This window comes from Sphingomonas sp. Leaf5 (genome assembly GCF_001421155.1).
GTDB lineage: Bacteria > Pseudomonadota > Alphaproteobacteria > Sphingomonadales > Sphingomonadaceae > Sphingomonas.
Window position 1 is genome coordinate 57,672 of the sequence record NZ_LMJZ01000005.1, and the last position, 57,671, is coordinate 115,342.

The 57,671-nt window shown below is 63.3% G+C and carries 49 protein-coding genes and 1 other annotated feature (1 of these 50 only partly in view); of the genes, 15 read left to right on the forward strand and 34 right to left on the reverse strand.

All coding sequences use genetic code 11. The features are described from left to right. The 6 genes from poxB to ASE50_RS05785 form a co-directional block, all read right to left on the reverse strand. Positions 1 to 819: the 5' end (the start) of a ubiquinone-dependent pyruvate dehydrogenase gene (poxB, locus tag ASE50_RS05760; protein WP_056396947.1), read on the reverse strand. Its footprint begins 900 nt before the window's first position; the window shows 819 of its 1,719 coding nt (coding positions 1-819); the start codon lies at positions 817 to 819; the stop codon falls past the left edge of the window. Positions 820 to 956: 137 nt separating this feature from the next. Next, the gene (locus ASE50_RS05765) at positions 957 to 1,166 is read right to left on the reverse strand and encodes a hypothetical protein (RefSeq protein ID WP_056396951.1); all 210 of its coding nucleotides are present in this window, start codon (positions 1,164 to 1,166) and stop codon (positions 957 to 959) included. Between the two features lie 284 nt (positions 1,167 to 1,450). Then, entirely contained in the window at positions 1,451 to 1,660 is a 210-nt protein-coding gene (locus ASE50_RS05770; RefSeq protein ID WP_056396954.1) for a helix-turn-helix transcriptional regulator, read from the reverse strand. Beyond that, positions 1,647 to 1,850, reverse strand: a complete 204-nt coding sequence (locus ASE50_RS05775) for a hypothetical protein (RefSeq protein ID WP_156347324.1) — start codon at positions 1,848 to 1,850, stop codon at positions 1,647 to 1,649. Before ASE50_RS05775 ends, ASE50_RS05770 begins: the two co-directional genes overlap by 14 nt. Positions 1,851 to 2,296: 446 nt before the next feature. Beyond that, the gene (locus ASE50_RS05780; protein ID WP_056396963.1) at positions 2,297 to 3,163 is read right to left on the reverse strand and encodes a hypothetical protein; all 867 of its coding nucleotides are present in this window, start codon (positions 3,161 to 3,163) and stop codon (positions 2,297 to 2,299) included. Positions 3,164 to 3,501: 338 nt separating this feature from the next. Further along, positions 3,502 to 4,248, reverse strand: a complete 747-nt coding sequence (locus tag ASE50_RS05785) for a hypothetical protein (RefSeq protein ID WP_056396967.1) — start codon at positions 4,246 to 4,248, stop codon at positions 3,502 to 3,504. 236 nt (positions 4,249 to 4,484) lie between these two features. Continuing rightward, positions 4,485 to 4,540, forward strand: a sequence feature (sul1 is cis-regulatory element that is thought to sense ions involved in sulfur or methionine metabolism; They are found in Alphaproteobacteria). Positions 4,541 to 4,601: 61 nt separating this feature from the next. Between ASE50_RS05785 and ASE50_RS05790 the strand changes: the two genes are divergently transcribed. After that, the gene (locus ASE50_RS05790; protein ID WP_056396971.1) at positions 4,602 to 6,089 is read left to right on the forward strand and encodes a SulP family inorganic anion transporter; all 1,488 of its coding nucleotides are present in this window, start codon (positions 4,602 to 4,604) and stop codon (positions 6,087 to 6,089) included. Between the two features lie 43 nt (positions 6,090 to 6,132). On the opposite strand, the gene mqo is transcribed toward ASE50_RS05790, so the two are convergent. The 9 genes from mqo to ASE50_RS05835 form a co-directional block, all read right to left on the reverse strand. Further along, a complete protein-coding gene (gene mqo, locus ASE50_RS05795) occupies positions 6,133 to 7,851 on the reverse strand; it encodes a malate dehydrogenase (quinone) (RefSeq protein ID WP_056396974.1) in 1,719 nt (572 codons plus the stop codon). A gap of 265 nt (positions 7,852 to 8,116) precedes the next feature. Next, positions 8,117 to 8,938 carry a helix-turn-helix domain-containing protein gene (locus tag ASE50_RS05800; protein ID WP_056396977.1) on the reverse strand — a complete coding sequence of 274 codons (822 nt, stop codon included), beginning with the start codon at positions 8,936 to 8,938 and terminating at the stop codon, positions 8,117 to 8,119. 415 nt (positions 8,939 to 9,353) lie between these two features. Further along, entirely contained in the window at positions 9,354 to 10,286 is a 933-nt protein-coding gene (locus ASE50_RS05805; RefSeq protein ID WP_056396980.1) for a replication initiator protein A, read from the reverse strand. A gap of 137 nt (positions 10,287 to 10,423) precedes the next feature. Then, on the reverse strand, positions 10,424 to 10,795 hold the full coding sequence (locus ASE50_RS05810; protein ID WP_056396982.1) for a hypothetical protein: 372 nt from the start codon (positions 10,793 to 10,795) through the stop codon (positions 10,424 to 10,426). 32 nt (positions 10,796 to 10,827) lie between these two features. Further along, positions 10,828 to 12,012 (reverse strand): hypothetical protein, encoded by a 1,185-nt coding sequence (locus ASE50_RS05815; RefSeq protein ID WP_156347325.1) that lies wholly within the window; start codon positions 12,010 to 12,012, stop codon positions 10,828 to 10,830. Positions 12,013 to 12,062: 50 nt separating this feature from the next. After that, positions 12,063 to 14,261 (reverse strand): GumC family protein, encoded by a 2,199-nt coding sequence (locus ASE50_RS05820; protein ID WP_082438832.1) that lies wholly within the window; start codon positions 14,259 to 14,261, stop codon positions 12,063 to 12,065. A gap of 13 nt (positions 14,262 to 14,274) precedes the next feature. Beyond that, on the reverse strand, positions 14,275 to 14,985 hold the full coding sequence (locus ASE50_RS05825) for a polysaccharide biosynthesis/export family protein (RefSeq protein ID WP_056396988.1): 711 nt from the start codon (positions 14,983 to 14,985) through the stop codon (positions 14,275 to 14,277). Between the two features lie 43 nt (positions 14,986 to 15,028). After that, the gene (locus ASE50_RS05830; RefSeq protein ID WP_082438833.1) at positions 15,029 to 16,114 is read right to left on the reverse strand and encodes an O-antigen ligase family protein; all 1,086 of its coding nucleotides are present in this window, start codon (positions 16,112 to 16,114) and stop codon (positions 15,029 to 15,031) included. Positions 16,115 to 16,164: 50 nt separating this feature from the next. Continuing rightward, positions 16,165 to 16,530 (reverse strand): hypothetical protein, encoded by a 366-nt coding sequence (locus ASE50_RS05835; RefSeq protein ID WP_056396993.1) that lies wholly within the window; start codon positions 16,528 to 16,530, stop codon positions 16,165 to 16,167. Between the two features lie 65 nt (positions 16,531 to 16,595). Between ASE50_RS05835 and ASE50_RS05840 the strand changes: the two genes are divergently transcribed. Genes ASE50_RS05840 through ASE50_RS05865 form a run of 6 tightly spaced genes read left to right on the forward strand, consistent with a single transcriptional unit; the run spans position 16,596 to position 21,320 of the window. Beyond that, positions 16,596 to 17,189: a GNAT family N-acetyltransferase gene (locus ASE50_RS05840; RefSeq protein WP_056396996.1), complete on the forward strand. Its 594-nt coding sequence runs from the start codon at positions 16,596 to 16,598 to the stop codon at positions 17,187 to 17,189. Between the two features lie 19 nt (positions 17,190 to 17,208). Beyond that, on the forward strand, positions 17,209 to 17,514 hold the full coding sequence (locus ASE50_RS05845; protein ID WP_200909491.1) for a hypothetical protein: 306 nt from the start codon (positions 17,209 to 17,211) through the stop codon (positions 17,512 to 17,514). A gap of 2 nt (positions 17,515 to 17,516) precedes the next feature. Continuing rightward, on the forward strand, positions 17,517 to 18,230 hold the full coding sequence (locus tag ASE50_RS05850) for an SDR family NAD(P)-dependent oxidoreductase (protein ID WP_056000711.1): 714 nt from the start codon (positions 17,517 to 17,519) through the stop codon (positions 18,228 to 18,230). Next, a complete protein-coding gene (locus ASE50_RS05855) occupies positions 18,230 to 18,883 on the forward strand; it encodes an MBL fold metallo-hydrolase (protein ID WP_056396999.1) in 654 nt (217 codons plus the stop codon). The genes ASE50_RS05850 and ASE50_RS05855 overlap by 1 nt, the downstream gene beginning before the upstream one ends. A 9-nt stretch (positions 18,884 to 18,892) precedes the next feature. Beyond that, positions 18,893 to 19,927, forward strand: a complete 1,035-nt coding sequence (locus ASE50_RS05860; RefSeq protein WP_056397009.1) for a ketoacyl-ACP synthase III — start codon at positions 18,893 to 18,895, stop codon at positions 19,925 to 19,927. A gap of 10 nt (positions 19,928 to 19,937) precedes the next feature. Continuing rightward, complete coding sequence (locus ASE50_RS05865; RefSeq protein ID WP_056397016.1) at positions 19,938 to 21,320, forward strand: class I adenylate-forming enzyme family protein; 1,383 nt, start codon at positions 19,938 to 19,940, stop codon at positions 21,318 to 21,320. 18 nt (positions 21,321 to 21,338) lie between these two features. Here ASE50_RS05865 and ASE50_RS05870 read toward each other — a convergent pair whose 3' ends face one another. From ASE50_RS05870 to ASE50_RS18165, 10 genes are all read right to left on the reverse strand, one after another. Continuing rightward, on the reverse strand, positions 21,339 to 22,178 hold the full coding sequence (locus ASE50_RS05870; RefSeq protein WP_327196512.1) for a hypothetical protein: 840 nt from the start codon (positions 22,176 to 22,178) through the stop codon (positions 21,339 to 21,341). A 382-nt stretch (positions 22,179 to 22,560) separates the two neighbouring features. Next, the gene (locus ASE50_RS05875) at positions 22,561 to 23,688 is read right to left on the reverse strand and encodes a glycosyltransferase (RefSeq protein WP_056397021.1); all 1,128 of its coding nucleotides are present in this window, start codon (positions 23,686 to 23,688) and stop codon (positions 22,561 to 22,563) included. Then, positions 23,681 to 25,696 carry a glycosyltransferase gene (locus tag ASE50_RS05880; protein WP_056397024.1) on the reverse strand — a complete coding sequence of 672 codons (2,016 nt, stop codon included), beginning with the start codon at positions 25,694 to 25,696 and terminating at the stop codon, positions 23,681 to 23,683. The genes ASE50_RS05875 and ASE50_RS05880 overlap by 8 nt, the downstream gene beginning before the upstream one ends. Next, positions 25,693 to 26,727 carry an EpsG family protein gene (locus ASE50_RS05885; RefSeq protein WP_056397027.1) on the reverse strand — a complete coding sequence of 345 codons (1,035 nt, stop codon included), beginning with the start codon at positions 26,725 to 26,727 and terminating at the stop codon, positions 25,693 to 25,695. Before ASE50_RS05885 ends, ASE50_RS05880 begins: the two co-directional genes overlap by 4 nt. Further along, a complete protein-coding gene (locus ASE50_RS05890) occupies positions 26,724 to 27,734 on the reverse strand; it encodes a glycosyltransferase family 4 protein (RefSeq protein WP_156347532.1) in 1,011 nt (336 codons plus the stop codon). The genes ASE50_RS05885 and ASE50_RS05890 overlap by 4 nt, the downstream gene beginning before the upstream one ends. Before the next feature lie 268 nt (positions 27,735 to 28,002). Further along, on the reverse strand, positions 28,003 to 28,992 hold the full coding sequence (locus ASE50_RS05895; RefSeq protein WP_056397032.1) for an acyltransferase family protein: 990 nt from the start codon (positions 28,990 to 28,992) through the stop codon (positions 28,003 to 28,005). A 166-nt stretch (positions 28,993 to 29,158) separates the two neighbouring features. Further along, positions 29,159 to 30,430, reverse strand: a complete 1,272-nt coding sequence (locus tag ASE50_RS05900; RefSeq protein ID WP_056397035.1) for an O-antigen translocase — start codon at positions 30,428 to 30,430, stop codon at positions 29,159 to 29,161. A 15-nt stretch (positions 30,431 to 30,445) separates the two neighbouring features. Continuing rightward, positions 30,446 to 31,561 (reverse strand): DegT/DnrJ/EryC1/StrS family aminotransferase, encoded by a 1,116-nt coding sequence (locus ASE50_RS05905; RefSeq protein WP_056397037.1) that lies wholly within the window; start codon positions 31,559 to 31,561, stop codon positions 30,446 to 30,448. After that, the gene (locus ASE50_RS05910) at positions 31,554 to 32,318 is read right to left on the reverse strand and encodes a WxcM-like domain-containing protein (RefSeq protein ID WP_235512211.1); all 765 of its coding nucleotides are present in this window, start codon (positions 32,316 to 32,318) and stop codon (positions 31,554 to 31,556) included. The genes ASE50_RS05905 and ASE50_RS05910 overlap by 8 nt, the downstream gene beginning before the upstream one ends. Positions 32,319 to 32,381: 63 nt before the next feature. Further along, on the reverse strand, positions 32,382 to 33,641 hold the full coding sequence (locus tag ASE50_RS18165) for a sugar transferase (protein ID WP_162236164.1): 1,260 nt from the start codon (positions 33,639 to 33,641) through the stop codon (positions 32,382 to 32,384). Between the two features lie 377 nt (positions 33,642 to 34,018). On the opposite strand from ASE50_RS18165, the gene rfbC reads away from it, so the two are divergent. From rfbC to ASE50_RS05950, 7 genes are all read left to right on the forward strand, one after another. Further along, positions 34,019 to 34,585 carry a dTDP-4-dehydrorhamnose 3,5-epimerase gene (gene rfbC, locus ASE50_RS05920; protein WP_235512213.1) on the forward strand — a complete coding sequence of 189 codons (567 nt, stop codon included), beginning with the start codon at positions 34,019 to 34,021 and terminating at the stop codon, positions 34,583 to 34,585. Positions 34,586 to 34,599: 14 nt separating this feature from the next. Continuing rightward, on the forward strand, positions 34,600 to 35,649 hold the full coding sequence (gene rfbB / locus ASE50_RS05925) for a dTDP-glucose 4,6-dehydratase (protein ID WP_056397046.1): 1,050 nt from the start codon (positions 34,600 to 34,602) through the stop codon (positions 35,647 to 35,649). Between the two features lie 34 nt (positions 35,650 to 35,683). Next, complete coding sequence (gene rfbD / locus ASE50_RS05930) at positions 35,684 to 36,571, forward strand: dTDP-4-dehydrorhamnose reductase (protein ID WP_056397050.1); 888 nt, start codon at positions 35,684 to 35,686, stop codon at positions 36,569 to 36,571. After that, complete coding sequence (gene rfbA / locus ASE50_RS05935; protein ID WP_056397053.1) at positions 36,568 to 37,437, forward strand: glucose-1-phosphate thymidylyltransferase RfbA; 870 nt, start codon at positions 36,568 to 36,570, stop codon at positions 37,435 to 37,437. Before rfbD ends, rfbA begins: the two co-directional genes overlap by 4 nt. A gap of 95 nt (positions 37,438 to 37,532) precedes the next feature. Continuing rightward, a complete protein-coding gene (locus tag ASE50_RS05940) occupies positions 37,533 to 38,402 on the forward strand; it encodes a glycosyltransferase family 2 protein (protein WP_056397056.1) in 870 nt (289 codons plus the stop codon). 81 nt (positions 38,403 to 38,483) lie between these two features. After that, on the forward strand, positions 38,484 to 40,979 hold the full coding sequence (locus ASE50_RS05945; protein WP_156347327.1) for a glycosyltransferase: 2,496 nt from the start codon (positions 38,484 to 38,486) through the stop codon (positions 40,977 to 40,979). Next, positions 40,976 to 42,271, forward strand: a complete 1,296-nt coding sequence (locus ASE50_RS05950) for a glycosyltransferase family 4 protein (protein ID WP_162236165.1) — start codon at positions 40,976 to 40,978, stop codon at positions 42,269 to 42,271. The genes ASE50_RS05945 and ASE50_RS05950 overlap by 4 nt, the downstream gene beginning before the upstream one ends. Before the next feature lie 108 nt (positions 42,272 to 42,379). Here ASE50_RS05950 and ASE50_RS05955 read toward each other — a convergent pair whose 3' ends face one another. The 4 genes from ASE50_RS05955 to ASE50_RS05970 form a co-directional block, all read right to left on the reverse strand. Continuing rightward, complete coding sequence (locus ASE50_RS05955; RefSeq protein ID WP_156347328.1) at positions 42,380 to 43,684, reverse strand: hypothetical protein; 1,305 nt, start codon at positions 43,682 to 43,684, stop codon at positions 42,380 to 42,382. Beyond that, on the reverse strand, positions 43,681 to 44,841 hold the full coding sequence (locus tag ASE50_RS05960; protein ID WP_056397068.1) for a glycosyltransferase family 2 protein: 1,161 nt from the start codon (positions 44,839 to 44,841) through the stop codon (positions 43,681 to 43,683). The genes ASE50_RS05955 and ASE50_RS05960 overlap by 4 nt, the downstream gene beginning before the upstream one ends. A 215-nt stretch (positions 44,842 to 45,056) precedes the next feature. After that, on the reverse strand, positions 45,057 to 45,704 hold the full coding sequence (locus ASE50_RS05965) for a hypothetical protein (protein WP_056397071.1): 648 nt from the start codon (positions 45,702 to 45,704) through the stop codon (positions 45,057 to 45,059). Between the two features lies 1 nt (position 45,705). Further along, complete coding sequence (locus tag ASE50_RS05970) at positions 45,706 to 46,599, reverse strand: hypothetical protein (RefSeq protein WP_156347329.1); 894 nt, start codon at positions 46,597 to 46,599, stop codon at positions 45,706 to 45,708. A 77-nt stretch (positions 46,600 to 46,676) separates the two neighbouring features. Between ASE50_RS05970 and ASE50_RS05975 the strand changes: the two genes are divergently transcribed. Beyond that, a complete protein-coding gene (locus ASE50_RS05975) occupies positions 46,677 to 47,609 on the forward strand; it encodes a hypothetical protein (RefSeq protein ID WP_056397079.1) in 933 nt (310 codons plus the stop codon). A 26-nt stretch (positions 47,610 to 47,635) separates the two neighbouring features. Here ASE50_RS05975 and ASE50_RS05980 read toward each other — a convergent pair whose 3' ends face one another. Genes ASE50_RS05980 through ASE50_RS06000 form a run of 5 tightly spaced genes read right to left on the reverse strand, consistent with a single transcriptional unit; the run spans position 47,636 to position 57,574 of the window. Next, positions 47,636 to 51,289, reverse strand: a complete 3,654-nt coding sequence (locus ASE50_RS05980; RefSeq protein ID WP_056397082.1) for a glycoside hydrolase family 99-like domain-containing protein — start codon at positions 51,287 to 51,289, stop codon at positions 47,636 to 47,638. Further along, positions 51,286 to 52,782 carry a hypothetical protein gene (locus ASE50_RS05985; protein ID WP_056397085.1) on the reverse strand — a complete coding sequence of 499 codons (1,497 nt, stop codon included), beginning with the start codon at positions 52,780 to 52,782 and terminating at the stop codon, positions 51,286 to 51,288. The genes ASE50_RS05980 and ASE50_RS05985 overlap by 4 nt, the downstream gene beginning before the upstream one ends. A gap of 39 nt (positions 52,783 to 52,821) precedes the next feature. Beyond that, positions 52,822 to 54,363, reverse strand: coding sequence for a TolC family protein (locus ASE50_RS05990; protein ID WP_056397088.1), 1,542 nt, complete (start codon positions 54,361 to 54,363; stop codon positions 52,822 to 52,824). Positions 54,364 to 54,422: 59 nt separating this feature from the next. Beyond that, positions 54,423 to 55,781, reverse strand: coding sequence for an HlyD family type I secretion periplasmic adaptor subunit (locus ASE50_RS05995; protein WP_056397091.1), 1,359 nt, complete (start codon positions 55,779 to 55,781; stop codon positions 54,423 to 54,425). Positions 55,782 to 55,795: 14 nt separating this feature from the next. Continuing rightward, on the reverse strand, positions 55,796 to 57,574 hold the full coding sequence (locus ASE50_RS06000) for a type I secretion system permease/ATPase (protein ID WP_056397094.1): 1,779 nt from the start codon (positions 57,572 to 57,574) through the stop codon (positions 55,796 to 55,798). Positions 57,575 to 57,671: the final 97 nt, after the last annotated feature.

A 57,671-nucleotide genomic window follows, 5' to 3' on the forward strand; every position in this document is an offset into this window, starting at 1 on the left:
ATCGGTGCCGAGCATCAGCAGCGTGTCGCACTCCATCATCGCATGATAGCCCGACGAAAAGCCGATCAGCCCGGTCATGCCGACGTCATACGGGTTGTCCCATTCGATCCATTCCTTACCGCGATAGGCATGGACGATCGGGGCCTGCAGCGCCGCCGCCAGCGCCACGACTTCGTCATGCGCGTGCGCGACCCCCGCCCCGCACAGCAGCGTCACCGCCTTCGACCCGTTGAGCAGGTCGGATAGCCGCGCGATCTCGCCGGTCTGCGGCACGATGCGCGGGGGCAGGGGGGTGGCGAAGTCGGCGCGGGCATGGTCGGGCGCGGCCTTCAGCGCGACATCGCCGGGAATCACCAGCACCGCCACGCCCTGTTGCCCGATCGCGGTGCGCAACGCGCGGTGGAGCAGTTCGGGCAGCTGTTCGGGGGTCTGCACCATCTCGCAGAAATGGCTGCATTCGCGGAACAGCTCGGTCGGGTGCGTTTCCTGGAAATAGTTCAGGCCGATCTCGCTCGACGGGATATGCGCGGCGATGGCAAGCACTGGCACGCGGTTGCGCTGGCAATCGAACAGCCCGTTGATCAGGTGGAGATTGCCCGGCCCGCAGCTGCCCGCGCATACCGCCAGCTTGCCCGTCGCCGCCGCCTCGGCCCCGGCGGAAAAGGCCGCGACCTCCTCATGCCGGACATGCATCCATTCGATCCTGCCCGACCGGCGCAGGCTGTCGTTGATCGCGTTCAGGCTGTCGCCCGTCACGCCCCAGATCCGCTCGACCCCTGCGGCGATCAGCGTGTCGGTGATGAGATCGGCGATCTTCATGGCAATTCCCTCGAATGTTCGAGGGCGGAACGAGGGACGGGCGGTTTGGCTTCGTCGGCGTGGTTGCGATGATGGCAAGCCGGGTTTCACGGAGGCGGCGGACGGCGCGCGGCGGCCCGCGCCACGCCGTCGTCACGCTATTGCACGGTCGTCCCGACGATCGCGGCCTCGGCCACCCGCCCGCGCCGACGCTCCAGCATCTGTCGTTCGGACACGGGATTGCCGAGCGCCACCCGATCCCCCGATCGCGGGCCGATCCTGTCCTCGACATAGCCGATGGCGACCATGCTGCCGAGCACGACCGCGGCAAACGCGCCCGCCGCCACATATCCGGTACGCTTTTTCATGAGGCCGATCCCGATACAGAGGGAAAATACCCCCCGAAAACCGGCACTGGCCGGTTTGGCTCCCCGCTATTTCCCGGGGTCTACCGCGATCATACCGATCGCCGACCCCTTACCATATTCCCGCACAGGCGGGGGTCGGCCAAAGGATGTTTATAAACAGATGCTTGGGGTCCGTTCCGACGATGGTCGGAATAATAGCCTGACGTCGAAAATCTTCTCGATTGGGATCGGATATCGGGAAACCAGAACCTTCCCGATAGTGCGTCAAACGGCTTCGAGAAAGGCTAAACGGAAAGCGAGAATAGTTCCTCTACAGTGGTTTCGAGATGACGGGCAAGTTTCAACGACAGGGTCGTTGAGGGCACGAAAACACCGTTTTCGATCGTGTTGATCGTCTTGCGGGTCACGCCGACATGATCGGCCAGTTGCTGCTGCGTCAGGCCCGCGCGGGTTCTATGATCGCGCAGGTTCGGCGTCAGTTCACTTCCCGACATATTCGAGGTCTGCGAACGCCAATGCAGCGCCGATAATGGCAGCGGCAAGAGCGATGATGGCGATCGTTGGTGTAGCGAAACCAGCCATCGACGGCCGGAACGCCGTCACGCCAAGACCGACCAGAGCGATGACAAAACCTACCCGGGCGGCACGGTGCTGGTTAAGCTGGACCAATTCGTCGTTCAGCATAGCCCGCTCGCGCTTGGTCCACCGCAGCAGGCGGGGTGTCCCGAATGTCCAGACCAAGCACGCGATAAGGAACACCGCCATCAGGAAAACGGCCGCGACGATGTGCTCGCTTCGGGGCGGGTAACTGCAAATGCGGTGAAGCCAATTGCTGCGACGGCAATGAGCAGCACGTTGCGGCCTCTCCGATCGGCAAACGACTCAACAGTTCGACGCGACATATCATCCTCCATGTAACGCATAGGTTACCTAGTAACCTATGCGTTACATCGCAAGGGTAATTTGCTGAGCCATTCCCGAAAACGAAGGTTCAGAAAAACAGCCGGGCGGTCCGTGCCGATCAGACGTCTGGTCCGATGCGCTTTCCCATAACCTGTTCCCGAATGGGTTTCCCGAAATTCCCCGATGGACATGGAGAACAGGGACGCACCGGCGCCGCCGGTGCCGGCTCAACCCTTCCCGGTTTCCGCCGATCGATACTGCCCAGCCATCAGATCGGACAGGATGCGGCGGACATGCTGTACCTTGACCACCGACGCGGCGTTCGTATGGGGATCGTCCATATAGCGGGTGCCGAGCAGATAGCCGTCGGGCACGCGCCGCAACGCGCCGGCCAGTCGCGCCGCCGTCGCGTGACGCCAGATGGTCGGGTACGGAAATCCGTCGATCTCCGCGACCGCCTGCAGCGATGCCGGGCGACGGATATCGTCGGGCGGGATGGTATGGGCGAAACCATAACGGTGGCCGAGTTCGGGGTCGTGCGTGATCGCGGCGGCGTTCAGCACGCTGATCGCGCCGACGACATACAGCCCCATCGGGGTGACGAGCGGCGCCTCGCTCAATTCATAGACGCTGAGATAGACGTCGAGCGCCGCCGCCAGCAGCGCGTCGTCGCCCGGCACGACGCCCGCGCGCGGAAAGGTCAGGCCGCCATGGACGAACCCGTCCAGCATCTGCCGCAGCAGCGCCAGCACGTCGTCGCGCATCGCGATCATCGCCGGCAGGTCGGCAAAGCCGTCCGGCAGCCGCAGGCCGTCCCCGTCCGCCTGGCACAGCCCCTGTCCGGCAAGCGCGATGCTCGCCCGGCGGATGCTTTCGCGCGGGCGGCGAAGCGATGCCGCCAGCGACGAGATGCTGCACCGTCCCCCCGGCGTCGAGCGCACCGCATTGCGCAGGAGCAGCACCAGCAGCGCGCCGCTGTCGAAATGACGCCCGGCGGCGCGCATCGCCGCCGATCCGGCATGGAGCTGGAAATGGTTGATCAGCCGCGTCGCCTGACGAACCGGAACGGGCGCGCCGACGTCAGGCAAGAACATGGGGATGATTCATCGGCACGGCATAGGGTTCGATCGAAGCCTCCGGCACCGGCGTGACATGCCGGTGCCGTGATGGTCGGCGGAGCGATGCCGCGACGGACGGGAAAGCGGCCCGCCGCGTAGCGGTCACCCGCAGGTGATGACGGCGGTACGACATGGTCGAAAGCCGCTCCATAGCGGGATGACATCGGACCTGCCCGTTCGTGCCGAGTAGGGACCGGACGTGTCGGAGACCCGTATCGAAGCACCCGCCCCGAACCGCCCGTCGATACGCTGTTTCGACAAGCACGACAGCTCCGCAGGACAAGCGGACGGGTCTGGCGTCATCACCCTCCGAATTACGGCGTTTCGACGGTGTAGGTGTAATACACGACGCCACCGATTTCGGTAATATCGGACAGGCTGACCGACGACGCATAGGAATCCGTCATGGTGATCGTGCCGATGATCTCGCCCTTGCCCGACGTGATATCGAAGACGGCGGTCTTTCCACCGTCCTGATAGCGCAGGCCATCGACGTTGCCGTCATCGTTCGCATCGGCCAGCGCGTGGGTCGTGACGATCTTGCTGCCATAATCGAAATCGGTGACGATATCGTCGCCGATCCGCAGGCCGAGCGCGTTGTCGACGAACAGCGCGCCGCCCTTGGTCGTCAGGACATCGTCCTGTACGGTGCCTTCCACGCCGGTCCCATGCTCTTCCAGGAACAGGCGCAACGCGCCGGCCGCGGCATAGGCATGCTGGCCGCCGAATTCGCCGAGATAGCGCAGTTCGCCGATCGAATCCTCGCCATCGGTGATGCGCAGTTGGTCGTTGCCGGCCTTGCGCGCATTGACCCGGTCGATGTCGAGCAGGCCGTTCTTGCCGAAGCCGATGAACCCGTCGCCGTTTCCGTCGAAGATCTTCCTGCCGGTGATCAACGTGTCGGTCTTGCCGAAACCGATGATATTGTCATCGCCGACATCGCCGTTGGCGACGACGAACGCGGTGCGCCCGGCGGCGCCATAATGGGTGTCGATGACGTTGTTCGCTTCGATCCGGATGATCTCGTCGACGTTCAGCAACGCATAGGTCGTTTGTATCATGGCATATTCCCCCCTGAACCGGATGCCGGCGGATCGCCGCCCGGCGGTCAGGGGGCTGGCCTAACCGGCATCATATTCGGTGGCATCACGCTACTTGCCCAAAATGAGAAGCGGGCGGGGATCGTCCTGTCGTGGGACGATCCCCGGTCCGCGCCCGGTGTCGTTCGTTCTGCCGGCGATCGGGCCGCGGCCCCTTGCCTGTCCGCCCCATCGCCCGCTATGGGCGGGGCATTCGCCCTGGACCCGGTGCAATTCCGGGTGGCTATTCCGGCCGCCGATCCGCCGGACAACATCGCACATGACCTGAAATCCCGCGCCCGATCGGGTGCCATGTGGCTTGATGTGGATTTTCCATGACCTTCGATTTTACCTCCTATCGCCGCCAATGGTTCGGCGGCCCCGCGCAGATGCGCCGCGACCTGCTGGCCGGCATCGTCGTCGCGCTGGCGCTGATCCCCGAAGCGATCGGTTTTTCGATCATCGCCGGGGTCGATCCGCGCATCGGCCTCTATGCCTCGGTCGCGATCGCGATCACCATCGCCTGTATCGGCGGGCGACCGGGCATGGTCTCGGCGGCGACCGCGGCGGTCGCGGTGCTGGTGGGACCGCTGGTCCGCGACCACGGCGTCGAATATCTGTTCGCCGCCACCATCCTGATGGGCCTGATCCAGATCGCGGCCGGGCTGCTGCGGCTCGACCGGGTAATGCAGTTCGTGTCGCGATCGGTCATCACCGGCTTCGTCAACGCACTCGCCATCCTGATCTTCATGGCGCAACTGCCGCAGCTGATCGGGGTGACGTGGCACAGCTATGCGCTGATCGCGGGCGGCCTCGCCATCATCTACCTGCTGCCGCGGGTGACGCGGGCGGTGCCGTCGCCGCTGGTGGCGATTTTGGTGCTCAGCGTCATCAGCATCGCGCTGCACCTGCCGGTCAACACCGTCGGCGACATGGGCAAACTGCCCGAGGGGCTGCCGAGCTTCGCATGGCCGCAGGTGCCGCTGACGCTCGACACGCTGCGGATCATCCTGCCCTACGCGCTGACCATGGCGGCCGTGGGCCTGCTGGAATCCCTCCTGACCGCGCAGATCGTCGACGACATGACCGACAGCGACAGCGACAAGCGGCAGGAATGCGCGGGTCAGGGCGGTGCCAACATCGTCGCCGCCCTGTTCGGCGGCATGGGCGGCTGCGCGATGATCGGACAGTCGGTCATCAACGTGACCTCGGGCGGACGCGGGCGGCTGTCGACCTTTACTGCCGGGGCTTTCCTGTTGTTTTTGCTGGCGGTTCTGGGGCCGTGGGTCGGGCGCGTGCCGATGCCGGCGCTGGTCGCGGTGATGATCATGGTGTCGATCGGCACGTTCAGCTGGAACTCGCTGCGTAACCTTCGTCACCATCCACCAACCTCGTCGATCGTGATGCTGGTAACGGTCGCCGTCGTCGTCGCGACGCGCGACCTGTCGCTGGGCGTGCTGGCCGGGGTGCTGCTGTCCGGCGTGTTCTTTGCCGGGAAAGTGCAGCGGATGTTCGCGGTCGAGCGGGCCGTGGGCGATGGCGGCGTCACCTACCGCGTGACCGGGCAGATCTTCTTCGCCTCGGTCGACCGCTTCCGCCGTGCTTTTGCGCTCGAGGGGGCGGTGCCGGTGACGATCGACGTCACCGCGGCGCATTTCTGGGACATTTCCGGGGTCGACGCGCTCGACAAGATCGTCGCCCGCCTGCGCCAGAACGGTGCCGAGGTTACGGTGACCGGCTATAACCGTGCCAGCGCCGATCTGGTCGACCGCTTCGCGCTGCACGACAAGACCGGCGTCGAACTGGGCGTCGTGCCGCATTGAAGGGGCGGTGCAGGGGGAGGCGATCCCCCTGCGCCGCCCGCTTTCACAACGCCTGCTGCTCGCGGTTCAGGCTGCGCGCGGGCGGGGTCGCGACCGGGGCCGGGGCGGCGGCACCCGGACGGACAGTGGCCGGCACCTCGACGAACGGCAGCTTCAGCGTCTCGCTGGTCATGCGCCGGATCTGGTTGGTGAAGGCCGGATCGTCGTTGAGCGTGCGGCCATAGGACGGGATCATCGCCTCGATCTTCGGCGTCCAGATGCTCGCCAGACGCTGCGGGAACGCCTTTTTCAGTACCTCCAGCATGATCGCGGGCGAGGTAGAGGCACCGGGCGACGCGCCCAGCAACGCGGCGATCGTTCCCTGCTTGTCGGTCACGATCTCGGTCCCGAACTGCAGCACCGGGCCCTTTTTCAGGTCGCGCTTGATGATCTGCACCCGCTGTCCGGCGGTGATCAGCTTCCAGTCGCCCTGTTTGGCGTTCGGGAAATATTTGACCAGCTCGGCCTGCCGATCCTTGTCGGTCAGCATCGCCTGTTTGACCAGATACTGGACCAGCTCGGCATTTTCCGCGCCGACCGCCATCATCGGCCCGACATTGTCCTTGTACACGCTGTTGAACAGGTCGCGCCACGATCCGTTCTTCAGAAACTTCGTGCTTTGCAGCGCGAACAGCCCGAACAGGATCACCGACTTGCCGTCGAGTTTGCGCGCATCGAGATGCGGCACCGACATCGGCGGCGATCCGGCTTCCGCCTTGCCATAGACCTTCACGTCGTGGCGCGCGGTCAGCGTGGGGTTTTCGAAGGCGAGGAACTGGCCGCCGACCGGGAAGCCGCCATAATCCCTTGCCTCGGGAATGCCCGACATCTGCAGCAGCTTGAGCGACGCGCCGCCTGCACCGATGAACACGAAGCGCGCCCGCACGGTGCGGTCCTTGTTCGTGGTCAGGTCGCGTACCGTCACGTTCCAGATGCCGTCGGCCCCGCGGTTGAGCCCGCGAACCTCATGACGCAGTTTCAGGTCGAAATTGGGGTTTTTGGTCAGCGCGGTGGCGAGCTGGCGGGTGATGACGCCCCAGTTCACGTCGGTGCCGATCGGCATATAGGTCGCGGCGACCTTTTGCCCGGGGTCGCGGCCCTCCATCACCAGCGGTGCCCAGGCGCGGATCTTCGCCGGGTCCCGGGTATATTCCATGCCGTAGAACAATGGGTTGCGAACCAGTGCCGCCTGCCGCTTGCGCAGATAGTCGATATTGGCGTCGCCCCAGACGAAGCTCATATGCGGCGTCGGATTGATGAAGTCGCCCGGCGCTCCCAGACGCCCCGTCTTCACCTCATGCGCCCAGAATTGCCGCGCGACCTCGAACTGTTCGGCGATCACCACCGCCTTGCTCGTATTGATGCTGCCATCGGGGTTTTCGGGGGTATAGTTCAGCTCGGCAAAGCCCGAATGGCCGGTGCCGGCATTATTCCACCCGTTCGAGCTTTCCTCGGCGACATTGTCGAGCCGTTCGAACAGCGCGACCCGCCAATCGGGTTCGAGTTCCTGCAGATAGGTGGCGAGCGTCACGCTCATCACCCCGCCGCCGATCACCACCATGTCGAGCGGGCGGTCGTTGTCGGCCGCGGGGCCCGCGGGCGAGGCCATCGGCCGGAACAGGAAGGCGATCGCGGCGAGCAGCAGGACGATGAAAATACCGAGCGCGATCTTGGTCTTGCGCCAGCGGGACCGGCGTGGTGCCGGCGCGGAGGATGCTTGCATGGAATGAATCCGTTGGAAGATAAGCGCGCGGGAACGCCGTGTTCGGTTCGAACCGCGCCGGAAAATCCTCTTGTAGAACGCGTTATACGATCCCTTGATGGCGCGCAAATCCGCCGTTCCCATGCAATAGTATGTAACATTGGGCCACCCACGGTTCCGCCTGCTCTCCCCGGAGAGCATCGCGCCGGCGATAGCCGGTGCGTCCTGCACGTCTCGGTGCGGGAGGTGTGCGTATGGTTCGAGGCGTTTGCGATCAGCAGGGCCGTCAGGCTTGACGCCGGCGGCCGGCTAGGCCGACGACATTGCTCGGTGATTCTAATGACTCTAACAGCGGTTGCGGATCGGAATGAGACTCGCAGGCTTCGCGATCGATCGCTGCCCCCAGCGAGGCCAATACCCGCCCGAGCGCACCGCCGACGCTGACCTCGGCCAGTTCGCGACAGCTGAGCGTCGCGCGCATCGCCGCCAGCTCGGCGACGGCGACTTCGCGATGCGCTACCGCATCGTGCGGCAGCGGGGCGGGATGGAACCGGCGCGGCAGAAACCGCAGCAATCCGCCCGGCAGCAGCGCCCGATAGATATTCGACGTCTGGCGATAGCGTGGCCCCGCGCCGACGTTGCGACAGAAGCGCCGCTGGCGAACGAGGAACCCCGCCGCCTCCAGTGCCGCCAGCGCCCGCGCCACCGTCGCCCGGCCGAGCGCGGTCGCCTTTGCCAGATGGTCATAGGTCGGGAACACCCGCCCGCCATTCAGCCGGGCCAGCGTGCAAATCTCCTCGAACACCCGTACCGCGCCGGCGGTCAGGCGGCACAGCACCGTCTCGGCCGCGGTCAGCATCCGCCCCTCGCTGCGCGCCGCGCGCCGCCGCGCCCGCCCGGCATCGAGCGCGGCGCGCGCCATGCGCAACAGCCGGTCGGTCTCGCCCTTGGCGGGCACCGCGAAGAAATGGTCCTCGACCGTCCCCGCCTCGACGCTGCCGCGCCGGACGGGTGCGCCGGTGCGGTGCAGCGTACCGCTGCGTGGCCGTTTGCCATGTGCCGGATCGGCCATGCGCGCGATCGCCTGCGCCAGGATAAGCGCCATCATCGTCCCCCTTGTCCGGGGCCGCGACAAACAAGCAAAAAAGGGGCGTGGCGCGAAACGCGCGTCCTTGAACCGACAAGCGATCGGAGGTATTGGAGAAGGCCTGTGAGAGCCGGTTCGACGTTTGGCGACGTCGCTCCAAAACCTGGGACGCCCGGCCTTCGTGCCGGGCTTTCCTTTATGTGGTCACGGCCAATTCCCTGTCATCCCGGCCCCACTGCCGGTTTCAGCGACCTTTGCAGATCAAATCCAACATCGGAAGCGTTCCCGGTTCGTGCTTTCGAGTAGGAAAGCGACAATTACGTTCGTTTCGGCGCAAATCACCGCCGACGATTCGTGCTTTCGAATAGGAATATGACGGTACGTTCGTGCTTTCGGGTAGCAAAAGCCCGGTTCCATTCGTGCTTTCGAATAGGAATTAGACAGCCGGAGCTGCCGCCGATTCGCTCGCATCCGAATCACCCGCCTCATCGGTGCCGAGCGCGCGCGGGCGGCGAGTCAGCACCACTTGTACCGGCGCCGCCCGCCGCCCGCGCCGGGGGGCCTGGTCCTCGGGAACGTCCTGCTCGATCAGCTCGAGGTGATAGTCGGGGATGCTGTCCGATGCCGCTATCTGCTTCAAAGCATTACGGAAATTGGCAAGCGGGTTCTGATAGCCGATCTGCAGGCGGAAGGTCGCGAGGTCGGTTTCCAACCGGTCCTCGCCGCTCGAGCGCGCCACTTCATAGATGCGCCGCTCGATCGGCCCCAGCTGGAAATAGGCGGCGGCATAGTCGAGCACGTGCCGGTCGAGCAGGATCGCGCGGAACAGCCAATCGCACAGGCGCACCTTGACCGCCTTCAGCCGCCGCTCGCCGGCCCGCGTGCGCGAATAGTGCAGCTTGGCTTCCGACAGCCATGAGAAGAAGCCCTCCTCGCCTTCGCCGCCCGCCTCGATATTGGTCTTGATCTGCGTACCCTGTAGTCGTTCCAGCGCCTCAGACAGTCTTCCGTACGACCGTGCCGAGTGATTGGCCCCGGTCACCGTGAACAGATCATGCGCCGTAAAGACGAAGTCCTGCGTGACCGTCTCACCGATCTCGATCTTTGCCAGCATCAGGCTAGCGATATACAGCACAATTTCTTTGTCATAGATGGTCGCGACGCCGCTGGCCGACGGGCGTACTTCGATCGATATGGCATTTGCCTGATAAGTCAGCGGCTTCATCCACGCATTCTTGGCGAGCGCGAAGAATGGAAACGCCATCAACGACCGCTCGCCGCGAATTTCGGCGGTCAGCGGGCTGTCGAGCCGGAACAGATCACCCTGCGGACGGGCGGGCGTACGCGGGGCAGAGGGCTTGCGGGTCATGGGGCTATTCTACTCGAAAGCACGAAGATGCGATGGGAAGCGGGACCTGCCCGTACACGCACGCCGGACAGACCGGCGATCATTCGTGCTTTCGAGTAGGAAATAGCCGGACGGAGCACCATTCCGCCCACCTTGGATCACCGGCGTGGACGCCCGGCGGTACGCGCCTGATCGCCGGCAACCGCGAACGGCGAGGTCGCATTGGCCTGCGGGTCGTAATAGCGATCGATGCGGTTGCGGATACGCGACTGGACCCGGTTCTGGATCCGGCCGTTGATCCGCCCCATTGGCTCGATCCCGACCTCGGCGGCAAGTTCCTCGCGCGTCTGGCGCTGTCCGGTCTGACCGGCCGCGGAGCGCGCGGTTTCACCCTGGCGGGTCTCCGGCAACGGCTGCTGGACCGGCGCGGCAGGTTCCTGCGTATCGTTTTGATAGCGATCCTGCGCCGCGACGGGGGCGGACAGATACAGGGCCAGCAGGAACGGGACGATGCGCATCGCATCGCTCATAGCCCGATCCGCCCCCCGTCGCATAGGCTGGTTCAGCGGCCCACCGGCCGCAGCCGAATGTCGTCGATCTGTCCGCTCAGCCCCGACAGCTGCTCGGACGGCCGCGCGACCAGCAGCAGTTGCTGGACCGGACAGCCCGCCGGCACCGTGAAGCGCCCCGCAAACCGCCCGTTCGCCTGCGCCGAATTAGGCACGGTCACCCGGCCCAGCTCGCGCCCATCGGGGCAGGTCAATGTCCAATAGGGCAAGGCGTTGTCGGCTTGTTCGATGCCGAGACCGCGTCCTTCGATCGCGTAGCTGCCCGGTGGCAGCAACTGCGTCTGGCGCAGGATCGCACCACCAAGATTGGGGGGTACCGCAAAGTCGAAGATGCCGCCCTGCTCGCCACGCTGGATCGTAGCCGACACGCCGCTATCGGTGATCGGCGTCCAGTCGAACGGCGTCGGCGATTGCAGATTGGCCGTAAAATCCGGGTCGCGCGTGACGCGCCGGTCGGCACCCGGCGTCAGCGCAGCATAGAAGCGCCATGCGTCGTCGACATGTCTCTCGGCCAGCAATCGACCGACCAAGGTTGGTGCCGCCCCGATCGGCAGGGCGATGCCGCGGCGCCGGACGGCTTCGAACAGATTGGCGGTCGCTCGCGTGTCGGGACCGGTTCCGGCGACGAAGCCCAGGAACTGCTCGCTCCATGCAGGCCGCCGCGCCAGTGTCGCGATCAACGCCTGCCGGATTTCAGTATCGCTGATCGCCGATGCCAGTACCGGGAACAACAGGTCGGGTGCGATCCGCGACGTGCGTAGCGCGATATCGTAGTTGCGTAACGCACCCGGAATGTCACCGCGACCGACCGCATCCTCAATCGCCCATAGCCGGGTGCGCAGGTCGCGCCGCGACAGTTTTTCCGAATACGCGAAAATACGCCGCGCGGCCGCAGTATCGCCGCGAACCTGCGCATTGATCCCCAGCGTCGCAACCGCCGGCACGGCGGTCGGATCCTGCCGCAGCGCCAGCAGCGCCAGTTCGTCGGCGCGCTTGCGATCGGCCGGAGTCGCATCCGGACCGGATAGCTGCTCGGACAACAGGGCCGTGATCCGACCATCCCATGGTGCCAGTGCATGCGCCCGTGCCGGCGCGGTGCCGCGCATCATATAGGCCAGCGAATGGGCGACCGAGACATAGCCCAACCCGGCTACCGCGATCGCGAGCGCCCCACGCACCCCCCATTCAGTCGCCGACCGCCGGGGACGGGTTGCGCGGCGCTTCGCCATCAGCCCTTGGCCTCAGCGGCTTTGTCGCGGCCATAACCATAACCATATTCATAGCCATAGCCGTAATGCGCTTTGCGCGCCTCGAACTTGGTCAGCACCCCGCCGAAGATATGCGCGTTGGCCGATGCAAGCCGCGCCAATGCAGTCTTCACCAGCGTCGAACGGATGCCATGCGATTCCACCGCATAGACCACGCCCTCGACCCGGCTCGCGATCAGTGGTGCATCGGCAAGGCCCATGACCGGCGGGCTGTCGATCACCACATGATCGAAATGCTCGTGCAGCCGTTCGATCAGCAGCGACAAGCGGTTGCCCGTCAGCAATTCGGCGGCGTTGGGCGGGATCGGCCCGGCCGACATGGCGGTGAAGCCCAGATCGGTCATATCGAAGGTCAGCGGCGCAATATCATCTTGGCCCGCCAGGAAGTTGCTGAGGCCATGGTCGTGGCTCACCCCGCCGAGGTGATGGACGGACGGCGAACGCATGTCGCCATCGACCAAGATTACCCGCTTGCCGCTACGGGCCAACATGGTCGCGAGCGCCAGCGCGGTCGTCGACTTGCCTTCCGCCGGTCGCGTCGAGGTAACCGACAGCGACCGCGGCACGCCATGTTCGGTGGTGAAGGCAAGGTTCGTCTGGATTGCCAGATAGGCATCGACCAGATCGGACTTGCGATCGAGCAGCGCCTCCTTCGGCGTAACCCCATCGACCTTCGGGACCGACCCCAGCAACGGCAGACCAAGCCGCCGCTCGACCTCCGCCGGATCCGCTATCGCCTCGTCCATCTGTTCGAGTGCGAAGGCCAGCACCGCGCTGATGCCGAGACCCGCGATGAGAGCGATGGCAAGGTTGACGAGCAGGCGCGGACTCGACGGCTTTTGCGGCACATCGGCCTGGTCAACCACTGAGACGTTGTTGACGCCAACACCACCAGCGACGCCAATCTCCTTGAAGCGCTGCAACAGTCCTTCGTATAGGGCGCGGTTGGTATCCACCTCTTGTTGATAGATATTGTACTGGATCGATCGCCGCCGCAGGTCGAGATAGCTGCTCTTGAGCTGTTCGACACGTGCCTGCAACGCCCGCTCGCGTTCGACGGCACCGCGATAATCGGTCTCGAGCGAACCCGATACCCGGCGCTCTTCGTTAGCGATACTGCGATCGAGCTGGTCGATCTGCGACTTCAGCGCCTTAACCGCCGGATATTCCGGTTCGAACTGGATCAGCAGCTTCTGGTATTCGGCTGCGAATTCGGCACGGCGCTGACGCAGCGTGTTGATCGCCTGATTGCGCAGTGCTTCCGACGAAGCACCGGCCCGACCGCCCTCGCGGTAACGCGCCTCGGCCGCGATGCGTTCGGCCGTGGCTTGGCTCAACGCGGTATTAAGCGAGGCAAGGTCGTCAGCGACAATCGAACGTTCCGACGTAGTACCATCACCATTCTGCTGCGCGGGGAGGTTAATGATCCGCTCCTGCGACGCATAGGCAACCAACTGCCGCTGACTTTCGTCGAGCCGCTCCTTCTGCTGTGCCAACTGCCGTTGAAGCAGGTTGCGGCCGTAGGAGGTCGCCTGCACCTTGCGTTCCAAGTTAGTCTGTATGAACGCGTCCGACCACGTATTGACGATCCTTGCCGAGAATGCAGCATCCGGGCTGGTAAAGCGGATCTCAACTAGGCGCGATAGTCGGGTCGGCGCCACATCCAGATGGTCACGCAGGATTTGCCCCGCAGTTCGCTGACGAATAGGGCGCCCGGCAGCAGGATAACGTCCATTGACCAACTGAAAGGCCGGGTCGTTAGACGAAGATCCAAAGAGTTCGTAGAATTTGGGATCATCGACAAGTCGCAGCTGGCTCGCTACGCGCTCGGACAACGCACGCGACCTTAGCAAGCCATATTGCGTTTGATAGAATTCCTGATCCGCAACGCTCGTTTCGCGTTCCACACCTTGAAAATTGGTTACTTGGCTAGATTCACGTGAAATTTCGATCGTTGCAGATGCCGTGTATTTTGGCGTCATCAGCAACGTTACGATCAAGCCAAGAAGAACGAACGCAACCGTCGTTCCCAGGATAACATAGCGCCAACGGATCGCGATCCGCAGATACTGGCGCAGTATCGAACTTTCGTCCTTGGCCGGCACGGCAAGCGTCGGCGATTGAGAGCCGCTACGCGGACCGGAAACAATGGAAGTCATGTCGGCAAGGGCCTTATTGCAGTATCGCGATCAACGGAGCCGCCAGCAGCGGCGAAACCGAAACGAAGTCACGGAACAGGCGACGCTGCGGTGAATCGCCTACGACGATGACGTCGTTGGCAAAGACCGGAGGATCATCATAGGCCCCCTCACGGATCGCCGCGACGTTGTACAATCCGGCCATACGGCGGTTGTCGACCGTGCGCAGAATGACCACGTCGTCTTGCCGGGCAAATTCGGACAACCCTTTGGCGGAAGCGATGACCCGCATCAGCGTCATCTGGTTGGTGACAGGATACAGGCCGGGTTCGACGACCTGCCCGTCAATCGTCACCACTTGGCTCACCGAGCTCTTGATATTAACCGTGACTTCGGGATTGCGAACGTAGCGTGCGCGTAACGCTGCCTCAATCGTCAGCGCTAGTTCTTCGGCAGTCTTACCGCGCGCGTCTATGGTTCCAGCGAGTGGCATTGCGATCCGCCCGCTGGAGTCGACCTGCATTTCGCGGTTGAGATCGGGAACGCTGAACACGGTCACTTCGATGGTGTCCAGAGGACCGATTAACGCTGGCCGGTCCGCAGCAGTCAGATCGTTGCGGTTCGGCGGTGGTAGCGCCTGACTGTCCTGTACGACGGTCAAGCGCGCGCTGGATTCCAGCGGCGTACGCTTAGCGCATCCGGTAAGCGCGACTGCCATAAAGAAAGCGATACTGATCTTACGCATGCGCTCGGAATATTCCGCAAATAAGGGGGTTGATATCGGCCGCCTATAGATGTTGGTCCTGTCCGGGTAAAGCTGACTGCCGGACACTGCCATTGCCGTGCAGCCACAATCCCGCCAAGACGACGACGGCCATCATCATCGATGTGCGGGCAGGATAATCGACGACGCTGGCCAGAACCACGAGCAGCAGCAGAACAGAACCTAACATAGGCAAGGCAGACCCGCCGATACGGCGTGCGCGCAATGCACGCACCCCGGCAAACGCCAGCCATCCGAGAGCGCCCAGCAGCATGAGAGCGCCCGCTAAACCGCTATCTAAAATAATTTCCAGGAAATCATTATGCGCATGGTTGAAATAGGTGAACTTCAGTAGATGGAACGGTTCATGTATCCGGAAAATAGGATCAAAATCTCCGAACCCGGATCCGAACGGAAAATAGGTCTTGATCATTGAAAGTACAGTCGGCAGCCCACGACTACGCATATCCTCAGCCGCTTCGGTTGCAAGCGCCCGATTGATTGCAACTGCACGGTCAGCAGCGACGCTCATCAGGACGAAAATAGCGATCATCGCGACGAACGCAGCGATTAGTGTAGGAAGAACCCAGCGTGGGGCACGCGCTAATACGCGTTTCAGGTCGCGCCAGACCAGCATTATACCGGCAAGCAATCCTAGTAGTCCGAGGGCAAGGCCGGCACGCGAACCGGTCGCAAGGATTGTCAGGGCGAACAAGACCATCAGTCCCAACGCAACCGGACCTCGCCAACCGGGATGCGCTCGACCTCCCAGTGCCCAGACCGGAGCAAGTGCACAACCAAAGGCTAGGAACAGGGCGAAATGGTTGCGATTGGCGAAGTTTCCGCTGATCTGACCGATCGTATCGTTGATAAGCGGATTGCTCAGCACGCCGCCGGAAAACTGGAACAAGCCATAGAGCATCGAGGCAAAAATCAGGCCTAGCAGTATCGCGGGCAGATGGGCGCGCTCCTGATCACTGGCACCGCTCGCCAGTACCAGCACCACCAGCGGCACGATCAGGGAATGCAACGCATTGAACGTCGCGCCTGGCACCAGCGACCACGGACGCCATTGTTGCGGATCGCTTCCAAGAGCGTCGGCAAATGGCATGCGGCCGGGTAATGCGTGCCAAAGAGCAGGGGGAAGGGGAACCAGTTGTATCACAACCAGAAGAATGCCCCCCCCAGCAACAGCCACAACGGCTTGGCGTTAGCGAAGCTAGGCTTTGGTGCCAGCAGGATCGCCAGGATCAGCGACAGCCAAGCAACGCTACGAACAATGACCTGACCCAAGACATCGGCACGGGAACCGCCCCCTGCTAGCCATAGGACGGCCAGCAATCCGCACAGCAGCACGAACGAAAGGCTGGGCATGGCAAAGGCAGGAGAACGGCGACGTGGCTGCATGGCAGCGACGCTTAGGGGATCGGCACGATCAACGGAACCACCGATGGCGATTGCCAAGAGAAAATGAGGGATCGTCCAAACGATCAGCAACCCTAACTCCGAAATCCACAGAGCGTGCATGCAGCGGTTTACAATCCGGCAGCTTCGCTCCTAAGGGGACGCTCATAGCAGACTGGACAGGTGCGGTGCACGAACCCGATTTCAGCCGACTGGAAGGCGAGTTTGTCGACTTGCTGCCGCTCGTGCCCGATCATGCAGATGTGACGTTTGGCTGGCGCGGTGGTACGCGTGCCAGACTGCTGAACCGTGGTGCCATCTCGGTTGAACAGCAGTGCAACTGGATCGCAACTCGTCCTAGCAGCGAGCGCAATTATCTGATCGTACTCAAGGATAAAACGCCGGTCGGCATGGTGTCGTTGGTCGAAATCGATATGGTGGCACGCAAGGCCGAGCCCGCTCGCTTTCTGATCGGTGATGAGGATGCCGTTCGCGGCGTTCCGGTCGCCGCTGAAGCGTTGTTGCTGCTTTATCGTCACGCTTTCGATGTGCTCGGGCTGCACCGTTTGTACGGCACAGTTGCCGCCCCCAATCAGCCGATGATGAAATTCCACGAATACAGTGGCATGCGTCGCGAAGGTGTGCTGCGGGACCATTTGTTCCTCGACGGCGAATTCCACGACGGCATGGTATATGGCCTGCTGGAACCGGAATATCGATCGGTGACGATCCGCCGGCTTCAAGGGCTGGTCGCCATGGGACGTCGCACGTCTCAACCCTAATAATTTCAGGAGATTTGCTGTGTCCATTACCAAAGATCGCGCGCTTGAAATCGTTCTTGCCGCGCTTGCCAGTGCCAATGAGGAACTGGACGCTTCCGAACAAGTCACGGTAGCACCCGATACCCAGTTGTTCGGTGCCGATGCGCAAATCAACTCGCTGACGCTGGTGTCGCTGATCGTTGATGTCGAACAGGCGGTCGACGATGAAACCGGCCAGTCGATCAGCCTGACCGACGAAGCGACCATGAACCGCGATCCGTCGCCCTTCCGTAACGCCGACACGCTGTCCGATTATATCGTCGAGCTGTCGAACACTCGCGGCTGACGATGACACAGGCGCATGCCGGCAAGGTTGCCGTCGTCAGCGGCAGCCGTCGCGGTCTTGGGCGCTTGATCACAGAACATCTGCTGGAGCAAGGCGTCACGGTTCATGGCATAGCCCGCGGCGAAGCAAGCTTCGAAGCGGCGGGATATACGCATCATGTCGCCGACGTGGCAGATGCAGCTGCGGTGGATGCCGTCTTTCGTCACATTCGTGGCGAACGGATGGGATTGGACTATCTGATCAACAACGCCGGCGTTGCGACGTCGGGGTTCGCGATGATGTTGCCGCCGACAGCGGCAAGTGAGATGGTATCGACCAATCTGCTCGGCACGTTCCACCTTTCGCGGGCGGCCGCGAAGCTGATGACGAAGCGTCGCACCGGGCGCATCGTCAACATCGGATCGATCATGGCCGTCGTGGAACCGGCCGGAGGTTCGATCTATGCCGCGACCAAGGCAGCGATCGAAACCTTGGCACACGTCCTTGCCAAGGAACTGGGGCCGGTCGGGATCACCTGCAACACGCTGGGTCTATCGGTGATCGAAACCGACATGCTCGACACACTGTCGCGCGATCTGTTGAACACCATTGTCGCTTCCATGCCGATCGCCCGCCCGGCAACTCCCGCAGACGTGATGAACGTGCTGGACTTCTTGTTGTCCGACGCAAGCGGGTACATCACGGCACAAACGATCTATCTCGGCGGCCTGCACTGATGGTCGAACAGGTCGGTCATGGAATCTGGGTCGTGCGCGCCGGAGCCATCGTCGCGAACAGTTATATTCTCGATGCCGGCCCCGGCCGTGCCGTGCTGGTCGACGCCGGAATGGATGGTGAAGCGATTCAGGACGCCCTGACGTCTCTCGACCGGGTACCGGTTGCGATATGCTGTACCCATGGTCATTTCGATCATGTCGGCAGTGCCCGGTTCTTCGTCGAACGATACGCCATCCCGACCTATCTTCCTCGCCTTGACCTGCGTGTTGCCAAGACCGGCAATGGCCTCCTTATGCTGATGAGGCGGCGGGACCGTATCACCTTGCCCAACTTCGAGCTTGTGGATGACGGCTTCACGCTCGATGTCGGAGGAAGCCCGCTACGCTACCATCATACTCCTGGACACACTCCGGGCAGTTCGATGCTGTCCTGGTGCGGCGCATTGTTCACCGGCGACACGCTTTATTCGCGCGGAATGGGCCTTGCCCGCCGCCCCAACGAAGATCTGGACGGCATTCGCACCAGCATCCAGCGCATGTGGCCGATGATCGTCAAGCACCAGATCCACCCCGGCCATGGACCAAGCGGAGAGGGTGCAGTCATTGTGATGCAGAATACGGCGCTGCGTACATTCCTCGAAACCCCCTGCTGAGGTCCCGACATGCACGATCCCTCCGGCAAGATCGCCGCACGCATCGCCGCGATCGCAGTCCATCTGCCCGAAACGATCCTTGATAACGGAACGCTCTCGCGCGACTTCCCGATCTGGCAGGCCGACCAGATCGAAGTGAAACTCGGTATCCGCGAACGACGGATCGCCGGGGCCGACGAAACGGCGGGGGATTTGGCCGTTGCCGCGGCGGAAAAGCTGTTCGCCTCGGGCGCGATCGAACGGGATCAGATCGATTTCCTGCTCGTCTGTACCCAGACCCCGGATCATGCGATCCCCGGCGTAGCCTGCATCGTACAGGACCGCATTGGGCTTTCCAAGCGAACCGGCGCGCTGGATGTGGCATTGGGCTGTTCAGGCTATGTCTATTGCCTGTCGCTTGCCGCCGGACTGATTGCAGCGGGAGCGGCCCGCCGCATCCTGTTGATCACGACGGACACCTATTCCAAGATCATTCACCCCGGTGATCGATCGGTCCGCCCCCTCTTTGGCGACGGTGCCACCGCTTCGCTAATCGAAGGAGATTTAGAAACCCGATCGCACATCGGGCCGTTCGTCTTCGGAACCGATGGCAGCGGCGCACGGCACCTCATCCTCGAAGCGGGCGGAACCCGTCTGCCACGATCGGAAGACACGGCCCGTTCGCGTGAGGACGCCAGCGGCGTGGTGCGCAGCGCAGACACGCTGTCGATGAACGGGCCTGCAATCCTCGCCTTTACCAATCGTGAAGTACCAAGCAGTTTCGACGCGCTTCTGGCAAAGGCGGAATGGTCACGGGACGGTATCGACCGCGTGATCGCCCATCAGGCGAACAAGTTCGTGCTCGATACGCTGGCCAAGAAGCTGCGTATCCCGGCCGCGTTGCTCCCTCACCGGTTCGCCGAGACGGGAAACACGGTTTCCTCGACCATCCCCATCGCCTTGGCCGCCCTGCATGAAGAAGGCTCGCTCAAGCGGGGCGAGAAGATCGTGCTGCTTGGCTTCGGCGTGGGCCTTTCTTGGGCAGGCGCGGCCCTGACCTGGTAGGAGTACCGATATGGAAAACACTGATATCGTGCAGACAGCTCCGTCTGCGCACCCGCTCGACTGGTTCGTCGAACGATTGGCCAGCGGCGGCGATCGCATCGCCTTCATCCACCGTGATAAACGGATGCGCTACGACGAAGTCGTGGAGCGGATCGCATACCATGGCCGGCACCTCGAACAGGTCGGGATCGCCAGGGGCGAGATCGTCTGCGTCCTGGCGGATTACTCGCCCGATGTATTCTGTTTCATGCTGGCTCTGGCCAAGATCGGCGCGATACAGGTTCCATTGACGACCGAATCCGTTGTCGAACGCTCGACCGCGCTTTCGGTTTGCGGCTGCGACTGGCAGGCGACATTCGATGCCGCCGGACGCGAAGTGACGATCGAGCGGTATGCGCTTCCCGCGGACAACGCGCTTCTCGACCAGTTCCGCGAGCGGGGACATCCTGGCCTGATCTTGTTCTCATCGGGATCGACCGGCACGCCCAAGGCGATCCTGCACAATATGGTCACCGTCGCGGAAAAATTCCGCGTACCGCGTGCCGCGACCATCGCCATCGCCTTTCTGATGATCGACCATTTCGGCGGGATCAACACGATCATCGCCATCACCTCCAGTCTCGGTACCGTCGTGACGGTCGGCGACCGGTCGGTCGGAACGATCTGTCGCGCGATCGCCGATGCCAGGGTCGAGCTGTTGCCGGCAACGCCCTCGTTCCTCACCATGATGCTATCATCGGGGGTCTGGCGGGATCATGATCTGTCGTCGCTCACCCGGATCACCTACGGCACCGAAGTCATGCCGCAGTCGACGCTCGACCGGATGCGGCAGGTTTTTCCGAACGTCGAATTCCAGCAGACCTACGGCTTGTCCGAAGTCGGCGTATTACGTTCGAAATCGCGCCCCGACGGTTCGCTCTGGGTTAAACTAGGCGGCTCCGGCTTTGAGACCAAGGTTGTTGACGACGTGCTCTGGGTCCGGTCGCAATATGCGATGGTCGGCTATCTCAACGCCCCTTCGAAGTTCGATGCGGAAGGGTGGTTCAATACCCAGGACCGGGTCGAACAGGATGGCGAATGGGTCCGTATCCATGGCCGCGTCACCGACCTCATCAACGTCGGCGGACAGAAGGTCTATCCGACCGAGATCGAGGACGTTATCCTGACGATACCGAATGTCGCCGATGTCGCGGTTTTCGGCGAGGACCATGCCTTGCTTGGCAAGATGATTGTTGCACGCGTATTGACGGTGAAACCCGAAGCCATCAGCGATCTTAAGAAACGCATTCGCACCGAATGTTCACAGCGCCTTGCCAACTACAAGGTACCCAGCAAGGTAATCCTGGCGGACGGTCCGCTATATTCCGGGCGGCAGAAGAAACTGCGGGGATGATACCGACACCGGCAGCCGCTACCCGATACGAAAGGGTTCGGCTGCCGGACGTTCCTCGTCGAACTGGTACAGGGCGGAATCATCGAACAGCCGGACCCCGGCATAGCCACGGGGAAAATCGAACCGGACTGCCGGACGCGTACGCACAGCGCGATAGTCGCCACCATGGCCTAGGAACGCGCTACCGCTCAGATCAAGAAAGGCGCGCGCCGCCCCCGGGCCGTTCTGGCTACCAAAAACGATAGCTGGTGCCAGCGCGCTTTTGGCGAAGCGATTGAACACGCATCGCGTGAAGCCATAGGTCAGCAACCGGTCGGGATGATCGACGACGATATCGCTGCCGTGATTATCTTCGAAATATAGTGCGCTGGCATCGATCGCGACGCCGCCTGCCAACCCCGACTGACCGACAAACAGTCCGACCGACCGTTGACCGGGGGCTTCCACGCCGGTCGACTCGATCGTCGTTCCGCGCATCGAAACACTGGTTCCGGCAACGATCTCCACGCCGATCCGCAGCGACGCAAGGATCGAACAAGAATCGATCGCGATCACATTGGGGGTCGACTGATATTTCCCCTGTTCAAGACGGATACCCTGCCGGTCGTAATAGCTGAGGAGATTGTCGATTCTGCCGACCAGGCAGCCAATCAGGTGGACACCATATCCGTTGCGGAAGGTCCGCAGATCGTCGAGTTCAAACTGACGGACATTCTCGATCAGAAGCCCGGCCCCGTTGCCGAAGCCGTTCATGCCGCGGTCCGGCCGCTCGATCCGGATGCCGCTCAGACGAAGATGATCGAATTCGGGCATGTTGCCGACGATCCGTAGCGCCGGGCGATCAACCGATCCGTCCATCAGGAGCATGGTATTGGCCGCCCCGTCTCCCACGATCCCAAGTCCGCGGCCTTTGCCGCCGATGCGAATGGCCAGGGTCCGGGTCGTACGATACTGTCCCGAGGGCAGGCGAAGCGTGGTTCCCGCCGCGCCGACCGCCAGCCAGGCCGCAAGCGCATCGCTATCGTCCGCGCGTCCATCCCCCACGGCTCCGAATTGCTGCGGTACCGGTGCGAGATGCGCCGAAGCGCTATCGGTTCGGGCAACGGGACGCTGCCGAGTACCGATCGTCGCCGCTCCGACTGCTCCGATCGGAATCGCCGAAAACAACGCCCGCCTTGTCGTATCGGTCATTTGAATATTCCGGTCATGACCTCACGGTACGCCTGTCCGGCACAATCGTTCATTGCCGGTGGAACAATAGTCGCATGGCGTCCTTCACCATATGCCCGATCGTGAAGCGATCCTCGAATCGTTGCCGGGCGCGTTGCCGCAACAGATCGTCCTTGCGATCCAGTATCAAGGTCAACGCCTGGCCCAGCGCCGCCGCATCGCCTGCCGGAACCAGCGCACCGGTTTCTCCATGGCCGGAAACTTCCGGCACGCCCGATCCCGCAATGTCGGTTGCGACGATGGGTATCGCGTGCGCCATTGCCTCCAGTTGGACGATCGCATAGGCTTCAGATCGTTCGACCGACGACATGGCATATACCGCGGCGACCTGAAACAGCGCCTGCAACGATGCATCGTCCTGACGCCCCGCCAACAGGACGCGATCCGCTACCCCCAACCGGTCGATCAGCCCGGAAAGGTGATCCCGTTCAGGACCTGCTCCGACGATCACAATACGGGTATCGGACGGCATGTCTCGGGACGCGCGGATCAGCACGTCGAAACCCTTGTATTTGACGAGCCGTCCGACCGCGAGGACGATACGGCCCGTCTCTCCGACGAAATCGGCGATCGCGTCGGGCAGCGTCTGCTGCGGCAGATGATTCACATCGTCGATACCGATCGCCAGCACCCTGGTCTTGTCACGAACCGCGCGCAATCTTGGCGAGGCATCGGCGTAAGCCTGCGTACTGGCAAGCACCAGGTCGGAGCGGCAGAGCAGATATTTCTCGGCCACCCCGACGATGCGGCCGAGCACGCCCTTGTTGACGACATCGCTATGCCAGTAAGTCACCAGACGCCTGGTCCGCAGGAACGGGACCGCCGCAATTGCCAGAACATTGGGATAATGGACCAGCACGACATCTGCGTCGCGCGCGCGTCGGATCGTGCGCCATAGCCATGGGAAGCTGATCGGCTGCGACGAAACCGTTCGCCCGGCATGCGACCGGTCGACGATGACGTCACCGACCCGCTCCACGACGGTCTCGTCGCGGGTAAAGACGGTGATTTCGGACGATATGCCGCTGGCCGCTACCCCGTCCGCCAGATTCTTGGCAAAAGTTTCGATCCCTCCCCATTCGGGTGGATAAAATTTGCCGATCTGAACGAACCGCTTTTGATGCACAGTATCATGCATGGTGCTTGCTCGTGGATGTCGTCGCCAGCGCATGGTCAAGGACGGCAACGGCCGTCCGATCCCAGTCAAAACGGCCCGCATTGCGATAACCCGCTGCGATGATCGCTACGCGGCGCGCCTCATCCTCCAGCAACGTGACGACATGGGCCGCCAGTTCGCTCGGGCGGTCTGCCTCGAAATACAGCGCGGCGTCACCGGCGATCTCGGGCAATGCACCGCATTTCGTACTGCACACCGGGACGCCCAGCCCCTGTGCTTCCAATATGGGCAGGCAGAAGCCTTCGGCGACCGATGCGATGGTCAATGCGACCGCGCCGCGATAGGCGGCTGCCAGCGCTTCGTCATCGACCGCTTCCAGAACACGCACGGCTCCCTGCATGGCGTGCCGCTCCACGGCTGCCGCACGCAATCCATGCGGATCGGCACCGACGTGGCACAGGTCGATGGCATGGCCTTGGGCGCGGAGTTCGGCGAGCGCCGCAACTATACAATCGATGTTCTTGTTCGGCAGCACGGCACCGACGAACAGGATGTAAGGCCTGGGCGCTGCCAGGGGTTCGGCGGCGGGCAGGTCGCGCCCCGCCGAATGGACCGTCACGATCCGATCGCCGATGTCGGGCCATGCCTTGGCAACCTCTCGCGCCGTATTGTCCGATATGGCGATGACCACGTCACTGGCACGCGCCGCGCGGGGTACCGCCAGTGCGAGATACCGGCGTCGCCGCGGCTCGACCAGTTGGGGGACGGTGCGGAAATACAGATCGTGGATGATGGTGACGACCCGCCGCGCACCGCTGGTCGGTCCGGCAAAGATCGGATTGACGATCACCGCAACCTTGTCCCGACGCAGCCGGGCAGGGAGTAAGGCACGTTCGTACAGGACCCGGGCGACCCGGTTCTTCAACCTCGGCGTCGGCGACAGGAACCGGCGCGCCAGCGGCGAAAAATGGTCGGTGCCACCTGGCTGGACGATCCCCTGCAAGGTCGCCTCGACCCGCCCGTCGTCGACCACCCGTACCATCGCTTCAAACAGCGACACCGCGTATCGCGATGTCCCCCCCACGAGGATTGCACTAACAGCGGTCAGGTTGACCGCGATCCGTGGCGCCTGTCTGGGCGGGGGCAGGCGGCGGGCATCATTGATGGCCCGGACGCGAAACGCGGCCTGCGCCTTGTCGTCACGGCGCGCCGCAAGACGCAACAGGACCTTGCCCAACATCAAGGGATATTGGGTTGCACGCAGCCATTTCGGGAAATGCTTGCGTAAGAAGCGAATCTGCCCCTCATGGAACATGCGCGCGCCGAACGGCGACGTGCCGCCGCCGGTCAGAATGCTGACCTTGTGATCGAGCGTAGGTTCCCTGAGGACGGTGATCGGCTGTTTCGCGACCAGGCAGCGATACGCCCAGTCGACGTCTTCCCAATATACGAAGAATTGTTCGTCGAACAAACCGATGCGCTCGAGCGTCGCGCGCTCGATCAGCAGACAGCATCCCGGAGCGAACGTCGCCGGCCAGAAATCGCCACGGGGCGGTGGCGTCTCGAACATCCGTGCCTGGAACGCCCCCCGCCACCAGGTAAAGTCGCCGCCGGCATACCAGAACCGGTCACGCCAGGTGGCATATCGTACCGCGGGTGCCAGGACCGTGGTCCCGTCACGTGCCGGCGAATGTGCCAGTCGCCCCAGAAAATCCCGGTCGAACACGACGTCGTTGTTGATGATGACGACCGCGCCGTAACCGGCTGCCAGAGCAACCCGCATGCCCTGATTGGTGGCGGCCCCGAACCCGACATTCTCCGAATTGCGGATCAGGACATGCAGCGGCCCATCCCAAGCCTCGACCATCGCGACCGAGGCATCGCTCGACGCATTGTCGACGACAATCAGGTCCCAGGCACGATCGATCTGCCGATCCAGCGAGTTGAGAAAATCTGCGAGAACCGGTTCACTGTTATAGGTAACGGTAATCAGCGCCAGACGGTCGCCGCGTTGCAATCCGGGCGTCATGTCAGCACCTGTGTAGTCGTATAGCCATAGTATAGATACGCCGCCGCAGCGAACCACAATATGATCGGCGGGATCTGACGTATCGATATTGGTTCCCTGAAGACCAGAAAGATGATGCCGACCGCCAAAGAGTCGCGCAGTCGCAGCGCCAATTCCAGTGAATCCCGCAACAATACCAGCGACAGATAGGACATGAGCGTCATGCCGAAGAACACCCGGGTATATTCGTTCTCGAACGTCGAGGGTATCGTGACCATCCACACGATGATACCGACGGTCATCACGCTGGCGAACGACAGGATATTGGCACTATCCGCATTCAGGTCGTTGTAGACATAGGCGGTCGTCAACGGATTGAACTGGGAGAAGACGTCGACGATCAGCTGCTGGAGCGCGGGCAGGACTGTCGATCCGGCAACCAGGATCAGCGCGCCCACGATGATGACAACACGCCCCTTGATCTGTCGGGCACCCAAAGCGACCAACGGCATCACGACCATGCTGTAGTGGAACAGGATGCCAGCGACGGTGAAGACCGCGAACATCCACCACCGTCGCTGCAGCATCGCATGGATGCCCAGCAGCGCGAAGCCGATCCCTACCGCCGCCCGGATCTGGGTATATTCGTGGAGGAGATAGAACCCCAGTATGTAGCTCATCGCGGCAAGGAGCGGAGAGCGAAGATATCGCTCGAACAGATAGAATTTGCAGCCCAGCGATACGCCGGCCATCCCTACGAACAGGGACTCGTATCCAAGGCCAAGATTGCTCCAAAGCCACGAAATGATCTGGAAACCATATTCGAACCGGCTATTGGCAAGATCGAAGAACGGCCCGATCGTCTGGTAATAAAATAGATAGTTCGGAAGATCGGGAGAATCGCCGAACCACTGCTGTCCCGCGGCTAGCGAAAGCACCGCCCACATCGTGACCAGAGCGATGCGGGTGATTAACTGCGTTTCAGCGTCGCGCTCGACGGGACCGGGAATCCGTACCGCAAACCGGTCCTGGAACATCGTGCCGATGGTCATGGCATCACCCTGCCGGGCAACAACGCCAGCATCCTTGCCGCGACCTGGGACCAGGCGAATTTGGCGACCGCTTCCAACCCGTGTGCGACGCGTGACTGCCGATCGCTCCCCTGATCGATCGCCCGTATCGCAGCGGCAATGGCATCGGGATCACGATTGGCCACGATCCATGCATTGTCGGGCGTCGCGGGAAGATAACCGGTCGTGACGACAGGCGTGCCGCACGCCATCGCTTCCATCACCGGATAATGAACGGCGCCGTGCTGGATCGTCCCCGGTGCCACCATCGCGTCGATCGAGCGGTAGAAGCCGGCAAGCGCGGCGTCTCCCTGCAACGGCACGACTTCGGCGGCCGGGTGGCTCCAGTCCGTCGGAAGATTGCCGAATGCCACGCGAAGGCGATAGCGCGGATCGGCGGCATGCAGTTTCTCGAACGCCTTGAGGACGTAGATCGTCCCCTTGTCCGGTTCGTGCCGGCCGATGCATCCAAGGACGAACGTGTCACGATCGCGCCGGTCCGAATCTGGTCTGAAATTCGACAGGTCGATACCCGGCGGCACCCAATGTTCCGCGCGGATGCCCTTGTAACGAAGGTAGAGTGGCGAATTCACGATCCGCAACGCCGGAATGGCATAGGACGCCTTGGCCAGCGCCCAATGGACCGGTTGCTTCATCGCATCGAAGAAGTCCGGTTCATATGCCTGAATATAATAGACCCGTTTTCTTGCCGGAATACCCGCCACCAGCAACAACAAGGGTGTGAATGCCTGGTTCGCGAGGAAGACGTCATAGTCGTCGCGCAACGCCCGCAGCCCCTTGAACAGGGCACGGAAACGATCCTTGCCCGGCATCGGTCGGGCATCTGAAGACCCCGTTGCCAGCGTGCCGTCGCGACGCACCCGACGGATGCCGCCATTGGTTTCGAAATAGGGGCGATCCACGCCTTCGGGAACGAGGAAATCGACCGTGATTCCACGATCAGACCATTCGCTGGCCAGGCGGGACAAGACGCGATAGCCCCCCTGTGCCCCGAAACCAAAAATCGGGATGAGGATCTTCACAACGGCCACCACTGCAAACCTGCCCCGTCGAAGACTGCACGGCGGGCAACTGGGTCACGCCTCTACCGTCGCCCGCCCCCGATGGCAAATGCGCGCCGGATGGAGCCGCCCTCCGCGTGCCTCTTGTCCAAAGGATTCCGCCCATGGGGACCGGGCAGAAGCTGTCGGCAGCCTTGGCCGCATGGAAATTCCTTGCCCGGCCGGCATGGCCGTTTCAGGTCGTTCCGGCCGCCTGTGTTGCTACCGGCCTTCCACGACGGTTCAGCCAGCGCTGCACCGGCCTCTCAAACGCCATGTACAACGGAACGGAAAGCAGAACGGAAACACCGCCCGCGATCAGGGCAACAATCCCGTAACTACCGAATATACCGGTGGCATATCGCATCACCAGTTGATGGATCATATACAACATGAAACTGGCTTCGCCCATTAGCAAGGCCAGCGGATGCGATATCCATTCGGAAATTTTTCCCGCTTCATGTGCAAATACCCAAACCAGAGCAATTGCAGCCGGCAAGAAAGCCAACGATAATGAAAACTGCTCGGGTATGTTGACATAGTTTATCAACAGGATAGACGATATGGCGAAAGAAATAGTAAGTATTTCAAATATTGTTCCGCTTCTTGCCCTTATCCCTTGGACATAGGACCGGCCCAAGGCCATTCCAACTACGAATTCCACCAACCGAACCAGCGGTTTTATGTAGAACATCCAATGGGACGTTACCGGCAAGGCCGCTTCGTCCCACGACGCAGCAAGTATGACGATCGACATAGTCCAGAAAAGGACCAGGACAAGGGATAATTTTACCCCTATCTTCGACAAGCCAACGATCAATATCGGGCATAGGGCATAAAAGAACTGCTCGTCAGAAATACTCCACGATACTGCATTCATGCTGAAGTAAATGCTTGGCGCTACAAACCAGCTTTGTATCAAAAGAACATTTGCTGCCAGACCGTCCCATGCCTGACTGGCCGAGCCGGCCATCGGCACAACCGCGAGCGGCATTGCCAGGATTACCGTAAGAAGATGGGTCGGATAGATTCTTGAAAATCTTCTGCGCAGAAAGGCGAAGGCGTCTTTCCCGGATTTGATACGCCCGTCGTAATTGTACGCAAGAATAAAACCCGACAGCACAAAGAAGAAAGTTACCCCCACATGGCCTGCCGGAAGCAGGCCGACGTGATGGATCACTACCATCAACGCCGCAAAAAAAGCGCAAGGACGTGAGAGGCTTGAGGGTAGAAATGGCCGACATCCAGACTCTTCTATCTATAATATCAGATCAATCGGAATAATACCGACAATTAATTTTCCAGTATGACGGCGACAGAAAATGGTGAGCCATCAGCATATGTTGTTGGATTTATGCCATATCAGCGTCATCGTTCTTGTGGCTGATCTTTCGAAATATCAGCAGATACAGCGTAACCAGATAGATCGAATAGGTCGCAAGATGGGCGGCGGCGACACCCTTGAAGCCCAGAACCGGGGTCAATAGAACCGTCATGACCCAGAACAACCCGGCAAAGACGATTTCAGTGGTAATGAACAACGTCGTCATCGCCCGCCCGAGCATCACGAACGCCAGCATCCAGCTCGCGATTTTTACGACGTCGCCCATCATCTGCAACGCGAACAGGTCGCGCATCGGAAGGAACGACGGCGCGAACAGGATCTGGATGATGAGATCGCGCAACAAATACACGCAGCACGACAATAGTGCCACCACAGGCACGACTACCTTGAAACTACGAACGATTTCAGAATGGACGTCGCGAATATCTTTCAGTTCGGAAATCTTAGGGAGATAGTAGAGTGACAGGGTGGTCGTGATGAACGTGAGATACAACGCGCTGATACGCCACATCGCATCCCAATATCCGGCATAATCCATGCCGAACTGGACAACCAGATGCTGGCGTACCGCGATCAGGCTGAAGGGACCGGCAAGGGCGGTTGCCGCAGCCATCAGAACATAGCGTCCCAGTTTCGCGGCGAACACCCGGTCGATCCGGCCGACCATGTCCCGCCAGGCGAACCAGTCCGCCGACATGGTCTGATGCAGGGTCACGAAAAACGTCAGCGCCTGATTCAAAGTCAGCGCGACGAGCGCGCCATATAGACCGAACCAGAAGCTCAGTCCGATCGTCGCCAGCAGGCCGATGATCGATCCCGCGATGCCCGACACGACGAAACGCCGCAGTTCCTTGCGTCCTTGCAGGATCGACAGGAACAATGCGTTGAAACCGATCAGGACCAGCGCGGCGGCCAGCCACAGGAACACGCCGTAATAGCCGGCATCCCCCAGCAGCAACCGCGCCAGCCAGACGCTCGCCACCGCCACCGCCACCGCGCTGCCGCACGACGCCAGCAGGGTTATCGTACCGGCGGTGCGCCATAGTCGCCGTTGCGCGGCAAGATCATCGCCATGTTCGGCGGTGTATTTGGTGACCCCGGTTCCCAACGCGCCCGTCGCGAACGCGATCACCACGGTGATGCCGTTCTGGAACTGCCCGATCAGCGCATAGCCCGCCGGACCGACCAGAACCGCGAGAAACTTGTTGACGACGAGCGCGCTGACCATGCGCACGCCGACCGCCAACCCGTTCCAGACACTGGTCTTCAAAAGCGCCATGGTGACTGCGATCGATCAGGACGGACGGCGTTCGACCCAGGCATGGATTGCACCGACCACCCGCTGCGCCTGTTCCTCGGTCATGGTCGGCCCTATCGGCAGGCTCAGGACCTCACGGTGGATCGCTTCGCTGATCGGCAAGCTACCCTCACCGACACCAAGCCCGGCATAGGCAGGCTGGAGATGGGGTGGAATGGGATAATGGATCATCGTGGCGATGCCCCGCTCGCGCAGGAAGGCCGCCAGCCCGTCGCGATCGTCGGTCCGCACGACATACAGGTGCCAGACCGGTTCCGATCCGGTGGCGACGCTCGGCAGGATCAGTCCGCGGTCCTTCAGTCCGCGATCATAGACGGCCGCGATCCGCGAACGCTGGGCGTTCTCGGCGTCCAACCGGCTCAGCCGAACCGCGAGGATCGCGGCCTGCAACTCGTCGAGCCGGCTGTTGAAACCCACGACTTCGTTGTGATATTTGACCCGCGAACCATAGTTGCGCAGCACCCGAAGCCGGTCGGCGATTTCGGGGTCGTTGGTGGTGACGGCTCCGCCATCGCCCATCGCACCAAGGTTCTTGCCGGGATAGAAGCTCCAGGCGACTGCATCGCCATGCCCGCCTATCCGGATACCATCGTGGCGCGCACCATGCGCCTGCGCGCCATCCTCCAGCACTCGCAGGCCATGCCGGCGCGCGATGTCGAGGATCGCGGTCATGTCTGCGGCCTGTCCATACAGATGGACGGGAAGGATGACCTTGCTTCGGGACGTGATCGCCGCCTCGATCCGTGCCGGATCGATGTTGTAGGTCGCATCGGGCTCGACCGGCACCGGCACCGCCCCGACGTGACTGACGGCCAGCCACGTGGCGATATAGGTGTTGGACGGAACGATCACTTCATCGCCTTCGCCCACGCCCATCGCCAGCAGGGCAAGCTCCAGCGCGTCCAGTCCGTTGGCGACGCCGACACATGCCTTTGCCCCGCAATAGTCGGCATAGGCCGCCTCGAAGTTGGTGACTTCGTTGCCGAGAATGTACCAACCGCTGTCGAGCACTCGCGTCATCGCATCGGCAATCTCGTCCCTCGCGCTCGCGAATACGGCACCAAGGTCGAGAAAGGAAATGTTGTCAGTCAATGCGCGCGCCCTTGTCGTGCTCTGTCTCGGCCAGAAACGTGGAATATTCACGAATATAATCCTTGGGATCATATCGGTGCGAAGCGAATACCAGCAGCACCGCTCCGGGGGAGTATTGGTACTGGGTACCCCATATCATCGGCGGCATGTACAGCCCCTGATAGGGTTCGGACAGCACGAATTCACGCCGCGCGGATCCGTCGTCCACGATGCAGGTGACGCTGCCGTGGACGCAGACTAGGAACTGGTGGCATTCACGATGGGCGTGCTCGCCGCGCGTGTCCTTGCTGGGGACGTCGTACACCAAGAAATACCGCTCGGGAACGAACGGCACCGATCCCTCGAACTCGCCAACCGTCAGCTTGCCGCGCATGTCGACCGCGGTCATCATCCGGTGAAAGCTGACGCCACCGATCCCTGCGGGTTCGATCCGCGCGGCCTGCGCGCCACCGGCCATCACTGTGCGCGGTGTGTCGGTGTAACCGATGATCGTAGCCGGGTTTCCCTTGACGATCGCAAAGTCGGGAACCGACGTCTCGACCACCGCGCCCACTTCGATACGCGCCTGGCGACCGATCGTAACGCCGGCAACGATCACCGCGTTGCCCCCAACGATCGCTCCCTTCTCGATCGTCGTAACCCGTTGATTATCCGCATCTCCAACCGGAGGAACCACCGAAACCCCCGGCCCAACGAGGACATCATCGCCAATACGAAGCGTACCCGAGAAACTCGCAAACATGGCACCAGCGTCCAAAGAGGGCGCTGGTTCTATACGTGCGTCTGACATTTAATCGGATCTCCCTACGACACTTGCTTTTTAGCGAGCACCAAAACCTGTAACCATCGTCCTAACTGTTCGAGCAACAATAAGCAGATCGATCCATGGGGAAAAATGTTTCACGTAATAAAAATCGTAATGAAGCTTACTTGTGACATCAGATATTTCCGCGACATGCCCTTGGTTTACCTGTGCCCAACCGGTTATTCCAGGACGCACGATATGGCGGTATCTATAAAACGGAATTTCTTCCTCATACCATTGCGAAAGTACCTCGGCTTCAGGACGAGGGCCAATCCAACTCATCTCGCCACGTAAAACATTCAGTAGTTGCGGCAATTCGTCGATCCGTGTCATCCGCAACCACTTGCCCAATTTAGTAATCCGAGCATCGTCACTTTGGGTCATAGCAGCATTACGCGCATCAGCTTCTGCTGCGGTAGCTTGCTTCATCGTTCTAAATTTATAAACTATGAACGGAAGTCCACGGTATCCAATGCGCCGCTGGCGAAATAGCGCTGGCCCTGGTGAACTAAGCTTTATTGCCACGGTTACTACTAAAAACGCGGGTATAAGTACCATAATAGCAAGAGCGGCTAATACCCAGTCTATTACATGCTTCAAGCTCATGTAGGCTGAAATCGGCGATAAACTTCCAAAACTACTTTCAGATAACTGTTCCAGTTCCACCCGGCCAGTCATTGATTCGTATAGGTGCTTAATATGATATACCGGCAAGCCAGAAAGAGCATAATCCGCCAAGCGACGCTCCCATTCATCGGGCAAATCTTGACGGAGGTCGACAGCAACCGCAGCCAACTCGGAAACATCAGCCAAGGGGTCAGCCAAAGGGAACCAGCGAACTTGGCTCAACTCTTCCACATATGCGCTATTAGTCTCCCCGACTAATCCGATGCGCAAATCACGCGCTCTTTGTATTTTGAAATACACAACGTACATCCAACATACGCTAGATATGAAACTACCGAACAAGACAGCGATCGAATAATTAAATCTGCCTAATACGAAAAATAGTATCAAAGTACCGTATGAAAATGCAAACGAAGGAACAATATATACACTGTACTCGGCCCCGGGATACGTACTGATTCCCCGGAATGTCAGCGTTCCAATGCATACCGCGATAATACACCCGACAAAGGTCATTATGACGATGTGCTCACTACCCTCTCCTGATAAACGGATTAAAAACGGCACTGAAGCCGCTATCAAGCCACCCGTTATCTGTAATCTTAGGGAATGCCAGGAGCTATTTCGGCTGACATCGAACAGGGACATGTATAAATCCTGCGTTTTGTAGCCTATATGCGCTTGCATCGCTCGACGTCGACGCAATCACATTGGCTACCTATAACGACCTTGTGACTGACGCCGGTGGCTAGAGACCGACGACAAAAAAGTAAACGTTCCTCTGCCTGCGCGTACGGATGGACGTCCTCAGCGCAGCTAACAAATGCCTGATTTAGATAGAATTTCTTTCAGGCAGCATCACGTCATATTCTGCATGAAACCGACCGGGAAAGCCTCACCCCGTTAAAAATTTAGGCTCTTGCTTTATACCGAATAGCAGAAGCGATCAGTTCAATAACTGTGGTAGCCGGAGCAAAGGCATCTTGCAGGTTGTCGGCTTCTGCTTCGATCGTTAGCAGGCCCCTATGATGGACGCGCCAGTCAAACGTTTAGTGCCCCGTCGTCACGGTGACGACCGTGGCTGGTTCACCGAAGTCCATTCGGTGCCCGCCTTTGAAAAGCTCGGGATCACCTGCACCTTCGTGCAGGACAATCACTCCCTGTCGGTGCCCGCCTTCACCCTGCGCGGCCTCCACTTTCAGACGCCACCTAGAGGCCAAGACAAGCTAGTCCGCTGCATCCGTGGCCGGATTTTCGACGTCGCGGTCGATGTACGTAAGGGTTCGCCGACCTACGGCCAGTGGGTCGGGGCTGAGCTGTCGGCCGAGAATGGGCATCAGCTCTTCATTCCGATCGGTTTCGCACACGGCTTCGTGACGCTCGAGCCCGATTGCGAAGTCACCTATAAGTGCTCGGACACCTATGCTCCCGCGAACGACGGCGGCATCGCCTGGGACAGCGTCGGCATCGACTGGCCTATACCTAGGGGAACCATCCCCGAGCTCAGCGCCAAGGACAAGGTGCAGCCGACGCTCGCTCAGTTCGACAGTCCGTTCGCCTATGACGGCCGCCGGCTAGCCCCGCTTTCCTAAAAAGGACCTCGACAATGCGCATCTTCGTCACCGGCGGGGCCGGCTTCATCGGCTCAGCGCTGGTCCGCCATCTGATCGAGAACACGACCCACAACGTCCTGAACTTCGACAAGCTGACCTATGCCGGCACGCTGACCACGGTCGAGCGGGTCGCCGACAGCGATCGGTACCAGTTCGTCCAGGGCGATATCTGCGATGCGGAAGCGGTCCGTGCCGCGATCGCCGGCTTCCGGCCCGACGTCATCACCCATCTGGCCGCCGAGAGCCATGTCGACCGCTCGATCGATGGCCCCGGCGCGTTCGTGCAGACCAATGTCGTCGGCACCTATACGATGCTGGCCGAGGCGCGCGCCTATTGGCTGTCGCTGGGCGAGGATGCGCGCAAGGCGTTCCGTTTCCACCATATCTCGACCGACGAGGTGTATGGCACATTGGGCGATACCGGCCTGTTCACCGAAGACACCCCCTATGACCCGCGTTCGCCCTATTCGGCGTCGAAGGCGGGCAGCGACCATCTGGTCAGCGCATGGGGCCATACCTTCGGCCTGCCGGTGCTCATCACCAACTGTTCGAACAATTACGGGCCGTATCATTTCCCCGAAAAGCTGATCCCGCTGATGATCGCCAAGGCGCTCGATGGCGAAAAGCTCCCCATTTATGGCAAGGGCGATCAGGTCCGCGACTGGCTGTATGTCGAGGACCATGTCCGCGCGCTGCAGGCGGTGTTCGAGCGGGGCGAGCCGGGCCGGACCTATAATGTCGGCGGCCATAACGAACGACAGAATATCGAGGTGGTGCAGACGCTGTGCGCGATCCTCGACGAACTGCGTCCGCGCGCCGATGGCACGCCCTATGCCGAGCAGATGACCGAGGTGGCCGACCGCCCCGGCCATGACAAGCGCTATGCGATCGACGCGTCGCGCATCGGTGCCGAACTGGGCTGGACGCCCGCTGAAACCTTCGAGACCGGCATCCGCAAGACGGTCGAGTGGTATCTGGCGAACGAGGATTGGTGGCGTCCGCTGGTCGCCGCCAAGGCCGCCGAACGGCGTGGGGTCGCGTGATGCAACGTCGACCTGTCGACATGTCGGGTGCGCGATGAAGCCGATCCTCGTCACCGGCGCCAACGGGCAATTGGGCCGCGAGCTGGCGCGCATCGCCTGCCCGACCGGCTATGAAGTCGTCGCGCTCGACCGGGCCGCGCTCGACCTGACCGATCCGGCGGCGATCTTGGGACTGGTCGCCTCGCGCGACTGGGCGGCGGTCATCAACGGCGCCGCCTATACCGCGGTCGACAAGGCCGAGAGCGACGTGGTCGCGGCGTGGGCCATCAACGCGCTGGCCCCGGCCGCCTTCGCGCAGGCCTGTGGCGCGGCCGGCATCCCGCTGGTGCAGGTATCGACCGATTACGTCTTCGCCGGGGACAAGGACGGCGCATGGGAAGTGACCGATCCGGTCGCGCCGCTCGGCGTCTATGGCGCGTCGAAACTGGGCGGCGAACTGGCAGTCCGCACCAGCGGCGCGCGCCATGCGATCGTTCGCACCGCGTGGGTCGTGTCGGCGCATGGTAGCAACTTCGTGAAGACGATGCTGCGCGTCGCCGAAACACGCGACACCCTGTCGGTGGTCGACGATCAGGTCGGGTCGCCGACCAGCGCCGCCGATCTGGCGCAGGCGCTGCTAACGATCGCCGTCCGTCTGGCCGAGGACGCCGACGCGCCGACCGGCACCTTTCATTTCAGCAATGCCGGCGCGGTCAGCTGGGCCGGTTTCGCGCGCGAGATCTTTGCGCAATCGGCGGCGCGCGGCGGGGCCTCGGCCGAGGTCGCACCGATCCCGAGCAGCGACTATCCGACCCCGGCGAAACGCCCGGCCAATTCGCTGCTCAGCCACACCGCCATCCACGCCGCCTATGGCATCGCCCCACGTCCGTGGCAGGCGGCGCTTGGGCCTATTCTCGACGAACTGATCGGACATACAGCATGAAGGGCATCATCCTCGCCGGCGGCTCGGGCACGCGGCTTCACCCGGCGACGCTGGCGGTGAACAAGCAGCTGCTGCCCGTCTATGACAAGCCGATGATCTATTACCCGCTGAGCGTATTGATGCTGGCGGGCATTCGCGACATCCTCATCATCTCGTCGCCCGAATTCATCGACAATTACCGCCGCCTGTTCGGCGACGGATCGGCGTTCGGCCTGACCATGTCCTATGCCGAACAGCCCAGCCCCGATGGCCTCGCACAGGCGTTCACCATCGGTGCGGACTTCATCGGCGACGATAACGTCGCGCTGGTGCTGGGCGACAACATCTTCTTCGGCGCGCACCTGACCGATCTGCTCGCCAGCGCCGTCGCCCGCCCCACCGGCGCGACCGTGTTCAGCTACCGCGTCGATGACCCCGAACGCTACGGCGTGGTCGAATTCGGCGAAGGCGGCCGCGCGATCAGCCTCGAAGAAAAGCCGGCTGCGCCGAAGTCGAACCACGCGGTCACCGGCCTGTATTTCTACGACAACCGCGTCGTCGACTATGCCCGCAACCTGAAGCCCTCGCCCCGCGGCGAGCTGGAGATCACCGATCTCAACCGGCTCTATATGGAGGCTGGCGATCTGTACGTCGAACAGATGGGCCGGGGGTATGCGTGGCTCGACACCGGTACGCATGACAGCCTGCTGGAGGCGGGCGAGTTCGTGCGGACGTTGCAGAAGCGGCAAGGCGTGCAGGTTGCGTGTCTGGAGGAAATCGCGTTCGAGATGGGCTTCATCTCGGCCGAACAGGCGCGCGCGGCGGGTGAGCGGTTCAAGAAGACCGCTTATGGCCGCGCGATCCTGAACGCGGTGGACGGGCGGTAATCCAGATCCCGCCTGCCGCCGGATCGGGGCCGGCGGTGACAAAGGGAGGCAGACCGACTAGGACGACCCTCCCCCATCTTCCCGGAAAATCGTTCGTGCCGCCACTCGCCATCATCACCATGGTCTATAATGAGGCGGAAAAACTGCCGATCTGGCTGCGACATTATGCGCGTCAGGTCGGGCTGGCGCATTGTTACGTCATCGATCACGGGTCGGACGACGGCTCTACCGAAACGCTCGGTGGCGCAAGCCGGATCGCACTGCCGCGTTCGCCGCAGGACAATGATCAGCGACTGGCGCTGGTCGCCGATCTGACCCGCGGGTTGCTGCGCTATTATCGCCGTGTGGCTTATGTCGATGCCGACGAACTGCTGCTCGCCGATCCGGCGCGCTACCGCGACCTCAGCGACTATGCAGAGCGGATGAATGCCGACGCGATCACCTCGATCGGGCTGGAGATCGTTCATGGCACGGGCGAACCGCCACTGGATTCCACACGCGGGGTCGGTGGACAGCGCGGCAGCGCGATCTTTTCCTCATCGATGTGCAAGAGCAACATGGTCGGGCGCGGGGTCAGTTGGGCACCGGGCTGGCATTCGCACGATGCAGCCCCGCGCTTCGACGATCTGTACCTGTTCCATCTCCGTCACGCCGATCTCGATCAGGCGCTGCGGCGGCTCGCCACCACCCGGGCAATGCCATGGGTCAGCGAAGCCGCGGGTAGGCACCAGCGCAACGACGACGACTGGATGCGCGGCGTCGTCAGCCATTTCGGCGGGCTGCCGTTCGATCCCGGGGCCGGGGTCGCGCAGGCCGACGGGCCGGTCGCGCAAGCGTTACGGGCGTTCGTGGCGGACGCCACGCCGGGTGCGACCCCGGCGCATCCATGGTCGGTGCCGCTGGCGCGCTATGGCCGGCCGCGCCTCGCGATCGAACCGCGCTTTCGCGAGGCACTGGACGCATAATCCGCGACATCTTTAAGCAATCTTTACCATCACCGTTTACCGCTTCTGCCATCGCATCGCCGCCGGAGGGGCAAGATACACGTGGCACGTAGCAAGCCGACGAGGCTCAGCACGATCCGGTCGGACCATACGCCGTCGGCCGCCGTGCCGGCCTTTCTACCCACAACCGCGCGCTGCGCCGGACGGGTGGAATCGATCGAGACGGGCGAGGGTTTCATCGTCGTCACCGGATGGGCGACCGATGCCGCAGGGCAGCCGGTCGATACCGGCCTGACGGTCGAGATTGATGCCGAACGCTACCCCGTCGCCGGCCTGTTCCCGCGCAGCGACCTGAAAGCCGAAGGCGTATCGGGCGAGGCCTGTGCCTTCTGTGTCGATGTTGCGCATATCGGCACGCTGCCGCGCGTGCGGTTGCTGGCGGGCGAACAGGAATTGTGGTCGAGTACCCGACACGCCGCGAATGCCCGCACCTTTCGCCCCATGGCATCGTTCGATCAGGTCGGCTGCGAGACGGTGTCGGGCTGGGTATATGATCCGGCGCTGTGGCATGGCAGCCGTGCCGCACAGACGCTGAAGCTGCGCGTCGGCGATCGGTTGTTGCCGGTCACCGTCGACGGGTGCCGTACCGACCTGCCCTTTTCCGCCGCGCGCGAGGGACGCTTCCTCGGCTTTCGGGTGGCACTGGATGCCGCAGCGACGGCCGATTACCGCATCGGCAGCGACATACCGGTGACCCTGGTCGCGCGGGGTGATGCCTTGGCCGACGCGATGCTGCACGTGACCGCGCCTCCCGCCCCCCGCCCCCCGGTCCAGCCCGTCGGCGTGCCGGACGGTTTCATCGATTTCCATGGCTGGTCCGCCGGATTATACGGTTGGCTGTTCGGTGGCTGGATCCGCAACGACGCATCGGGCGGCACGACGCTGACGCGGGCGCTGCTCGACTGCGCAGGCGAGACGGATCGGGAAGTGCTGCTGCTCACCTATCCGCGCGCCGACGTGGCTGCGATCGGGCAGGGCATCCTCGCCTTCGTACCCGGCGGGGCGGGCGAAGCGGTCGCGGCGGGCGACCGCATCCCGCTGCGGATCGGGGACGAACGGCGACTGGCGCTCAAGATATCCGACACCGCACAACGGCTGAACGACCTCGAAGCGGTGCGCATGGTGCGTGCGATCGTGCGCGACCTGCCGCATGCCGCTGACAACGCGCTCGTCGAGGCGGTATCGCGCCCGGTGTACGAAGGCGTCGACACGCTGGCCCCGTTGAACCGTCCGATCTTCCTCGAAGTCGACGAGATCGTCCGTGGGGGTACCGACGGGGTGATGCTGATCGGTTGGCGGGTCGATCCGACGCAATCGATCGCGACGATCCGCGTCCGTTCGGGCGTGCTCGCCTCCCAGCCCCTTGGCGAGCGCTGGCTGACGGTCGATCGTCCCGACATTCGCGACACGCTGGGCCGCCGGTTCGATATCGACCATGCCGGCTTCGGTTTCCAGGCCTATGCGGCGATCCCCGGTTACGATCCGGCGCAACTCTATCTCGAAATCACGCTGAGCGATGGTGCGGTGGCGTTCAAGCCGCTGCCGGTCGCGGCGCGGGCCGGTCGCGGCGGCATCGTCCGCCTGCTGTCGGGCATGACGGTCGCCGCCGACAATGTCCGCCATATGTGCGGCAAGGTCCTCGGCCCGCCCGTCGTTGGGATGAACCGCGAGCGCATCGCCGCCAGCGGTACGCCCGTGGTGATGGCGCTCGGCACCCTGTCGCCACGACCGCGCTGTTCGGTGGTCGTCCCGCTCTATGGCCGGCTCGATTTCATGATGTACCAGATGGCGTTACTGTCGGAGGCCGGACTGGAGGAGGACGAGCTGGTCTATGTCCTCGACCAGCCCGAGCGGAAGACCGAGTTCCTGAACCTCGCCCGCTCCTGCCATCGCCGCTTCGCCCTGCCCGCGCGCCTGGTGCTGCCGCCGGAAAATCTGGGGTTCGCGGGTGCCAGCAATGCCGGCATGACCGCCGGCGTCGGCGACTATGTCTGCTTCCTCAATTCGGACGTGGTGCCGATCACCGGCGATTGGCTCGACCGGTTGGTAGCGGCGATGGAGGCCGATCCGGGCATCGGCATCCTCGGCGCGCAATTGCTGTTCGAGGACGGCACGCTGCAACATGGCGGCATGGCGGTGCAGCGACTGGCGAGCTTCGGCAACATGCCCTTCCCCTGTCATCCCGGCAAGGGACGGCTGCCGGCCACCGGCGACACCGTGCGCGACGTGCCGCTGGTGACCGGCGCGCTGATGCTGATGCGGCGGACGCTGGCCGAGGAACTGGGCGGGTTCGACACCGATTATGTGGTCGGCGATTTCGAGGATGCGGATCTGTGCATGAAGGTACGCGCCCGGGGCCTGCGCTGCGCGGTGCATGACGGGGTCCGTCTCTATCACCTCGAACGGCAGAGCCAAGGCAGCGCCGCGCAGGCATGGCGGCAGAATCTGACGCTGGTCAACGCCTGCACCTTTGCCGAACGCTGGGATGGCGCGCTGGCCGATATTCCGGTCGAAGACGAACTGATGGTGCTGGCATGAGCCGTTCCGCAAGATCCGCCGCCGTGGCGGTCGCAACCCCGCCGGCGGTAGCCGCGTCGGAAACGCGCGTGCTGGTGATGTCGCACATGGACCCGCGCGTGTCGAAGGGCGGGGCGGAGATCGCCGCGTTCCAGCTGCACGAGGAACTGTGCCGCCGTCCGGGACATCGATCCTTCTTCCTGTCGTGCGCGCCGGGCAAGATCGAGCGGCGCGACGGCGTGGTGTTCGGCCAGCCCTTCGGTGCCGACAATTTCGTCTATACGATGCGCGGGTTCGACCATTTCCTCCATTCAAACCCGGATGGCGAGACGGTGGCCGAACTGACCGCGCTGCTGCACGAAATCCGGCCCGACGTGGTGCATCTGCACCATTACACCAATTTCGGGCTTGAGATGCTGCTGACCGTCCGCCGGGCGCTGCCCGAGGCGCGGATCGTCGTGACGCTCCACGAATATCTCGCCATCTGCAACCATTTCGGCCAGATGGTGAAACGCGGCAGCTTCGCGCTGTGCCAGAAATCCGGCCCGCGCGAATGCCATGGCTGTTTCCCGGAGATCAGCCCGCAGGACTTTTTCCTGCGCGAGTTGTTCATCAAGCGCTTCTTCCGCCTCGTCGACCAGTTCGTCGCGCCCAGCGCCTTTCTGGCCGAGCGCTACATCGCATGGGGCATTCCGCGCGACCGGATCAGCGTCGTCGAAAACGGCATTCCCGATCCCGGGCGGCGCGGGCAACTTCCATATCCGACGCTCGATCGCGGCATCACCTTCGGTTTCTTCGGGCAGATTTCGCGGCTGAAGGGATTCAACGTCCTGCTCGACGCCGCCGCCCAGCTCGATAGCGACGACGACGCCGATATCCGGATCGAGGTGCATGGCGATTATTCGTCGCAGCCCGACGATTTCCAGCGCGAGGTGCGCGAACGCCTGCTCACCGCGCCGCGCAACCTGCGCTATATGGGGCCGTACGACAATGGCCGCGTCGACACGCTGATGCAGTCGGTCCATGCGGTGGTGGTGCCGTCGATCTGGTGGGAAAATTCCCCGCTGGTGATTCAGGAAGCGCTGGCCAATCGCCGGCCCGTCCTGTGTTCCGACATCGGCGGCATGGCCGAAAAGGTCCGCGACGGCATGGACGGTTTTCACTTCCAAAGCGGCAGCGGTGCCAGCCTTGCCGCGCTGCTACGCCGGTTGGCGGCGGACCGGGGGCTGCTTGCGGGGATGCAAGCGACGCTGAGGGACGCACCAAAGATCAGCGACACCGTCGACCGGGTGGCCGCATTATACATAGGGTAGGACGGTTTCCGATCGGGTCGGAAACCGTTCCACCAACCCTAGGAAAGCTTCGTGTTCAAAGAGGGGCGCAAGTCCTGGCGATCGTCGGGCCCACTGCTCCGGCGTGTCCTATCGACCCGGCACCGTGCCGATGAAACGCTCGACGGTCTGACAGATCACCACATCGGGCTTAATCTTCTCGACCAGGCCGAAATCGATGGAAGACGACCAGATAAAGATGGTCTCGCGGAAGATGCGCGCCATCCACCATGAAAGAGTGAGCGGCCCCCCGCCCCGTTCGAAAATCGAGTTTCCGAAAATCACGATTTTCTCGTTCAGCAGACTGTCTGCATTGGTCCAGTGCCGAATGCTGCCGGTGTGACCCTCCTCTGGGCTATGCTCGCTGATCAGGGAAACATCGCGCCGCGCAAACTCCCATGATTCGAGGACCGGGTATTCAAGCGTTTCCACGATTTCGCCGACCGCGAACTTATTCCCAAGGTCGCCGGGCGAAAGCTGCGGTTTGAGCACCGGCCGCCCGATCGAATCCACTCCAGGTTTCACCCAGCGCAGGATCGCGTCGGCCAACGTTTCGACACCGAAGAAATTGAGGTGTGTATCGACCTTGCGGAATGGGGATAGACCCTTCTCCCGATACAGGTCGTCAAACAACCGATAGACATCGAGATACATCGATTTCCACGCATGCGTTTTATTTATCAGCTGCAGGATCGGTGTCGGGCCGGATATATTTTCGGGATGCAGTCGCCCAAGGACGGACTGCTTCTCCGGGACGATGCACTGGAGATATTTGCAGCCCATGGACTGCAACGTTTCCGCCCGGCGATCGATCAGCTCGCTCCACGCCATACCAAGATCGGAACAATCGTTCGTTTGGTACAGACGACCCAGATTGTTCGACCCGCCGCTTAGAAACAGATAGGCGTCTCTTCCGATCACAGTTGAATGGTCGAACGCCAGCGTTCCCACTTCGACAGGAAGCGCGACCACTTCGCGATCGACCGTATGTGAGACCTTGCGGACCGGGTCGAGTAGCGCGCCTATCAGCTTGGCACGCTGGTTCGCGTCGAAATCAGCGGATCGATTGTTGATGACCACGGAGACGACCTGCGCGACCAGCTTATCCCAGACAGACAGGCTCTGCGTATCAAGGACTCCGGTCGCGACGACTTTGGCGTTTCCAAAGGCTGCGGACAGGGCATCGGCCTCTTCCATGAAGAAGATACGAAACCCGAAATCGATCGTCTCATGTACATCACCACGAACGTGGCGGACGATTTCGACAGCCTCGATGCCCTGCACTTGCAAATCGTCGACCGGAAATCTTTCTCCGTCACGCGTTTCGAACGCCCAGCCAGAAATGGAGTAGCGTCCGCTGGAGTATGTGAAACCGTCGACGGCCCCCCTGATCATCGATTCGCTCCCTGCGATACTTTTGAAGTGCAAGCTGCCAGAAGCTCGGCAAAATCGACCTTACCGAGATTTGCGTTCAGTAGTGGCAGAAGCTCCCTGCTGGCACCCGCCAACAGGTTCGTTTGCTCGATAGCCTGGGCTGCAGGCGGCCGAAACCCGTTCAGGAACGCAGTGACGTACGTTTTCGCGTCGGAGGATAGCGTCACGGTGTCATGCCTGTACTGTTCCAGAAAATCCCCGATCTCACCCCGATCGGTCATCTGATCGGGCAGGACGCCCTTCGTCCGCAAATGCTTGATCGCCCGCTTTTCAACGATCCGTATATCCAGATTACGAGCGTGGAGGATGAATATTCTGCCGAATGACGATTCGGTCATTATATCAGCTACCTTCGGTACATGGAGATTATGGCCCAAGTGGGACAGACCCCGAACAACAGATGTTGCGATCACAGACTTTCCGGCAACAGTTCCCTGCTTGATATCTTTTGGACCGACAGCCAGTTCCGCTTTGATGGACCAATCCAGTACCCCATCTACTTCCGGGATGATGGTCTGCACGTTCAACCATGTGCCTGCAAAAGCAGATTCGTCCGAACGCTCCAGCAAAGGAATTACTGCGCTCGGCGATAATTTTCCTTCGTGAGAAGCGAATAGGAATTCATCCGCATCGAGAATAGTCATATAGCGAGCATTTGCGCAGATCAGATTGTATAGATCGACATTCGCTTGGGGGTTATGGATCGTATTATAATGGTTCGGATACGACAGAACGATCATTTTTCGAGCATATCGTTCGATCTTCGCCAGATATTCCGGTTCCTGCGATCCGCAATCCAGAATGACGATATTCTCATATCCTACGATGGCGGCGTGATGATTGACCCACTTGTCGATGAGTTCGGGCTCGTCCTTTACTTTTAAGATGATCTTGAGTGTGGTATTGCTGGCAGCGTTGTACGTCAGGCCAATGCGACGTCCGACCGCAACCCAGTCACGATACGCTTCGCTCGCATTCTGAAATGATATTTCGCGCGCGCGCGCGTACACTTCGGCATCGAAGCTGGCCGAAACATGCTCGATATCATATCCCAGCAAGCCGAACTGCCGTTGTTCGGGCCGCTCCAGCAGATAATAATAGGTGTCCGATCCAGACATATCAGGCTCGCCTGTCTATGATTTGATGGTGCCATTGGAGCAATGAAATGATGTTCCTGTCGAGGTCGATCGAATGGCGTTCACAAAGGTATCGGACCACGTCATCGTCGGCATCGGCGATCACTGCTCGCGTTGTTGAAACCACATCGTTCATAACCAAAGGCGACCCTGATCCAAGCTATTGTCACTGAACACGCGCAACACGACTCCGAAGGCTACCCGAACAGCCCTTTCAACCGCGCATCTCCCACCCGTCCGTCGAACCCTGCCGCCGCCCGCGCCGCATACAGCGCCCGGTCCTCCCTCGACACGCCACCGGCTTCCTTGTCCCAGTCGACCTCGACCAGCATCGCCTGCGGATCTTGGCGCAGCGCGCCGGCCGCCATCGCCAGCACGGTCAGTTCGGTATCGGCATAATGACTGCGATAGCCGGGGTGGAACAGGTCGCCGGCATAGTTGTCCCGCGCCCAATCGGCGCGGACCATCCCGAACGCCGCCAGCGCGCCCGCCCATTTGCCGTCGTGAAATGCCAGCAGCCCGCCCTGCCCAACCTCCAGCGCGCTTAGCCCATGCCTTAGCCATCCGCGCCCGGCGAACGCATCCTGCGCGACATAGGCGACGTACGGCGCATCCGTGCGGCGAAAGGCCGCGTTGGCGACCGCGATGAAGCCGCGCCGCCGATCGTCGGCGATACACGCCACGCTGACCGGCGTACCCGCGCGGCGGGCCAGCTGCACCGCCGACCGCTTCGCCGCCGCCACGTCGATATACGGCATCACCACCAGCGGCCGGTCGTCTCGACCGATCCGCGCCGGCAACGCCTCGGCACTGGCGAACACGACCTCGGCCGCAGGAACGGGCATGTCAGGCAAAACGGATCTCGCCCGGCGTCACCTGCCGCAGATAGCGTTGCGCCCATTGCCGGCCGTGCTGCTGCTGGAGATAGAGGCTGCGATAATTGACCCAGCATGCCGCCAGCCATGACGACCGGTCGCGACAGGCATGGTCCTTCATCTCGCGCAGCAGCTTCTGGTGGACGTTCAATTCGTCCTCGGGGATCGGCAGCGGCAGCTTGAACCCGGATAGGTGCGCGCCGACGGTGCGCAGGAACAGCGGGAACAGCCGTTCGACGATGAACGGCATATAGGTGCAGCCCTTGTGCACCATGCGGTCGTCGGCGGCGGTGCTGTGCAACGCGGCCTTGTCCGCCGCCGACAGATTGGCGTCGGCACGCCGGATCGCGCCGCGCACGAACGGCAGATAGGCCGACCAGAAGGCCGGCGTGCCCACGAAATAATTGGCGGTGGAATACTGGCTGGACGGATCGATCGTGTCGACCGCCTCCCCCGGTAGCCCGGCCGCGACCAGAAAGGCACGCGACAGCTCCACGAACCGGGGATGCGCGGTTTCGCCCTGCACCCACAGATTATGGTAGATACCCTCATGCTGCGGATGCGGGTTGCAGAAATAGACGTCGTGACCCGGATGGGTGGCGATCAGGTCGAACAGCTCCGACCCGTCCAGCCCGGTCTTTTCGGTAAAGCGCCACGACAGGGCACCCCATAAAGCCGCCCCCTGCACATGCGGCGAGATCGACAGCCGTTCAAACAGGTCGAATTCGAGATATTCGGTCGCCGGCCCGCGATTGTCGAGTGGGATGAAGCGCGGGTCGCACACGCTGCGATGCCAATCCTCATAATGGATCTGAAAGATGCGCGGCGGCTCCCCCTGCATCCCCTGATCGCGAACCTCCGGCATCGTTAACCACCTCGTGACCTCCGGACGGTAGGGTGCGGCGATATGCAGACCACCTGCCCGGTCGAGGGACGTTAACCATGGAACTGATTGACAAACCGTCACCAACGCCGACGATCGGCTATCTGGGCGCGGTCGACGACGACCGGCAGGGACGGCTGAGCGGTTGGGCGATCACGCGACAGGGCGATCCATGCGTGGTCACGGCCACCGTCAACGGCCGCAGCTTCACCGCCGCATCCGACTTGCCGCGCCCCGATCTCGCCGCCAAGGGCCAGTCGCGCGGCGCCGGCGGATGGCGGATCGAGTTGGCCGACGCGCTGGAGCCGGGTGAAAATCGTATCGATATCACCCTGCCCGACGGCACGCCCCTGTCGGGCAGCCCGCGCATGGTGGCATGGACGCCGGCCCCCGCCGCTGCGCCTGCGCCGCGCCATCTGGGCGCGATCGACAGCGCCAACGCCCGGCTGTTGTCGGGCTGGGCACTGACCGCCACCGGCGACGCGTGCGAAGTGACGATCACGGTCGGCGATGGCGATCCGGTGACCATATTGTCGGAAGGAACGCGCGCCGACTTGGCGGCCAAGGGCATGTCGCGCGGTGCCGGGGGCTGGCACCTGTTCCTCGAAGACCGGCTGATGCCGGGTGCGAACCGGGTGACGATCGCCCTGCCCGACGGTTCGGCAATGCCCGGCAGCCCACTGACCATCGAGGGGCAAGCCATTACCCCGGTGGCTAACCCAGCCCCCGCGCCGGTGACCGCCCCGCCGACCCCATCGGCGAGCGCGGTCGTGACCGAACTTCCGCCACGTCAGCGCCCGGCAATGCCGTCGCTGGCCGAACTGGACGAATTGTCGCTTGACGAGATCGCGCTGGCGGTCGCCAGCGGCCGGGTACGGGTCGACGCACCATCGCCCCCCGAACCGGTCGCGCCGCCGGTGGTTGCGCAACCCGCGCCCGAGGCCGCGCCATCGCCCCGGCGGAGCTGGGTGGCGCGGCTGCTGGGGCGGTAGCAAGCGGATCGGCCGATTAACCCCGCTTACTGCACGATCGACGCCAGATAGGCCGCCCGTTCCGTCGCCCGGTCGGGATCGGGGTCAAGCGCATGGACGCGGGCGATCTCCGTCTGGTGGCGTCCGGCATCGCTGCGTTCGGCGAAGGACGCGGCGTGCTGGCGGTGGCGGCACAGCGGTTCGGGCACGAACACCGCGCCATATCCCGCCGCCGCCGCGCGCAGGTACAGCAGCCAGTCGAACGCGAAGTCCAGCGTTTCCAGCGCCGTACGCTCACGCTCCAGCAGCTCGACAAGGACCGCGCGCCGCCAGACCACCGAACTGACTGACAGCACCGGATTGCGTATCCGCATCCCCGACGCGCGCAGCACCGCCGCATCGATCGCGCCGTCCTGAACGGCCGTACCGATCACCGATGCCGGATAGCCCGAATGGTCGGCGATCACCTGATCGTCGCCATCGATCCATTCGACCGCGGTAAAGGCATAGGCGGCGTCGGGCGCATCCTGCAACGCGGCGACGCAGCGGTCGAGCATGTCGGGCGCGATCCAGTCGTCGCCTTCGGCCAGATGGAGGAATTCGGCATCGCTGCCGGCGACGATCTGTCGCCAACTGGTCGGCAGATGGCCACCATTGGCCGGATCGGCGCGGAAGCCGAAGCCGAGTCGCGCGGCTTCGTGGCGCGCGGCGGCGGCGCTGCCGTCGGTAGAGGCGATGTCGTGATAGGTGACACGCACGGGCGGCAGCGTCTGCTGCGCGATGCTGGCGCAGCGCGAGGCGACGAAGCGGCCATGGTTGTGGCCGATGATCGCGACCTCCACGGCCGGGGGAGCGAGTACTAGTCCCAACAGGGCGCGGACATAGCCCGGCCAGTCGAACCGTTCCGCCGCCCACGCCGCACGCGCCTCCGACCGGCCCAGCACCAGCCCGGCCTGCACCGCCGCTGCCAGCGATGCGACGTCCTCGCCATCGGTCAGCACGCCCAGATCGGCATCCCCGGCGATCAGGTCGCTGATCCCGCCGGCATCGGCCAGCGCCACCACCGGCAGGCCGCACGACCAAGCCTCGATCGCTGCGGAGGGCAGCGGGTCCTCGCGCGACGACAGCAGGAACAGGTCGGCCGCCGCCATCAACGTCTCGATCTCGGGACGGTCGGGCAGGTGCAGCAGCCATCCCGCCGCGACCAGCGGCTCGACCCGGTCGGCCAGTGCCTGCGCCGTGGCGGGGTCCCAGTCGCCCTGCCACACGAACAGCATAGCATCATCCGCGGCGCAAGCGGCTTCGGCGGCGGCGACGAACAGGTCGATCCCCTTGCGCCGATCACCATAGCCCAGCGCGACGACGACCGCACGGTCGTCGTCCGGCCCCAGTAGTGCGCGGCGTGCGGCATCGCGATCGACGCGCGCGACCCGGCGATACTTGCCCTGCGGCAACAGGGTGATCGCATCGGCGGGCACGCCCGCATCCCCGATCACCCGCGCGACCGATCGGGTGGAGGCGACGAAGCCGCGTACCGCTCCCGCCGCCGCGCGCAGATCGGGCGCGAAGCCCAGCGTGTCGGCCATGGCGGGCAGTTCGTGGATCAGCGACAGGACCTTGAGCCCCGCATCGGCCAGCGGCACGAGGGCCGGAGCCGACGCACCGCTATTGACGATCGCCGCGCCGAACCCGTCGCGCACCAGTTCCGCCGCGACCCGATCGACCGGGCGGTGCGCGTTGCAAACGATGGTCGGCGCGACCGCCTGATAGTCGGACAGCAGCCCGTCATAGCCGGCATCGCCGCGCAGCAGGACGAAGCGGACGCTCGCCCCCAGATCGGCGGTCAGCGTACGGCCGAGATGCAGCAACAGCCGCTGCGCCCCGGCGGGAAAGGCATCATGCCCGACCAGCACGATCTTCAGCCCGCCGGCGTCCTCCTGCGGGTGCATCACCGCCTGTACGGTGTTGAGATAGGCATAGCCGAAATGGCGATCGGGTTCGAGATAGGCACCCTCGCCCCATTCGTTCCATGCGTTGATGCAGACGATCGGATCGTCGCTGTCCGCCTCCGCCGCCGCGACCAGCGGTTCGAGCCACTGGCGGAACAGAGCGGGCGTCGATCCGTGGATGACCGAGGACGCACCCTGTCGACGGCTGTCATTGTCCCATGACGGAAAACAGGCACGCACCAGCGGATAGGGGGTCGGTTCGGCCAGATCGGCCAGCGCCGCCGCGACGAAGCGGTCGTAATCCCACACCTTCAGCGCCGGATTGCTGCCGAACGGGCGCTGCGGCATCGCCAGCGGCAGTTCGCGGCTATGCTTGTGCGGCGGAAACTCCATCGCCCCGTCGAGGTCGTAAACGCGCGGGTCGAGATCCTCGAAGGTCTGCGCCATCCAGATCACCGGATCTTCGCCGAGCGACCGGCAGGCGTCACGGAACCGCGCGATCCAGCCCATCGGATCGGGCAGATGCCCGACGCGGTAGATCACGAACAGCGGCCGCCCCCCGATCCGGCGATAGCGCGGATCGGCGGCATAGCGCACCAGATCGGCGGCGACTTCGCCTGGCAGCGTATCCGGGTAACGCTGTTCGAGCAGGATCTCCGCCTCCGACCCGTCCCAGCGGCGCGACCAGGTCTCGTTCGCCCAGATCAGGAAGAAACCGGCATCGAGCGACGGATCGGCAACGAAGCGATCGAGCGGTCGCTCGAGCAGTCGCTGGTCGCCGAAATGATAGTAATAAAAGGCGAACCCGGCGAGCCCGGCCTGCCGCGCCAGCGCCACCTGCCGCGGCATGATGCGCGGGTCCTCCAGATCGTAGAACCCCAGCGCCGAGGGGACACGCGGCTGATAATGGCCCGAAAAGCGCGGCGTGCCGCGCACGACATTGTGCCATTCGGTGAACCCCTCCCCCCACCACGCATCGTTTTCGGCGACGCGGTGATATTGGGTCAGGTAGAAGGCATAGACGTCGCACGCCCGCCGCGTGTCCGCGACCGGGGGCGCGGCGTGATGTTCGTAGAGCGGCGAGGGCCGGTGATTGGCGCGCACCTCCTCCTGCATCCGCTCGGCCGCCGAGGTGCGGTCGGTGCCGGAATCGTCGCCGCCGCCGCCCAGCAGCCGCCAGCGTGCCATCAGCGCGCGAAACGCCTCCGCATTGCTGCCCGACAGATGATAGCGTTCGCGCAGCGCGAACCAGTTGAAATCGGGCGAGGGCAGCCGCCCTTCATCGGCACCGACATGGACCCAGTGCCAATAGGGATCGATCCCGGCCGCGACCACATCCGGATTCTGTTCGCCATACCATGCCGCCGCGAAAAAACGGTTGGGATCGACCGGACGCCCGGCCTCGACCGCGCGCACATAGCCGACCAGCGCGGGTTCGTCGCGGCGACCGGCCCGCGCCCGGACGAAAGCGGGGTCAAGGCCGATCATTGGCTGATAGCCATCGCCGTCGCCGACCGTCAGGTAATGCGCCAGCAGGCAATGCCCATCGGGCACGCGGCGCAGCTGCCCGCGATACCAGAGGGGATCGAAATAAGGCGACGGCGCGCGGTTCTCCGCCTCGCCCCGCACGATGTACTGCGCCAGCAAATCCTCTTCGCCGGCCAGATCGGGATTGTTCCGGGCGTAGAAGGCGGCGTCGAAGGTGCGCGTGGCGCGGATCAGGCGGTGGAACTTGCGTTGAAGCGGGGTCATCCGGATGCGCCGAGCGAGAGGGACGAGGCGGGTTGCGCGATCAGCGCCGCGATCTGACGCGCGAGCGTCGGATTGCGGCCCCGGGTGCGCGCATGGGACAGCACATGGCGCTGCGCGAACAACGGCCCGCCCGATGGCGGCCCGATCACGCGCACGCCCAGATGATAGGCCTCCACGGCGGTCAGTCCGGCGGCATAGGGGGCAGTGTTGACGATCGCCCGGTGCCGCGCGACCGCCGCCAGATAGGCGTCATGGCCATCGGGCGTGACGACCGCCGCGATCGATACCCCGATCGGCTCCAGAACGCGGCGCACCCGCTCCAGCGTGGCACCATAAGCATAGCGGCGGTCGATCAGCGTCACCTCCCGCACATCTTCGGGCCAGAGCGCGCGCAGCGCGTCGGTCACCTTCACCGGATTGCCGACCAGCGCGACGCCCTGTTTGGGCAGGTCGCGCAGCCGCGCGATCGCGGCGGGCGGGGTATAGTCGCAATAGCCGCGATCGATCTCGACCAGCGGTTCGGCATAGAGCGCGCGCGACGTCGCGGGCGATTGCCATTTGTCGCCGATCCACCCGTCGAACGCATCCAGCCCGGTGGTGGCCGACTGGCCGCCGATCCAGGTGAAGGCCCGCGCCGCCGGCCGCGCCGACAGCGCCGACAGCGCGCCGACGTCGCTCCACCCGCTTAAGTCGAACACCACGTCCAGCTCGGCGGCGACCAGACGGTCGGTCAGCGCCTCGGGCGGCAGATGGGCGACGTCGTGCCATTCGCCGGCAAGGGCACGGAATTGCGCGGTCGCGGCATCGTCGCGCGTCCCCCGTTGAAAGATCACTAGATCATGCGTCGCGGCCAGCGCGGCCCAGGTCGAAAAGGTCAGGAAATAGACCGGTGAGGCGGACAGCAACGGCGAGATCAGCCCGACCCGCCGCCGCCCGCTGCGCAACACCCGGACGGGAGCCGCCGGGCGTTGCAGATGGGTGCGCGCGAAGGTCCGCAGTCCTTCGCTCAACGCCACCGGCGCGAGTGCGCCGGTATAGAGCGCCGCCATCAACCGCGTCAGTTCGGCATCGCTCGCCCAGTCGGGGTCCTGCGCGACCCGACCGGCCAGCGCCGCCGCCTGCGCGGCATCGCCGAAGACGTTGAGGTGCAGGTCGGCCAGCCCCATCAGCGCCGGGGCGCTCGCCGGATCGTGCGCCAGCACCGCCTGCCACTGCCGTTCGGCCTCGACCGGTTGTCCGCCGTCGCGCGCGACGCGGGCGAGCAGGGCCCGCGCCTGCCACAAGGCGGGCTGGATCGCGACCGCGCGCGCGGCGGCCTCGGTCGCCCTGCGTCGTTCGCCTGCGGCATACCGCGCCAGCGCGAGATTCTGCCAGATCGCGGCTTGGGCCGGACGCGCCTCGGCGGCGCGTGCGAACAGCGCCGCCGCCGCCGGCCAGTCGCCCGCATCGCGGCGTGCCTGCGCATCGGTCAGCAACGTGTCGATCGGGTCCATCGCCCCCGTCCTGCCCGCGACCGCGACCGCCGGCAATGGTCAGTTCCCCAGCAGAAAGGCTTGGGTCGTCGCCATCGCATCCTCGGGGGCGACGCCGGCCAGCAGCTGGAGGTTCAGATAATTGATCGAGAGCGTCGTCGCCGCCTGAACATAGGCGTTCTTCACCTCGAACACCGTCTGGATCGCGTTGACGACATCGACATTGGTGCGCACGCCGCCTTCATAGCTGCGGCTGTTCGCTTCGACCGACAGTTCGGCGGCCTGGATCGCCTTGGCATTGATCGTCAGCGCCTGCCGCCCGCCATCGACCAGCGCGTGGAGCCGTTCGAGTTCGGTGCGGGCGCGTTCCTCGACCTGCCGCCGTTCCTCGTAGGAGCGACGGACCGTCGCATTGGCCGCCCCCACCTGAAAGATCGATGCGGCGTTGAGCGGTGCCGACAGCGACAGGCCGACATAGCTGTCGGCCAGTCCGTTGCGCCGGGTATAGGTCGCGCTGGCGCCCAGCACCGGAAAGATCGATCCGCGCACCCGGCGCGCTTCGAGCTGGTTGATCCGTTCGGTCTGGCGCGCCGCCTCGATCTGCGGATTGGCGGATTCCTGCGTGCCGAGATAGGCATCGACCGGGTTGAGCACGACCGGACCAAAGCGTTCGGGCAGGCGGAACGCGCCGGGCGGCACCGGTTGTCCGGTGATCGAACGCAACCGCGTCGACGCCGCGATCAGATCGCTTTTCAACAGGATGCGGTTGGCCAGCGCCTGTTCGTAGCGCACCTCGATGTCGCGGGCATCGGTGACGGTGCCCTGACCCGCCTTGTACAGCCGGCTCGCCCGCTGCGACTGGGAGCTGAACGCGGCGATGCGCGCATCGTTGAGCGCGATCGCCTCGGTCGCCTTGATGATGTCGGCGACGGCGGTCATCGTGCGCGTCGCCAGATCCTGTGCGCGCACCTCCAGCGTGGCGTCGGCATAGGCGCGGCGCGGGCGGCGCTGCTTCAGCGTGGCGAGGCCCGACATGCTGACGATCGGCTGCGTCACCGTCGCGACGTGCCGCGCGCCGCCTTCGGTCGGGATGTTGTTATAGGTGTAGCTGGCCTGCGGGAGATAGGCGGTGATGGTCTGGCCCGCCGTTTCGCGGTTCACGTCGCGCTCGGCGATCGCCGCCTGAAAGGTTGGATCGTTCTCGCGGCCGAGCGTGTAGGCGGAGACGAGGTCGATCTCGCCGGGCACCCGCACCCGCCGTTCGCCGGGGGCCGGCGGCCCCTGTACCTGCGGATCGACCGGTCCGACCGCCTCCGGCGTGTTGCCGAGCGGTGCCTGCGGCCCCGATACCGGACGCTGCGGCACGGCGGGCACGTCAGGCGAAAACGACGTGGCGGGGGGCAGCGGAAAGCTGGTGACGCGCCCGCCCAGTGCCGGTTGCGGCAGCGCAGGGCTGGAGGGGACCCGATCGATCGTCACCGGCGGCGGCACGGTGCCGCCCGACGTCGCGGTGCTGCCCTGTCCGGCGGCGCTGCTCATCGGCACCGGCGGCACGCTGACCCCGCCGGTCTGGGCACGGGGGGCGGCTCCGGCCGGATTCATGGTTAATGCGAGGGCCGCTGCGAGGGCGGTCGCCGGCAGGCGATGCGATGACATGGAAATCAGTCCTTGAAAGCGCGCGCGAACTTGTCGGCCAGCGGCTTGAGCAGCCACGACATGAAGGTGCGCTCGCCACGCTTGGCGATCACGTCGGCGGGCATGCCGGGGCGCAGCTGGTTGTCGCCCAGCTCCTTCAGCGCGTCCGGCCCGATCTCGACCTGGGCGAGATAGTAATCCTCGTTCTCGCGCACTTCCTCGCCGGGCTTGGCCTTCAGCTTGTCGATGCCGACCGACTTCACCGTACCGTGGACGACGGGGGTGATGGTGGCGTTGAACGAGGTGAAGCGGACATCGGCGGGCATGCCGACATGGACCTTGTCGATCGAGGCGGGCGGCACCTTGGTCTCGACGATCAGCGCGCCGTCCGACGGCACGACTTCCATCAGTACCTCGCCGCCGTTGATGACGCCGCCTTCGGTAAAGACCTTCAGGTTGACGATCGTGCCGGCGACGGGCGCGCGGATCTCGCTCAGCGACTGGTTGAAGCGCGCCGCCGACAGCTTGGTGGCCAGTGCCTCGCGGTTCTTCTGGAACTCGGTCAGCTCCTTGGCGACCTCGCTCTGGAACTGCGACTGGGTCTCGGCCATCTGCGCGCGGATCTTGCCGACATCGGCCTGCGCGGTCTGCAGCGCCGCTTCCTGATCGACCTTGTTGCGCAGGGTGGTGTTATACTGCGCCTTGGGCACGAAACCGTCCTTGGCCAGCGTCTCGACGCTGTGCAGCTCTTCCGACAGCGTGCCCAGCTGCACCCGGTGCGATGCGACCGCGCCCGACAGGCCGGCGATCTGCGCGCTCAGGCCGCGTGCCTGTTCGGCATATTGCTGGCGGCGGGTGGTGAAGAAGCGCTGTTGCAGCATCTTGGCCTCGGCGACCTCGTTCGGGCTCTCGCGCTCCAGCGCCGCCAGTTCGGGGTCCCAGACGATGCCGCGGCCCAGCAGCTCGGCCTTGGCGCGGCTGACGCTGACCAGCGTGTTGATATATTCCTGGCGCAGGTTGGTGAGCGTCGCCTCCGTCTCCAGCGGGTTGATGCGCAACAGCACCTGCCCCTGGCGCACCTTGTCGCCTTCGCTGACCAGCACCTTCTGCACGACGCCGCCGGTCGGATGCTGCACCGCCTTGCGATAGCCCGCGACCGTCACCGTCCCGACCATGTTCGACCCGGCATCGATCGGCGCGGTGATCGACCAGACGAAGAACGCGCCGACTGCCGTCACGATCAGCCATGTTCCCCGGCGGCGGACGGTCGATTCCTCGACCGCGACCGGCTCCAGCCCGCGCTCGGCGAGCCGCGAGGGGTCATAGGGATTCCAGCTCCGCTTCAACCGGGCGGCAAAGCCCCCCGCGTCGGTTACCGTTGCCATGTCGTCCGTTTCCTTCAGGCGGCCTGCGGCGTGATCGGGGCGACCACGACGGGCTTGGGGGCGGGCTTCGGGTCTTCCGCGCCGGTGCGCACGGTGCGCACCGCCGCGATCATCTCGGCCGCCGGGCCGAAGCCGACCTGCCGGCCCTGGCGCAGCACCAGCAAGTTATCGACCACGCTCATCAGGCGCGGGCGATGGGTAGTGATCGCGAAGCTGGTGCCGCGCGCCTTCATGACGGTGATCGCCTTGAGCAGCGCGGTCTCCCCCACTTCGTCGAGGTTCGCGTTCGGTTCGTCCATCACGACATACGCCGGGTCGCCATAAAAGGCGCGGGCGATGGCGAGGCGCTGGCGCTGCCCGCCCGACAGCTGGAACCCGGTCTTGCCCAGAAACGTGTCATAGCCGTCGGGAAAGGCGAGGATGGTGTCGTGCATGTCGACCAGGCGGGCGGCGGCGATGACCTTTTCGCTGTCGACCTCGCCCAGACGCGCGATATTCTCGGCGACGGTGCCTTCGGGGAACCGGATTTCCTGCGGCACGAAGCCGATATGCGGCCCCACCTCGTCATGGTTCCATTCGTTCAGCTCGACGCCGTCGAGCCGGACCGATCCGGCGGCGGGCTTCCACACGCCGACCAGCAGCCGGGTGAGCGAGGTCTTGCCCGATCCCGACGGACCGATGATCGCCACCGCCTCGCCCGGGCGGATCGTGAAGCTGACGTCGGTGACGACCGGGCGGGTCGCGCCCGGCGGGGCGGCGGCGGCGCCGATCACGTCGAGCCGGCCGGTGGGCGCGGGCAGCGCCATGCGTCCGACGCTCCGGGCTTCCTCGGTCAGGAGGATGTTCAGCCGGTCATAGGCGGCGCGGGTCTGGACGATCTGCGGCCAGTTGCCCATCAGCCGCTGGAGCGGGGAGACCGCGCGCGAGATCAGCATCGACGCGGCGATCACCATGCCGCCGGTGATCTCGCCATTGATCGCCAGCCATGCGCCGAGCGCGATCTGGAGCGAGGGCAGCGCCTTGTTCAGGAATTTGGACAGGCCGCCGGCGATGCCGCTTGCCTCCGATGCGTTGACGGACATCTGCAAGAACTGCCGATGCTTTTCATGCCACCGCCGACGCACCGCCGGCAGCATGCCCAGCGCCAGCGTCGCATCGGCCTGCGCCAGGCCATCGGCGGCGACCGCCTGCGATTCCGTATTCTCGTCGTTCGCGGCCTTCAGGATCGGCGAGGAAATCTTCTGGGTGAACCATGCCGACACCAGCATCAGCACCACCGCGACCGCGATGAACGCCGCCAGCCATGGGTGAAACAGCGCACCGACGATGATGAACACGATCGCGAACGGCGCGCTCATCAGCGCGAGGATAGGTTCGCCGGTCATGAACTGGCGGAACGACACGACGTCGCCCATCAGCTGCTGGACATTCACGTTCCGCCGCCCGACCGAGCGACGGAACGAGGCGTCGAACACGTCCGCCGCCAGATCCCAGTCGGTGCGCAGCGAAATGCGGATCAGCAGCCGGGTACGCATCCATTCGAGCGCCGACCAGAACAGATAGACGCCGACGATCAACAGCGTGAGCGAGACGAGCGTGACGCCGCTGCGCGTGCTGATGACGCGGTCATAGGCGCTCATCATGTACAGCATCGGCGCGACCGCGAGGCATTCGGTGATCGCGGTGAAGAAGAAGACGAGGTAGAAGGAATGGCGGCATGCCTTGAGCAGTCGTGCCACCGGCTTGTCCGCTGCGCGGAGCGGTCCGCTGCTGCCCTGTCCGTCCGTGGCCATTCACCTGCGCCCTGCCCGTTGTTCGGGTCGGCTATGCGGCGCGAATGGTTAAGATGGGGTTAGGCGATCGTTGTAGGAACGGCCCGGCCCCCATGAG

Coding starts and splice junctions, on each gene's coding strand:
- ASE50_RS18165 (WP_162236164.1), bottom strand. CDS start 33,641: ATGTCCCTGTTCGATGTCAGCCGAAATAGCTCCTGGCATTCCCTAAGA.
- ASE50_RS05790 (WP_056396971.1), top strand. CDS start 4,602: ATGACCTTCGATTTTACCTCCTATCGCCGCCAATGGTTCGGCGGCCCC.
- ASE50_RS05885 (WP_056397027.1), bottom strand. CDS start 26,727: ATGACCATCGGCACGATGTTCCAGGACCGGTTTGCGGTACGGATTCCC.
- ASE50_RS05805 (WP_056396980.1), bottom strand. CDS start 10,286: ATGACCCGCAAGCCCTCTGCCCCGCGTACGCCCGCCCGTCCGCAGGGT.
- rfbA (WP_056397053.1), top strand. CDS start 36,568: ATGAAGGGCATCATCCTCGCCGGCGGCTCGGGCACGCGGCTTCACCCG.
- ASE50_RS05965 (WP_056397071.1), bottom strand. CDS start 45,704: ATGCCCGTTCCTGCGGCCGAGGTCGTGTTCGCCAGTGCCGAGGCGTTG.
- rfbD (WP_056397050.1), top strand. CDS start 35,684: ATGAAGCCGATCCTCGTCACCGGCGCCAACGGGCAATTGGGCCGCGAG.
- ASE50_RS05810 (WP_056396982.1), bottom strand. CDS start 10,795: ATGAGCGATGCGATGCGCATCGTCCCGTTCCTGCTGGCCCTGTATCTG.
- ASE50_RS05960 (WP_056397068.1), bottom strand. CDS start 44,841: ATGTCTGGATCGGACACCTATTATTATCTGCTGGAGCGGCCCGAACAA.
- ASE50_RS05900 (WP_056397035.1), bottom strand. CDS start 30,430: ATGGCGCTTTTGAAGACCAGTGTCTGGAACGGGTTGGCGGTCGGCGTG.
- ASE50_RS05950 (WP_162236165.1), top strand. CDS start 40,976: ATGAGCCGTTCCGCAAGATCCGCCGCCGTGGCGGTCGCAACCCCGCCG.
- ASE50_RS05895 (WP_056397032.1), bottom strand. CDS start 28,992: ATGGTAGTGATCCATCACGTCGGCCTGCTTCCGGCAGGCCATGTGGGG.
- ASE50_RS05865 (WP_056397016.1), top strand. CDS start 19,938: ATGGAAAACACTGATATCGTGCAGACAGCTCCGTCTGCGCACCCGCTC.
- ASE50_RS05870 (WP_327196512.1), bottom strand. CDS start 22,178: ATGGACGGATCGGTTGATCGCCCGGCGCTACGGATCGTCGGCAACATG.
- ASE50_RS05995 (WP_056397091.1), bottom strand. CDS start 55,781: ATGGCAACGGTAACCGACGCGGGGGGCTTTGCCGCCCGGTTGAAGCGG.
- ASE50_RS05775 (WP_156347324.1), bottom strand. CDS start 1,850: ATGCTGAACGACGAATTGGTCCAGCTTAACCAGCACCGTGCCGCCCGG.
- ASE50_RS05880 (WP_056397024.1), bottom strand. CDS start 25,696: ATGACGCCCGGATTGCAACGCGGCGACCGTCTGGCGCTGATTACCGTT.
- ASE50_RS05765 (WP_056396951.1), bottom strand. CDS start 1,166: ATGAAAAAGCGTACCGGATATGTGGCGGCGGGCGCGTTTGCCGCGGTC.
- ASE50_RS05830 (WP_082438833.1), bottom strand. CDS start 16,114: ATGCCATTTGCCGACGCTCTTGGAAGCGATCCGCAACAATGGCGTCCG.
- ASE50_RS05860 (WP_056397009.1), top strand. CDS start 18,893: ATGCACGATCCCTCCGGCAAGATCGCCGCACGCATCGCCGCGATCGCA.
- ASE50_RS05955 (WP_156347328.1), bottom strand. CDS start 43,684: ATGATCAGGGGGGCCGTCGACGGTTTCACATACTCCAGCGGACGCTAC.
- ASE50_RS05825 (WP_056396988.1), bottom strand. CDS start 14,985: ATGCGTAAGATCAGTATCGCTTTCTTTATGGCAGTCGCGCTTACCGGA.
- ASE50_RS05855 (WP_056396999.1), top strand. CDS start 18,230: ATGGTCGAACAGGTCGGTCATGGAATCTGGGTCGTGCGCGCCGGAGCC.
- ASE50_RS06000 (WP_056397094.1), bottom strand. CDS start 57,574: ATGGCCACGGACGGACAGGGCAGCAGCGGACCGCTCCGCGCAGCGGAC.
- rfbB (WP_056397046.1), top strand. CDS start 34,600: ATGCGCATCTTCGTCACCGGCGGGGCCGGCTTCATCGGCTCAGCGCTG.
- ASE50_RS05780 (WP_056396963.1), bottom strand. CDS start 3,163: ATGTTCTTGCCTGACGTCGGCGCGCCCGTTCCGGTTCGTCAGGCGACG.
- ASE50_RS05980 (WP_056397082.1), bottom strand. CDS start 51,289: ATGACCCCGCTTCAACGCAAGTTCCACCGCCTGATCCGCGCCACGCGC.
- ASE50_RS05985 (WP_056397085.1), bottom strand. CDS start 52,782: ATGGACCCGATCGACACGTTGCTGACCGATGCGCAGGCACGCCGCGAT.
- ASE50_RS05800 (WP_056396977.1), bottom strand. CDS start 8,938: ATGATGGCGCTTATCCTGGCGCAGGCGATCGCGCGCATGGCCGATCCG.
- ASE50_RS05770 (WP_056396954.1), bottom strand. CDS start 1,660: ATGTCGGGAAGTGAACTGACGCCGAACCTGCGCGATCATAGAACCCGC.
- ASE50_RS05850 (WP_056000711.1), top strand. CDS start 17,517: ATGACACAGGCGCATGCCGGCAAGGTTGCCGTCGTCAGCGGCAGCCGT.
- rfbC (WP_235512213.1), top strand. CDS start 34,019: ATGATGGACGCGCCAGTCAAACGTTTAGTGCCCCGTCGTCACGGTGAC.
- ASE50_RS05785 (WP_056396967.1), bottom strand. CDS start 4,248: ATGATACAAACGACCTATGCGTTGCTGAACGTCGACGAGATCATCCGG.
- ASE50_RS05990 (WP_056397088.1), bottom strand. CDS start 54,363: ATGAATCCGGCCGGAGCCGCCCCCCGTGCCCAGACCGGCGGGGTCAGC.
- ASE50_RS05820 (WP_082438832.1), bottom strand. CDS start 14,261: ATGACTTCCATTGTTTCCGGTCCGCGTAGCGGCTCTCAATCGCCGACG.
- ASE50_RS05835 (WP_056396993.1), bottom strand. CDS start 16,530: ATGCACGCTCTGTGGATTTCGGAGTTAGGGTTGCTGATCGTTTGGACG.
- mqo (WP_056396974.1), bottom strand. CDS start 7,851: ATGCAAGCATCCTCCGCGCCGGCACCACGCCGGTCCCGCTGGCGCAAG.
- ASE50_RS05975 (WP_056397079.1), top strand. CDS start 46,677: ATGGAACTGATTGACAAACCGTCACCAACGCCGACGATCGGCTATCTG.
- ASE50_RS05970 (WP_156347329.1), bottom strand. CDS start 46,599: ATGCCGGAGGTTCGCGATCAGGGGATGCAGGGGGAGCCGCCGCGCATC.
- ASE50_RS05875 (WP_056397021.1), bottom strand. CDS start 23,688: ATGCATGATACTGTGCATCAAAAGCGGTTCGTTCAGATCGGCAAATTT.